This window comes from Nocardia ninae NBRC 108245, assembly GCF_007990755.1.
Classification (GTDB): domain Bacteria; phylum Actinomycetota; class Actinomycetes; order Mycobacteriales; family Mycobacteriaceae; genus Nocardia; species Nocardia ninae.
This window is the reverse complement of the sequence record NZ_BJXA01000018.1, coordinates 57,672-115,342: the sequence shown is the minus strand read 5'-3', so window position 1 is coordinate 115,342 and position 57,671 is coordinate 57,672. Positions and strand designations below refer to the sequence as shown.

Here is a 57,671-nt window from a genome sequence, read left to right as displayed (position 1 = left end):
TGGACGAAACGGTGCGCCACATACTCGGTCACCTGCCGGGTGACCTCCATGATCGCGATCGTGTCCAGATAATCGGGGTTGCCGCCGTCGTTGAACAGCATGTGACTGCGGGGGAGCATGGCCGCGACGGCCCATTCGCGTTTGCCGATGGCCGCACCGTCGGTGAGGAACACCTCGTTCACCGCGGCACGATGCACCAGGGCGCGCGGCACCGTCTGCTCGAAGCTCAACGCCGCCAAGGCGGCTCGGGTGTCCTCCGGCGCGGGGCGGGTGGTCACTGCTGTTTCGTCCACGGTTTCCTCTCGTCGAGGCGCTGTCCGTGCCGCGGCCGGTGTCGCACACCGGGCTTCGCGATTCGAGCTACCGCGAGCGTATCGACGTGACCGGCCCCGGATCATCGTGCGTTCGCTGAGGCGAGCTCAACGTCTGACCGAATACCGGTGCCGCAGTTCTCGATACGCTCGGGCTGTGCTCGATACCCGGTCCGCCGACTGTGCGGTGATCTTTCCCGGCCAGGGCGCACAGCGGCCCGCCATGGGCGAGCGGTGGCGCGATACGGCGCAGTGGCGGATCGTCGGTGAAGTGTCCGAATGGACCGGCTACGACATAGCCGAGCTGGTATTGCGGACGGGCGAACAGCGTTTGCGGAGCACCGATTCGGCGCAGTTGTCGATCTTCACGATGTCCTTGATGGCGATGGACTATCTGATCGAGCACCGCATGATCGGCCGGGTGCACGCGTGCGCCGGGCACAGTCTCGGGGAGTACACGGCGTTGGTGGCGGCAGGGGCGATATCGGCGCGCGCCGGTGCGCGGTTGGTCGCCGCGCGTGGTGCGGCGATGCGGACGGCCACCGGGCAGCGGCCGGGGACGATGGCGGCGATTCTCGGGGCGAGCGGTGCGGTCGTCGAAGAGTTCGCCGCCGCAGCGCGTTCCGAAGGTGCGCAGGTCTGGGTGGCCAACGTGAACGGCCCGCGGCAGGTCGTGGTGTCCGGCACGGTCGACGGCGTCGAGGCGGTGGCGCGGGCAGCGCGGGAGTCTCGGCTGAAGGTCGTGCGGATCGCCGTCGACGGGGCATTTCATACCCCGCTCATGGCAACTGCGGCACCGCAACTGCGTGCGGCCTTGGACAACGTCGAATTCCGTGCGACCGGCACGGCGGTGGTCGCCAATGTGGACGCGGGACTGTATACCGCCGCGCGGTGGCGCGACCTGGCCGAGCGGCAACTCACCGCGCCGGTGCGCTGGACCGACGTTATCCAGACGCTCGCTCGTTTAGGGTGCGCGCGGCTGGTCGAGGTCGGGCCGAGCCGGGTGCTGGCGAAATCCATCGGCCGGGGCGAGTCGGCGCCGACCGTACGGTATTTCGGTTATCCGGGGGAGGTCGGACCGTGAGCTCATGGTTGCGGATTCCAGCGCGCGATCTCCGAGATGACCAGGTTCTCGGGCATCGCGCGCAGTAGGACGTTGCGCACCGCGGTGCCGAACCCGGTGCGGCGCAGCATCACCGGGATGAGCCACCGTGACCGGTTCTGCACCGCGTCGACCCGGGTACGGCGGCGTTGCACATAGTGCCGCAATGCATCGGCTGCCCCTGCCGCGTCTACTTTCGAGAGTTCTTCGGCGAGCACGAGAGCCGACTCCATCGCCATCGACGCCCCGACGCCCGCTGTCGGTAGGAAGGCGGCGGCCGCGTCGCCGAGCAACACCACCCGGCCGAACTGCCAATGTGGCATTCGCAGATCGTCGAGGTCGAAGGCGCCGATCTCGTCGATGTCGGCGAGTGCGTCGATCATCCAATTCATCGGGCCCGCAACGTCGGCGAGGCGGTCGCGGAGCTGCTTCGGGGTCGCCGGGGCGCCCGATGCCGGGAGCGCTGCCGCGCAGCCGACCGGCCCGGTGGTCGGGTTGTAGCCGAAATACCGTGCCTTGCCCCAGAACTCGTGCGACTGGTCCGTGGCGATACTGGCGCCCGACGTCCACCAGGTCCACAGCCGCAACCCGGTGCGGTGCATGGGCACGTCGCCCGCGACGAGCCTGCGCATGCCCGAGTCGATGCCGTCGGCCCCGACCACCACGTCGTATTCGGCGGTCGCGCCGTCATCGAAGGTCACGACGACGAGGTGGTCGTCCTGCTCGATGGCGGCCACGGTGCGTGCCATCCGGACGTCGGTGCCTCCGCCATAGGATCCGAGCAACTCGATCAGTTCGGACCGTTTGAGCGCGCGCGGGACACCGTCGCCGAGACGCCCGCGGAAGTCGAAGGTTCGCAGTGCGCGGCCGCCGTCGACATGCGTCGAGTAGGTGTTGATCGGCACGGTGCGCTGGTCGAACTGCCGGCTCAATTCGAGATGGTCCATGACCTGTCGGCCCATCGGCCACAGCGTGATCACATATCCGACGTCGCCGTACCTAGCGACCCGTTCCACGACCGTCGGTTCGATTCCGTTGCGCCGCAACGCCGCCGCGAGGGTGAGGCCCGCGATACCGCCGCCGACGATCAGCACTCGCGGCGCGCTCACGGGGACTGCCCGGGCGAACCGTCGCTGCTCCCACCGGAATCTGCTCTGTTCACTGACGAAACCTTCCACCGGCACTGACCGCGAGTCTATTTCCGTCGACGTAATCCGATCATCAGCCGAACGTTGATCCTGAGCAGCGCCGGGTGCGGTTCGTTGAGTACGGCTCGGCTACCGGTGCGTGCCAGGCCGCGTGGCGGGCAACAGCAGCTTGTTCAACAGATAGGCTGCGGCGGCAATCAGAAGCGCGGCATCGAGGTAGTGACAGGCCATCGCACCCAGATAGGTCGGGCCGCCCCAGGCGTTGACGGTGAAGTTCGGGTCCAGGCCGGCAAGGACCTGCACACCGATCCGGAACGGGCAGTAGACCAGCACGACCATGGCCGGAACGGCGAGCAGAACGCGCAGTAGAACGCTTGGGTGACGCGGGATCGCACGCAGCGTGTTCCCGAGCCGCCGCGCCGCAGTGGTGCCGACCGGAGCGGGCAACAGCTGGATCGTTGCCTCAACGCCGCGCCGGCGCAGGATGACGGTGCCGACGACGGCGGCCAGCGCGAACAGCACGAGGTGTGGCAACCACGCGGACGTGCCGTCGACGGGCGTCGCGAGTTCCGGGGAACGGTTGAGGTAAATCGTGCCGCCGAACACGATGCCCGCGACCAGGGAGGCGGTGGCGATCGCGACTAGCGGACGCGAGAACTGCATTCGGAGGCCGTCGGCGACGCGCTCGGTGTCGTAAGTGTTCATGCCCCAACTCTGAACCGCTGACCTGCACGTTGTCGTCAGCCGCCAGCCGCGAACTCGGTACCCACCGTGGGCGGATGCCGCCGACCCGCTGCGACTTGCGGATGACCCGAACCGGCGACCTCGGAGCGATGTTTCCGCAGCGTCCGCCGGATAACGTCAGCGCTATGGCGATTACCTCCCTGCCGCACCCGGACACCCGACCGGCGCCGTGGCATCAGCGACTCACCGCACGCCTGCACCGCAGCGATCCCGGGCCCGACGGAGTCGACGTCGCTGTCGCCGTGGTCTGCTTCGCGGCGTTCACGCTGCCCGTGCTGATCGGTGCGACCAGCGGGCACGGGTCGCCGCTCGCCATCGCCGCCCTCGGTGCCGCCTTGGTCGCTCCGCTGATCGTCCGCCGCCGGTGGCCGCTGGCGGTGCTCGTCGCGGTGACGGTCGTGCTGTGTCTCGCCGCGGTACTGGGCGTGCGGTTCACGCCGTGGGTGAGCAATGCCGGTCCCGCCTTCGGTGTCGCGGTGCTCACGCTGGCCGACCGGTGGTCGCGGCGCGAGTCAGTGCTCGCCACCATTGGGGCACTTGCCGCGATCTACATCACCGCGATGGTCGCCGCGCCGCTGCATCCCGACCAGGACCAGAACTTCGTCGAGCTGTTCATCGCGATCCCCGCCTGGCTGGCCGGTGACATGCTGCGAACCCGCCGCGACTATCGGAACAGTCTTGCCGCGCAACAACTTCGGCAGGCCGAAGAAGAGGAGCGCCGGATCCGGGCCGAGGAGCGGTTACGGGTCTCGCGCGACGTGCACGACCTGATCTCGCACACCTTGAGCATGGTCGCCGTCCGTTCCGGGGTCGCGCGCCTGCTGATCGACCAACAACCGGGCGAGGCGCGGGAGGCCTTGAGCACCATCGAGACGGCCAGCCGCTCGGCGTTGCGGGAACTGCGGCGAGTGCTGGCGCAGATCCGGGAGCCGGGGCCACCGGACGAGCCGGGGGAACCGGGACTCGCCGAGATAGCGACGCTTGTCGATGGGCTGCGCCACAACGGCCTGACCGTGGAGTACGACGTCGCCGGTGCGCCCGTCCCTTATCCAGCCTTGTTGGAGACAACCGTCTACCGCATCGTGCAGGAGGCCCTGACGAACGTCGTCAAGCACGCGCAGACCGACCGCGCGCGGATCGAGATCCGGCATGCGCCGCGCGAGCTGACCGTGTCCATCGCCGATGATGGACCGGTGACGCACCCAGCCGGACAGCCGGTAGACAGCGAAGGCAGTGGTCTCGGGCTCGTCGGGATGCAGGAGCGGGTGTCGCTGTTCGGCGGCCGTCTCGACGCCGGGCCACGACCCGAGGGCGGCTTCGCCGTCACCGCGCGCTTCCCCCTCGAGACGGACGACCATGTCTGAAGACGAATCCGGCAACGCGATCCGGGTCCTGATCGCCGACGACGAAGCCCTGGTCCGTGCGGGGTTCCGGGTGCTGGTCGACTCCGCCGCGGATCTCACCGTCGTCGGCGAGGCGGGCAACGGCGGCGAGGCGGTGCGGCTCACTCGTCAGCTGCGACCCGATGTCGTCCTGATGGACATTCGAATGCCGATCATGGACGGTCTCGAGGCGATGCGGCATATCGCCGCGGGGGAGACCCAGGGCCCGCACGTGTTGATCGTGACCACCTTCGATCAGGACGAGCACGTCTTCCAGGCGCTGCGCAGCGGCGCGAGCGGCTTCCTGCTCAAAGACTCACCGCCCGAAGAACTTCTGCACGCGATCCGGGTGGTCGCCAACGGTGACGCCTTGCTGACGCCGAGCGTCACCCGCCGGATGATCAGCACGTTCGCCCGCCAACCCGTGGCACCGGCCGCGCCGCCGGAGGTCTTGGCGGCGCTGACCGACCGCGAACGCCAGGTTTTCGAACACGTCGCGGCGGGGCTGTCCAACGCCGAGATCGCGAGCACCCTCCATCTCAGCGTCGCCACCGTCAAAACTCACGTCGGACGCCTGCTCACCAAGCTGGCCGTGCGCGACCGCGCCCAACTGGTCGTCCTGGCCTACGAAACCGGAATCGTGGTGCCGGGCAACCGCTGAGCGGGGGATGCTCACCGTTCGCTGTTGTGCCCGCACGCGGACGCGGGTAGTTTTGCAGGAGGTTCAGACACGAGCCGATGGTGGCCCACACCTCGATCGGCTCGCGACAACGCGGCCGAGCCCGGCGCGGACTGCCACCGAATCACGCTGGGTGGCACATCCGTTCGGCGCTGACCCGGAGCGTTGCGCATGACGAAACAGCTAAGCCCTCGCCAGCCTCGAATGTCTCGACGGCTACTTTCGCATTACCACCCACCGGCGAGTATCAGCGAATACTCGCAGGGACAGCTTCGAATCCGCGCCAACACCACGCCGCGGGGCATCCGCGTGCTCGCCATCGTCGGCGAGCTGGACCTGGCCACCGCGCCGCTGCTGGAACTGGCTCTGCACGACAGCCAACAGGCGTCGGCCGTGGTCGCGGACATGAGCAAAGTCGGCTTCCTCGGCTTCGCCGGTGTCGACGTGCTCATCCGCGCTGCCGCCCGCGCCGACAGCCGCCTACACCGGTTCGCCGTCGTAGCGTCGACCCGCCCGACCCAGCGGGCACTCAGCCTGACCGACGCGTACGATCACATATCCTGTTATGCCCGTGTGGATCTCGCGATGCGAGCCGTCGCGGAATAGTGCCACGGCGGCCACCCTCTGCTCCCGTGGCGAGCAGGTGGTGGCCGAACTTTGTGTCCGGTGCCGCCGCTCTTCGGCAGGTGTGCTGCGATGGTTGGTATGACCTCGGGTGCAATGGAATCGTCATCGGCGGATGGAGCGCGGGCGTTCGACGGGTTGGCCACGGAGTGGTCGCGGGGAATGGGCCTGCGGGTGCCGTTGGTGAACGCGCCGATGGGGGGAGTGGCGGGTGGACGATTCGCGGCGGCGGTGACGGCCGCGGGCGGGCTGGGGATGATCGGGATGGGGAGCGCCGGGTCGGCGCGGGCGCTGGAGCGGGAGTTGCGCGAGCTGGGAGACGTGCGCGGTCCATTCGGGATCGGGGTGGTGGATTGGGTCGTCGGTGCGGAACCGGAGTTGCTCGCGGCCGCCATGGCGGCCGCGCCTGCGTTGATCTCGGTGAGTTTCGGTCAGGACCTGTCCTGGGTGCAGCGGGTACGGGAGGCCGGAATACTTACGGCCACACAGATATACACCGTCGACGATGCGCGTCGGGCTGAGGATGCGGGCATCGATGTCGTGGTGGCGCGCGGCGCGGAGGGCGGCGGCCACGGTGCGCCGGAGATGGCGACCCTGCCGTTGCTGGACGCGGTGGTCGGCGCGGTATCGGTCCCGGTCCTGGCTGCGGGCGGTATCGGCTCGTCGGCGAGTCTCGCGGGCGTGCTCGCCGCGGGTGCCGCCGGAGCGTGGGTGGGTACCTGTTTGGCCGCGTGTTCGGAGTCGTTGCTGGCCGATGGCGCGCGCCGGGCGATGGTCGCCGCCGAGGGCACCGACACGATGCTGACGCGGGCCTTCGACGTCGGCATGGAATGGCCTTGGCCGACAAGGTTTCCCGCCAGGGTGCTGCGCAACGAGTTCGCGAATCAATGGACCGGGCGGGAACAGCGCCTATCCGACGACGAGCAAGCCAAGCGGGCCCTCGCCGCCGCGATGACCGCGGACGACCCACGGATCGCGCCGGTCGATGCCGGGGAAGCCGTCGGGATGGTCGCCCGGGTGGAACCGGTGGGCGCGGCGATCGAGAATCTCTGCGCCGGTGCCGCACGATTGCTCGAAGGACGCACGCCGCGGCGGTGATCACCAGCCCGAGTTACTGTCCTCGATACCGGCTCTCGACGTGTTAACAAATGTAAATCGCCGGAGAACCCACGGTTTCCGAATGATCACCGGAACGGCGGCGAAACACCCGTACCTTGCGGTATTTCCGCTGGATTCCGGGTTTTCACGCAGGTGGGGCTGTTACCGGAGATAACGCGCGCCCGCCCTCCGATGACCACGACATTGCCGCCGCCTCACAGCGCACAATGCGCCGCAGCGGGGTGTGAGGAATCTGTTTGGACGCACGTCCCCGCGTCCTTACAGTCGGAGCACCAGCCCGATTTTCACAGCTCGAAGGGGGCGTCGTGGCACAATCACGGACCGACCGACCATCCGCCGACGCCGGCGACGCACTCCTGCGATTGGGCAAGTATTTTCACCGCGGCGAGATTTCGGCGGACCAGCGCACCCTGCACAAAACCGGTGGCCGCGGCGCCGACGAGTTCTATCGCGACCGCTGGTCACACGACAAAGTGGTGCGCTCGACCCACGGCGTGAACTGCACGGGATCGTGCTCCTGGAAGATTTACGTCAAAGACGGTGTGATCACCTGGGAATCGCAGCAAACCGACTATCCCTCGGTCGGCGCGGACAAACCCGAGTATGAGCCGAGAGGTTGCCCGCGCGGCGCCTCGTTCTCCTGGTACACCTATTCGCCCGCCCGCGTGCGCTACCCGTACGTGCGCGGTGTGCTGCTGGAGATGTACCGCGAGGCCAAGTCCCGGCTCAAGGACCCGGTCCTCGCGTGGGGCGAGATCGTCGAGGATGCCGCGAAAGCCAAGCGCTACAAGTCATCTCGCGGCAAGGGCGGCTTCGTACGCGCCGAGTGGTGGGAAGCCGCCGAAATCGCGGCCGCGGCGCACGTCTACACGATCAAGCAGTACGGCCCGGACCGGGTGGCGGGCTTCTCGCCGATTCCCGCCATGTCCATGGTCAGCCACGCCGTCGGCGCGCGGTTCATCTCGCTGCTCGGCGGCTCGATGCTGTCGTTCTACGACTGGTACGCCGACCTTCCGGTGGCCTCACCGCAGGTGTTCGGCGACCAGACCGACGTTCCGGAGTCGGCGGACTGGTTCGACGCGGGCTACCTCATCATGTGGGGCTCGAATGTGCCGGTGACCAGGACCCCGGACGCGCACTACATGACCGAGGCGCGCTATCGCGGGCAGAAGGTCGTGGTGGTTTCCCCCGACTACGCCGACAACACCAAGTTCGCCGACGAATGGGTGGCGGCGCGGCCGGGAACCGATGCGGCCCTTGCCATGTCGATGGGGCACGTGATGCTCAAGGAGTTCTTCGTCGACAAGACGACAGACCGCTTCACCGACTACGTCAAGCGCTACACCGATCTGCCGTTCCTGATCACCCTCGACGAGCGCGACGGCGCGCACGTGCCCGGAAAGTTCCTCACCGCAGCCGATTTGGCGACCGCCGGTACGGTTGCGCAGGGGGCAACCGAACCGCGCACGCCGGGGGCGGAGGGCGACGAGTTCCGCACGGTGCTGCTGGACGCGGACGCGAATCCGGTGGTGCCCAACGGATCCCTGGGCGACCGGTTCGGCGCCTCGGGCACCGGGCGGTGGAATCTCGACCTGGCGGACATCGATCCGCTGCTGACGCTGCACGGCCGTACCGACGATGCTGCGGCCGTGCGGTTTCCCCGCTTCGACACCGATGTGCCCGGCGTGCTCACCCGCGGCGTGCCGACGATTGTCGTTGCGGGCAAACGGGTTACCACGGTGTTCGACCTGCTGCTGGCGCAGTACGGCGTCGGCCGCGACGGCCTGCCCGGTAGCTGGCCGACCGGCTACGACGATGCGTCCGAGCCGTACACCCCGGCCTGGCAGGAGGCCATCACCGGCGTCCCCGCCGCGCAGGCGACACGCATCGCGCGCGAATTCGCGGACAACGCCGACCGTTCCGGCGGCCGCTCGATGATCCTGATGGGCGCGGGCACCAACCACTGGTTCCACTCCGACCAGATCTATCGCGCGTTCTTCACGCTGACCCTGCTCACCGGCTGCCAGGGCGTCAACGGCGGTGGCTGGGCCCATTACGTCGGCCAGGAGAAGTGCCGTCCGGTGACCGGCTGGTCCACCCTGGCGTTCGCCTCGGACTGGCAACGCCCGCCGCGGCAGATGCAGGGCACCGTCTTCTGGTACCTCACCAACGACCAGTGGCGCTACGACCCGTTCACCGCCGAGACCTTCGCCTCGCCGTTGAACGAGGGCCGGTTCGCCGGCCGCACCGCCGCCGACAATATCGCGCTGGCCAGCAGGCTCGGCTGGATGCCGAGCTACCCGACGTTCGACCGCAATCCGCTCGATCTGGCGGACGAGGCCGAGCAGGCGGGCAAGTCGGCGCCCGAGCACATCGTGGACGAGCTGAAGTCCGGCGACCTGCGCTTCGCCTGCGAGGACCCGGACGCGCCGGAGAACTTCCCGCGGTGTCTGACGGTGTGGCGGGCGAACCTGCTCGGCTCCTCCGGCAAGGGCAACGAGTACTTCCACAAGCACCTGCTCGGCGCGGACTCCAATCTGCAAACCACCGACGTCACCGGTGTCCGCCCGCAGGAGCTGGTCTGGCGCGATCAGGCGCCGACCGGAAAGCTGGATCTGCTGCTCTCGCTGGACTTCCGGATGACCAGCACCACGCTGTTCTCCGACATCGTGCTGCCCGCCGCGACCTGGTACGAGAAACACGACCTGTCCTCCACCGACATGCACCCGTTCGTGCACGCCTTCTCCCCGGCGATCTCGCCGCCGTGGGAGGCCAAGACCGACTTCGATGCGTTCCACCGGATCGCGCGCGGGTTCTCCTGGATGGCGGAGAAGCACCTCGGTGTCCGCAAAGACATCGTCGCGGTACCGCTGCAACACGATTCGCCCGACGCCATGGCGCAGGCGGGCGGCCGGGTCCTGGACTGGAAAGCCGGTGAGTGCGAGCCGATTCCGGGCAAGACGATGCCGAAACTGGTCATGGTGGAACGCGACTACCCGAAGATCGCGGAGAAGATGGCGGCCCTCGGCCCGCTGATCGACACCCTCGGCCTGACGACCAAGGGCGTCACCACCTATCCCGACGAGGAAGTGAAGTACCTCGCGGCGACCAACGGCACCGTGGTTTCCGGTGTGGCACAGGGGCGTCCGTCGCTGGCCAAGGACACCCACGCCGCCGAGGCGATCCTCGCGCTGTCCGGCACCACCAACGGCAGGCTCGCGGTACAGGGCTTCGAGGCGCTGGAGCGGCGCACCGGCACCGAGCTGGCCGACCTGGCCGCCGAACATGAGGGCAAGCGAATCACCTTCGCCGACACCCAGGCTCGGCCCGTCCCGGTGATCACCTCGCCGGAGTGGTCCGGCAGCGAGACCGGCGGGCGGCGGTACTCGCCGTTCACCATCAACACCGAACGGTTGAAGCCCTGGCACACCCTCACCGGCCGCCAGCACTTCTACCTGGACCACGACTGGATGCTGGAACTCGGTGAGCAGCTGCCGATCTTCCGGCCGCCGCTGGACATGACCGCGTTGTTCAGCGAACCCGATGTCGGCGCGGTGACCGAAAAGGGCGTGACCGTCCGGTATCTGACGCCGCACTCGAAGTGGTCGATCCACTCGGCGTACCAGGACAACCTGCACATGCTGACGTTGTCGCGTGGCGGTCAGTCGATCTGGATGTCGGAGAAGGACGCCGCGAAAATCGGTGTCGCCGACAACGATTGGATCGAGGCGGTGAACCGCAACGGTGTGGTCGTCGCGCGGGCGATCGTGTCGCACCGGATGCCGGAGGGCACCGTGTTCATGTATCACGCGCAAGACCGGGCGGTGGATGTGCCGCGCATCGAGGATCGGCCGGAGGTCAACGATGCCCGCGGCAAACGCGGCGGCATCCACAACGCGCTGACCCGAATCATGATCAAACCCTCACACCTCATCGGCGGCTACGCGCAGCAGTCCTTCGCGCTGAACTACCACGGCCCCACCGGAAACCAGCGCGACGAAGTAACGACTATTCGCCGCCGCTCGCAGGAAGTGGAGTACTGACATGGCCCGACGAGGTACCGACGCTCTGTTCGATGGCCGCTCGCAGGAAGTGGAGTACTGACATGCGCGTCATGGCCCAGCTCGCCATGGTGATGAACCTGGACAAATGCATCGGCTGTCACACCTGCAGCGTCACCTGCAAGCAGGCGTGGACCAACCGCGGCGGCACCGAGTACATGTGGTTCAACAATGTGGAAACCCGTCCGGGACAGGGGTATCCGCGCCAGTATCAGGACCAGGAGAAGTGGAAGGGTGGCTGGCAGCTCAACCGCAGGGGCAAGCTCACCCTGAAGTCCGGCTCCCGGATGAAGCGGCTGCTCAACATCTTCGCCAACCCGGACCTGCCCACGGTGGCGGACTACTACGAGCCGTGGAGCTACGACTACGACAACCTGCTGTCGTCCCCGGCGATGGACACCACCCCGGTCGCGCGTCCGAAATCGCTGATCACCGGTGAGGACACCAAGATCACCTGGGGCGCCAACTGGGACGACGACCTCGGCTCCGGTCCGGAACAGGTGGGCAAGGACCCGTTGCTGTCGCGGCTGTCCGATCAGGTGAAGCTGGAGTTCGAGCAGACCTTCATGTTCTACCTGCCGCGGATCTGCGAGCACTGCCTGAACCCGTCGTGCGCGGCCTCGTGCCCGTCCGGCGCGATCTACAAACGCGCCGAGGACGGCATCGTGCTCGTCGATCAGGACAAGTGCCGCGGCTGGCGCCAGTGCGTCACCGGCTGCCCGTACAAGAAGATCTACTTCAACCACAAGACGGGCAAGGCGGAGAAGTGCACCTTCTGCTACCCGCGGGTGGAGGTGGGCATCCCCACGGTCTGCTCGGAGACCTGCGTCGGCCGGCTGCGCTACATCGGCGTGATGCTCTACGATGCCGACAAGGTCCTCGAGGCGGCCTCGGTCACCGAGGACAAGGACCTGTACCCGTCGCAGTTGGGCGTGTTCCTCAACCCGCATGACCCGCGGGTGGTCGCGGAGGCGGAGCGGGCCGGTATCTCGCCGGAATGGATTCAGGCCGCACAGGATTCGCCGATCTACAAGCTGATCGTCGACTACCAGATCGCCTTGCCGCTGCATCCGGAGTACCGCACCATGCCGATGGTCTGGTACGTGCCGCCGCTGTCGCCGGTGGTGGACGTGCTGTCGGAGACCGGCCACGACGGCGAGGACGCACGAAACCTGTTCGGCGCGATCGACGCGCTGCGGATCCCGGTGGAGTATCTGGCGGAGCTGTTCACGGCGGGTGACGTCGGACCGGTGCGGGCCGCGTTGCAGCGGTTGGCCGGAATGCGGGCGTTCATGCGGTCGGTGAACCTGGGGGAGGAACCGGATCCGGCGATCGCCCCCTCGGTCCGGCTGGAGCCGGAGGAGATCGAAGCGATGTACCGGCTGCTGGCGATCGCGAAATACGAACACCGGTACGTGATTCCGTCGGGTGCGGGTTCGGAGGCGCATCAGCTGGACGCGTTGGCCACCGGGTGCAGCCTGGACAACGACGGCGGGCCGGGGATGACGGCGTTCGACACCATGGTGGAGAAGTTCCACCTGACCGACACCAATGGTGCTGCGCCGGAGGAGAAGTCGAACCGGGTCAACCTGCTCAACTGGGATGGGCAGAGCACCAACGGCTTGCTGCCCTCGCCTGCCAACGGCAAGGCTTCGGGCAACGGTGTAGCCGCGAATGGAAGCAACGGCGCGTCCGACAACGGTGTGGCAGCCAAGGGCAGCAACGGTGCCGTACCCGACGGCGTGCCACCCGTAGCCACGACCACCGGAGCACCCCAATGAGCGCGCGCGTCCCGAATCCCGACGGGGGTCCGTCATGTCGCTGCTGAAGGTACGCCGCAGGCCCGAGCCCGCCGTGCCGATGGCCGAACGCGACCGGCGCGTGGTGTGGCGGATCGCCGCGCTGCTGCTCGACTACCCGAGCGAGCAACTCCTCGCGATGACCGATGATCTCGTCAGTGCCGCAACGGAATTGCCGGAGCCGGTGCGGAATCATCTGATCGAATTCCTCACCCACCTGGGTGCAAGCGCACCGCTGGACCTGGCGACGCGCTACGTCGAGACCTTCGACATGCGCCGCCGCTCCAGCATGCACCTGACCTTCTACGCCTACGGCGACACCCGCAAGCGGGGGATGGCGCTGCTCCGGTTCAAACATGCCTACCGGCACGCGGGTGTCGAGCTCGGCGACGAGGAGCTGCCCGATCACCTGCCGGTGCTGCTGGAGTTCGCCGCGACGGTCGACCCGATCGGCGGTGAACGGTTGCTCGGCGAGCACGTGCCGGTTATCGAACTGCTCCGGCTCTCGTTGTCCGACAACAAGTCACCCTACGCCGCCGTGCTGGCGGCGGTGGTCGCCACGCTGCCCCCGCCGACCACGGCGGACCGGCGGCGCATCGCCGAGCTGGCCGCGCAGGGACCACCGGAGGAAGAAGTGGGACTCGAACCGTTTGCCATGGATCCCACCATGTTCGCGCAAGGAGAAGGCCGCCGATGACCAGCACCCTGTGGTTGACCCTGCCGTACGTGGCATTCACCTCGTTCGTCCTCGGCCACCTGTGGCGGTACCGGAACGACCAATTCGGTTGGACCACCCGCTCTTCCCAGGTCTACGAGAGCCGCCTGCTGCGCCTGGGCAGTCCGCTGTTCCACTTCGGCATGCTCGGGGTGATCGGCGGTCACGTGATGGGCGTCTTGATTCCGGCGTCGTGGACCGCCGCGGTCGGCATCTCCGAGCACGCCTACCACCTGGTCGCGGTGTCGGCGGGTTCGGTGGCGGGTGCGGCGGTGCTGGCCGGTGTCGGCATCCTGCTCTATCGCCGGTTCACCGTGCCCGCGGTCCGCAAGGCCACCACCGCCAACGACAAACTGATGTATGCGCTGCTGGCCGCCGCTCTGATCACCGGCCTGCTCAATACCTGGGGGAGCAACCTGCTCTGGGGTACCTACAACTATCGCGAAACCGTATCCCCTTGGTTCCGTAGTCTTTTCACGCCGAATCCGGAACCCGGCCTGATGGTCGGCACACCGTGGACCTTCCAGGCGCACGGCCTGGTCGTGCTCACCCTGATCGGCATCTGGCCCTACACCCGCCTGGTCCATATGTTCAGCGCACCGCTCGGCTACCTCACGCGCCCTTACATCGTCTACCGTCGCAAGGAATCCAACGCCCCCGACACCCGCCGCTACGCCCGCGCCTGGGACGCGCCTGTCACCCCGGAACACTGGCGTTGATCCACGTTCCGCGACATACCTGAAACGCCGCTGTGGCCTCGCATCCGAAGAGATGCGTTGCCACAGCGGCGTTCTCGGTCTCAGTGACCGATTACGACCAGCACGAACTGCTGGGTCGGATTGTGCTGCGCCGGACGGCTCACCACGCCGAAGTCCTTCTCGGCGTACTCGTGTGCGTCCACGTAGCGATTGTTGGACGCCTGCTGCATCGTGTACTTTCCGCCGCCGAGGGCCCGGATGTGCCACACCTGCGTGGGATTGTTCTGGGCGGGGCGGGTGACCAAGCGGTAGTCCAGGGACTCGATTTCGTGCGCGTCGAGGTAGCGGTTGCTGCTCACCTGCTGCACGGTTCCGGTTCCGGTGCCGCTGTCGTCCCAGCGAATCCGCCACTGCTGGCTGGTGTCGCCCTGCTTCGGGCGGGTGACGACGTTGTAGTCGTGAGTGCCGTCGTTCCACGCGTCGAGATAGCGACCGCTGGACACCTGCTGGATCGTGACGATGTCGTCGGGCTGTGCGGCAGTCGCGGTGCCGGGAACAGCGACGAGGCCGACCACGGTCAGTGTGCCGAAGAACAGTCCTGCTGCTGCGCGGCTGAGGGAGTGTGTCAAGTGCTGATCTCTCTGGTGGAAGGGCTTGTCCACTAAGGTTCGGGCACACGCGGGCGTGCCGTAAGCCACCCTGGGAGGTAGCTCGGCCGTCACAGGGTGCGGAAATCACCCCCGGAGGGTGGCCGCCGATCGCGCTGAGCGGGCATGTGCTTGGGTGAACGCGTGCGGAAACGGACCTGGCTCAGCATCGGTAGCGGTCTTGTCCTGGCGATCCTGTGGGGTGAGTGGGAGAACTGGCGTGCGACGCGCAGGGTGGTCGGGTCTGTCGCGGGTGACGCCGAGGCCGTGGTCGTGCTCGGGTATCGCGACGCCGGAACGCGCGCCAACCTGATGAATCGGTGGCGGGTGCGGGCAGGGCTGCGGTCCATCGATCCGGCCGCCACCCGGACTCGGCTGGTGCTGTGTGGCGGGGCGTGCGCAGGTCCGCATACGGAGGCGGCGCTGATGGCGCGCTACGCGACCGAAACACGTGGGTATCGCGGGGAACTCGTACTGGAGGAGTCGAGTCGAAGTACTTGGGAGAACATCGCTTTCGCGATTCCCTACCTCGAGGACGTCGAGCGGATCAAGGTCGTCTCGTTGCCGTTCCATGCCGAGAAGGCCAGGCGCTATCTGCGGAAGCAGCGCCCGGACCTGGCCGACCGTCTGGTGCGCGGCAGCGAATATCGGTTCGGCGACCTGCTGCCGTTCACGCCGCTGCTCGCCGTCTACGGGCGGCTGAAGGATGCCCGCGACGTCCCGTGACGCACGGCTGAATCAGCCTGTGCGCCAGCAGGACTCGACGATCAGCGCTGGCCGGACCCGGAGAGTTCGAAGGCGTCGGCCTTGGGTTCCCGGGTCGCGCGCCAGTAACTCGTGCCGGTGCCCGGCCAGGACTGCCGATTGCGGCCGGTGTGATCGAGGAACCAGCTGTGGCACCCGCCGGACACCCACACGGATTTGTCGAGTTTGCTGTGCAGCCAGGTGTTGAACTCGTGCTGCACCTCGCCACGCACCTCGAGCCGCGTCGAGCCCCGGTCCTCCATCATGCGCAGGCATTTCACGATGTAGCGCACCTGGGATTCGATCAGGAACAGGATGGATTGCGCGCCGCCACCGGAATTGGGGCCCATGATCATGAAGAAGTTCGGGAAACCCGCCACCGTCATGCCGTAGTAGGCCTGCATGCCGTCGCGCCAGGCCTGCTGAATGGTGAGCCCGTCCCGGCCGACGATGTGCTCGTCGGCGCAGCGGTTGCCGGTGGCGAAGCCGGTGCCGAGCACGACCACGTCGGCCTCGTGCAGTTCGCCGTCGGCCGTGCGGATTCCGGCTTCGGTGAATTCCTCGATGCCCTCGGTGACCAGGCTGACGTCCGGGCGTTGTAATGCCGGATAGAAGTCACTGGAGAACAGGATGCGTTTGCAGCCGAAGGTGTAGGACGGGGTGAGTTTCGCGCGCAGCTCCGGGTCGGGCACCTGCTTCTTCAGCTGGTGCAACGACATCCATTTGAGCAGTGTGTTCAAGCGGGGGTGGAAGTAGCCGGCCACCGGCGCCTCGTGCAGCCAGAAGGCGGCGTTGCGGTAGATCTTCATCGCGCCGGGGAAGGCCTTGAACAGGCGCTGCTCCAGGGAGCTGACCGGGCGGTCCAGCTTCGGTAGCACCCAGTGCGGGGTGCGCTGGAAGACCTCGACATGCGCTGCGGTGTCGGCGATTTGGGGCACCAGCTGAACGCCGCTGGATCCGGTGCCGATCACCGCCACTCGTTTGCCGGTCAGGTCCACCGAATGGTCCCACTGCGCGGAATGGAACACCGGTCCCTTGAAGGTGTCGCGCCCCTTGAACTCCGGAATATTCGGGACGTGCAATGCGCCGTGCGCGGCGACCACGGCGCGCGGCCGATACTCGTCACCGTCGGCGGTGCGCACCACCCACCGGTCGCTGGTGGCGTCGAATTCGTAAGACACGGCCTCGGATTGGAATCGGATATACGGTTCGAGCTCGTAATCCTTGACCACCCGCCGGATGTAATCGAGTATCTCCGGCTGCGGGGCATACATCCGCGTCCAATCGGTATTGGGCGCGAACGAGTACGAATACATCATCGACATGATGTCGCAACCGCAACCGGGATAAGTATTTTCCCGCCACACGCCGCCGACCCCGTCGGCCTTCTCCAGGATGACGAAATTCCGCTCGCCCGCCTCCAGCAGCTTGATCGCCATTCCCACACCGGCCAACCCCGTACCGACGATGAGAACGTTCGGATCCTGCCCGCTCACCTGATCCATCGACGCCATGTTTTCCCTTCACTGCACCTAGACGGGAAGGTTAGCGTTTCGGGAACCCCCGGGTACACCCCCCGAGCAGGTGGATTTCCGCGGGTCAGCCGGAAACGAGTTCCCCCGATCCGGGCACGCCTCATATCGCGTTGAGGGCGTCCACGGCTGCGGCTTGGGTGGCGAAGTTGGGAAGATCGTCAGGTCGACGCGGACCTTGCCATCGGAAACCGAACTCATCGGTGTCGGCGGGCAGCGAGTCTGCTTGGCGGATCAGGAATTCCTTTGTGGCGGAACGGGAGTGGCCGCTGTCCACCAGCTGCCGGTAGTTGCGGACGAACACCCCCTTGAAGGTTTCCGCATCCCGGCACCGGGGGCCGGGGCAATCCGTGGCGCTGGGTTCTTCCAGAACACCGTCCCGGATGAACGGTGACCCTGTGCGCGTCACCGCCGACGCGATCGTGTCGGCCGTGGTGAACAGATCGCTGTGTCCGGTGGCCTGGCCCAGCGCCACCAATCCGCCGATCACCACGCCTTGAACGTAGGTCCATCGCGTGCCCTCGTCGGCAAGTACACAAGTGCCACCGTCCGGGGCGAGGTCGAGGTGGTCGTTGATCAATCCGGATCGGTCCATCAAAACGCGACCCGCCCGTGTGGTGAACCAATCCCACATCGTCTGCGCGCGAGCGAGATACGACGAGCGATTCGAGGGATGGACCCGCGTGCTCAGTTGGGCGGTCGCCGTGAGATACAACGCGTTGGTTATCGCATTCACCTGGGTCCACGGGCGCTGATCCGGATCGACACCCACGCGTGCCCACGTCAGCCCGTCGTCGCAGTACGACGCGCGCTGATCATCGAGTTCATCGACAATGACCTGCGCCGCCGTGAGGTAGCGCGGATTGTGGGTGAGGTCGAAGGCACGCAACCATGCCAACGCCCACCATAATTCGTCGTCGTTGTAGCCGGTCCGTCTGGGAACTCCTATTCGAGCAACGTCGCCGTGCCGGTAGATGTCGTCCACATAGGCGAGGTACTGGAGGTCATCGGTGCGCGCCGCGTAGTCGATGACAGCGGTAAGCGCGTTGGCGCTCTGCCAGGTACTGGCGTCTTTCTCCCAGAGCCCTGTCTCGAGGTCATAGCGGTCCAGCAATCGGTCGACGGCCCGCAGTCGCCGATCCGGTGGTGGGTCGGCTTGTTCGGTCCATCGGGTACAGCGGACCTCCGGCCGGTCACCGGCCTTCCCGCAAGCGCGCAACAGCCCGTCGTCGTACCGGAGGAACCGCGTATCCCCGGCGGTGGCAGCCACGGCAATGGTTGCCGTCAGCCTGTCGTCTCGGCTGCTACGGCCGGTGCGATCGAGCCACACCGAATCGCCGGGCTGCCCGTTCACGAGGCTCGCCCAGGCACCAGTGCCTGTGGTGGTCAAGGTGATCGTGCGCGCCCACACTCGAACCTGCGGATTCGCCCGGCGGATGCCGGTTGCGGTCCGTGGGTCATCCCCGTCGCAGGGCCGATCCACGCATTCCGGTACCTCCGTCGACGCCTCATAGCGCAAGGACTGCGGCTTCACCACCAGGTATGCCCCCAGCACCAAGCCGACGACAACCCCGACCACAACGGTCCGCCGAGCCCGTTTGCGTTCGATCACGGCCCACACCATAGCCAGGTTAGGAAAAGGGTGTGCGCTGTGGCGATCGGGTCTACGCGGGGTTGTTGGAGACCGAGACGACGGAGTTGTCTACGCGGACTTGGTATACCGGCAGGCAGGCTGAGTCGTCGTCGAGGCAGTGCCCGTCGATCAGCGAGTACGCCTGTTTGAGTAGCGGTGAAATGACGACAGGGGTGCCGTCGCGATCACCGACAAGCCCGCGGGAGATGACGGCCGCGCGGCCGATGGGATCGATGTTGCCGACAGCGGCGAGGGTGTCGTCCGACAGGCGGAACAGGGCCGCTTGGGCGGCGGTCTCGCCGCTGCCCAGCAGCACTGCTACGCCGCGGCCGGGGATCAACCGGTCGATGCCGCATGCTCGGGTCCACCCGGCGCTGAGAGTCGCAGCGCTGCCGAGGGTTTCGACGGCAGTCATCGGGTGCTGCTCGCCGCGGCCTCGGCCTCCAGCACGAAGGTCTCCGCCTCGACCACCACGTCGGCCTCGGTGCGGTCGCTGGGCCTGCGCAGGAAGACCGCCCAAACCACCACGGCGCAGGCAACATAGAAGCCCATGAAGACCCAGAACGCGGTGGTGGCCGACTGGGTGGACGCGTAGGACGAGCGCAGCATCAGGTTGATGCCGACGCCGCCGAGCGCACCGATCGCGCCTACGAAACCGATGAGCGCGCCGGAGGTGTTGCGTGCCCACGCGGCCTGCTCGTCCCGAGAAACGTTGAGGCTCTTGGACTTCGCGTCGAACACCGACGGGATGATCTTGGTGACGGACCCGTTGCCGATGCCGGACAGAATGAACAGTGCGATGAAGCCTGCGATGAGTGTCACCATCGCCGCGCCGCTCGGCACGCCGCCGTTGCGATCACCCAGCGTGCTCGCCACCACGACGGCCACCGCGGCCACCATCATCGCGCCGAAGACATACATGGTGACCTTGCTGCCGCCGATCCGGTCGGCCCACTTGCCGCCGTACGGGCGGGCCAGCGACCCGAGCAACGGTCCGATGAACGCGATCTGCGCGGCGTGCAGTGCCGCCTGCGCCGCGCTGTCGCCGCCGGCCTTGAAACTGATCTGCAGCACCTGCCCGAAGGCGAAGCTGTAGCCGATGAACGAGCCGAACGTGCCGATGTAGAGGAACGCGATCGCCCAGGACTGCGGCACCTTCAGCGCCGCGACCATGTCCGCGAGGTCGGCTTTCTGGTTGCGCAGGTTGTCCATGTAGAGGGCGGCGCCGAGCGCGGCGAGGGCCACCAGGACCAGATAGATCGCGCAGATCAGCGACGCGTAGCCGTTGCCGAGGGTGGCGATGATCAGCAGGCCGAGCAGCTGGATCGCCGGAACACCGATATTGCCGCCGCCCGCGTTGAGCCCGAGCGCCCAGCCCTTGAGCCGCTGCGGGTAGAACGCATTGATATTGGTCATCGACGAGGCGAAGTTGCCGCCGCCGAAGCCGGCGAAAGCGGCCACCAGCAGGAACGTCGTGTACGAGGTGCCCGGCTGGTTGATGAAATACAGCGTCAGCAGGGTCGGGATCAGCAGCAGGAACGCGCTGAAGATGGTCCAGTTGCGGCCGCCGAACTTCGCGGTGGCCACGGTGTACGGAATCCGCAGGATCGCGCCGACCAGGGTCGGCACCGCGACGAGAAAGAACTTGCCCGCGGGATCGATGCCGTAGGTCTCGGTCGGCATGAACAGCACCATCACCGACCAGATCGACCACACCGAGAAGCCGACATGCTCGGCGAAAACAGACCAGATCAGGTTCCGCTTGGCTACGTCCTTACCGCCGGCTTCCCAGGCCACCACATCTTCGGCATCCCAGTTCTCGATGTCACGGTTACGCGTCAGCGTGCTCAACTCAGGCCTCCCACAATCGGTTGTCTCCGACGGTAGGCAGCGGGTATTGCCGACATGATTCGTGGAATGACCGGGAGATCAACGGTTGCTCACGGAGCGCTGTGTGGGCGCGTGATGCTGGGTGCCGCTTGCGCGGTTTCAGGCGGTCAGCCGGCGCGAGGCCTGAGTACATCCTCGAAGAGGGCATCCACCAGATCCTGGGGGATAGGTGAGCCCGTCAGCGCGCGGAAAACGAGGGGCCCGACGAGGGCGTCGATAGTGGCGTCGAGGTCGAGCTTCGGGGAGATGGCACCGGCTTCGGTTGCGCGCGTGAGCATCTCGCGTTCCTGCGCCCGGCGTGGGCCGAAATAGCGTTCGTGGAAGCGCTCGGCTGTGCCGGGATTGTGCTGTGCTTCGGCGAGCAGTGCGAGCAGGACCTTGCCTGCCGGGTCCTGGGTGAGGAATCGCACGAAGTCGTGCAGGTAGCCGCGGATTGTTTCCGCCGTAGGTGGCTCGGTCGGGACCGTCAGCTTCTTGGCACTGTCCTCGATGAGGGTGTCGAGCAGGATCTCGACCTTCGAAGGCCACCAGCGGTAGATCGTTTGCTTGGCGACGCCGGCCCGGCGCGCGATCGCCTCCACGGTCAGCGCGCCGAATCCGTGCTCGACCAGCAGATCGTCCGTCGCGTGCAGTACCGCCAGCCGCGCGACCTCGTCGCGTCGAGGGCCGGAGTGTGCCCGGCGGGGTTGAGGGTTCGCGGCTGGCATGCGAGACACCATACCCAGCGCGCGGCTGTGACATTGTCTAGACGCACCGTCGCGTCTAGACTAAGTTTTCCATCACATAAGGAGTGCGTGTGTCCGCCACATCGAACCGTCAAGCCCTCGTCCTCGGCGCGTCGCGCGGGTTGGGGCTCGTCCTCGCCGACGAACTCGTCCGGCGCGGGTGGGAAGTCGTCGCCACCACCCGACAGGGCGGAGGTGAGCTGAAAGCGAAGGCTGATGCGTCCAACGGTCAGCTGACGGTCGAGTCATTGGAAATGACGAGCCCTGAACAGCTGGCCGCTCTACGTGAGCGCTTGACCGGCCGCCAACTCGATCTACTGTTCGTCAACGCCGCCATCGACCGAGGCGACCTCCCGATCCACGAGGTGCCGACCGACATGTTCACCGAAGTGATGGTCACCAACGCCCTGAGCCCGCTGCGCGCCGTCGAGAGCCTCCGCGACCTTGTCGTCCCCGGCGGAACCGTCGCGATCATGTCTTCCGAGCAGGGCAGCATCTCCCAGAACACCGAAGACGGTTACGAGCTCTATAAGGCGAGCAAGGCCGCCCTCAACCAATTGATGCGCAGTTACGCCACCCGTCACGCTGCCGACGACCACACCAAGCTGCTGATCGACCCCGGCCACAATCAGACTCAACTCGGCGGCCCTGACGCCCCGCTCACTCCTGCGGAAAGCATCCCCTCAGTGGTCGACGTCCTCGAAGCCCAGTCCGGCGCCCCCGGCCTCCAGTTCCTGGATCGCTACGGCAAAACCGTTCCCTGGTAGCGCCTGAGACCGACGGGCACCACACCCGCTGCCCGCCTCGAGATAAGTTATCGACGCTGTCACGCGCAGGGTGGGCACGGCATAGGACTTGGGGGATTGCGATGTTTCGACGGTTGGCACTGCTCGCGGTACTGACGGTGACGGCGGTTGCCTGCCAGGAGAACGGCGCGAACCCACCGGAGTCTCCGGCCGCGACCGGGCCGGAGGCGGAGATGCTGGCGCGGTTGCGCACCACCGACATCTGCGCGCTGCTGCCGCGCGCGGAGCTTGCGAAACTCGGCCCGGTCACGGCGGTGGGCACCGATCAGTTGTACGGGTGCAAAGCCAAATTCGGCACCGATCGCAACACTGGAACCGAAGTGGATTGGCTGGTGCGCGCGGTCGATCAAACCGGGATGGACAAGGCCACCACCGTCACCATCGACGACATGACCGTGGACCTGCTCGGGGACAACAATGTTCGCTCGCCCGAGGAGGTCGCGAGCGCGTCGACCCGCACCTGCACCGCATACGCACAGTTGCCGACCGGCGGATCCATGTCTTTGACGGTCACGATCCCGCCGGGAACCGAGCCGTGCCCGGCCGCACAATCCCTCGTCACCGTCGCGCTGGCCGAGTGGAAACGGCATCCGCGACTGGGTGATTCGCCGGACACGGTACGAACAACGGTCACCGGCAAGGATCCGTGCGCCGTACTGTCGAAGCTGCCGGACGCGATCCGCAGCGATTCCGAATGGGTCGATCGCTGCTGGTTCAGACTCGACGGCGACGCGATCTATGTCGGCTACGGCCACTCGGCCGACCGCGAGTTCAAGAACTACGAGCGCGTGGAAGTCGCTGGGCAGCACGCATACTGGACATCAAACCAAGCCAATGGCAGCTATCGGATTCGCGTCGGCCAGACCTTCGACCCGGTTGCCGACAACTCCGACTACGCGAGCGTGCCCGCCGTGACGATCAACGGCCGCGACCGAGCGACCCTCGAAAAAGTCACCGCCGCAGTCCTAGAAGTGCTACCAGCAGTGAAATGACCAGTGCCCGAACGACATCGAGTAACCGACGCGGTCTGGACGACTCGCGGACCGGAAAGAGCGGCGTCGGATCGTGCCAGCGGACCTGATCGTGACTCGGTTGCTGGTGATCCCCGCATCCGAGCTACACGAGCGATTCTCCCGGTCGTCCGGCCCGGGCGGCCAGCACGTCAACACCACAGACAGCCGAGTAGAGCTATCGTTCGACCTCGCCAACTCACCCTCGATACCGGACCGGCTGCGCACCCGCATGCTCGACCGCCTGGCCCCCCGTCTGGTAAACGGCGTGCTCACGATCACCGCATCAGAGCACCGCGCACAGCTGCAGAACCGCGCCGCCGCCCGCGACCGCCTGGCCGCACTCCTCCGCGAAGCTGCTGCCGCCCCACCACCGGTTCGCCGCGCCACCAAACCCTCGCGCGGAGCAAAGGAACGTCGCATCGCCGCGAAAAAGCGGCGCGGCATCACCAAACGAAACCGCCGCGCTTCCCCCGACGACTAACCGACAGGCTGAGCGTGAAACAGATGACTGCTCAACGAGATCGGGTATGGCAGGCGATGTCGATAGGCTGACGGCGAGTTCGGTTGCCGGAGCCGAACACCGATTACGCGAGTTAGGCCGACCGTTGACGCAGCAGGCGACTGACGAGACGATTCCCGCGCCAGGTGGGCAAGCGACGGGCGGAGGACCGCGCCTACGGCGGATCGTCTGGCTGCTCGCGATCGCTGCGCTGTTGGTGGTGGACCTCGCGGCGGTGCCTGCGATCTACCTGTCGGACCGCTTCTATCGGTTCCAGGAGATCCCCGGCTGGGCTGCCCCGGTGTGCTGGATCGTGACGGCGGTGGTACTTGTCCTCGCACCGAGGATGGGTTGGCGACGCATCCGGGATTGGCTGGTGCCCGCCGGCGTCCTGGCGCTTGCGATGACGCCTGTCCTTCCGTTGATGATGTTGTGGGCGGCCTTGGGTTCGAGCGACAGCAAGCCCGTGGTGGTCGCGGTGAGCTCGGACGGTCGCCACGATGCCGTCACGCACGACGTGAGCGCCATGATCGACACCATCTGTACCGTCAAGCTGCGGGAGCGCAGCGGCCTGTTCAGCAGGCAGATCGATGTGTGGACGGCGCCGGAAAGTCAGCCATGTCCGAAGCGTGTGTCCTTTACGGGAAACAACACGATCAGCATCATCGACTACTACGGCCGGGAAATCACGGCACACTTCGACATCGACCGGATGCAGCCAGCGTAGCTCTTGCCACCGCCGTCATGACCGACACGAGACGCCGACGCCTCCTTTCGGGGTAGCCGAGGTCGCCATGGCGCGCGGTATCGGCGATGTGACGCTCGACGACAGTCGAGCGGCTCGCCCGGATGGACACCGATATGACCGAACTGCTCGACGTCTTGAAAACTTTTGCCCGCCAAGAGGAATTAATGGGCGCGGCGTACCCATCGCCCGATCTCTCGCGCCCGGCGAACTGGACTACAGGCGTATTGATCCAACCTGTTTCCTGGCTGGGCACCAGACTGTGGTTGGCGTAACCGCCGATGACCGCACCGATCGCGCTGCCTCGCAGAGTCCGCTGATTTCCAGGGCGAGTGCCGTCATGGCGCGTTGGGGAGGCTGATCCGCACACGCAAGGAAGGCGCTCGCTGTTCAGAGACGACTGCGCAGGGTGGGCAATCCAGGTCCGGTGAGCTCCTCGCAGTAGGTGGCTCTACCAGCCATCGCCATGGTCAAGGCGATGGTTGTTCCACTGACCAGAGCGCCGGTTCCCGCAGCAAAGGGGCCGTCGGTCGCCTCCAGGCGCAAACCTTTGATCGAGCTGTGGCTGGAAACAGTGAAGTCTCGGCTCGCGTAGAACCGGGCGACCTCGGTGACAGCCTCGATCGAGGGCTCACGCGGCAGGCCCAACGGATATCGAATGTCTTGGGCGTGGACGATCACCTCACCGAGCCAGGCTGTCGTGGGACCGAATGGAGAGGTGGTGCTGGTGATGATCTTCCGGAATCTTTCCAGCGTTTCCGCAGGAGTTGTGCCACGGTGCTCGGCCAGACGTCGGGCATTGTGGTCATCGAAGTCGAAGCGGGCACGCGAGACGCTGAGCAGCCAGCGGAGGCGGCCGATACTTGCCGCAGCAGTGAGGTGGGCGAGGACTTCCGCTACCGTCCAACGCCCGCACAGCGACTGCTGAGCCCACCGCACATCGTCCAGATCGGCGAGATCATCGGCCAACGCCGCACGTTCGGCGTGAGCCATCGCCCACAGCTCATCGCGAGAAATGACGGTCGACACTCGAGGAAACCTCCCAGCTCAGTGCTGTCTATCCGGCGAGCGGTTCATGGCCCGGCACACGGTCCGTCACTCGCAGCGGAACGACAACAGTTCGTTGTTCTCATCTGATGACGACGCCGCTCGCCCGAATTCATCGGCCAAGCAACGTGATCGGCGGGCCCGGCCCCCCTGCACCGGGCCGATGACGAAGGGAAGCAATCTCGGCGAATGGGCTGTCGACCAGGCCCTCGTCCGCGGCGAGCTCGAACCGTGCCGCCTGCCGAGCGCAGGTGCCCTCGCCCGCGGGCACCTGCAACGACATTTTGCTCCGGTTCTGAAAGCCACTCTCGTGTGCGCAGCGTTCGTAAGCAATCGAGTTCAGCTGATGGGCGCGACGGAGCCCGCGTCACGGTCGGCCGCCGATGCGGCAGCAGAACTTTCGGTGGTGGCGTCGGTGAAGTGGCAGGCGCCGTGGTGGGTGAACGGTTCGACGAGTTGGGCGAGGTAGCTGACGGGGTAGTCGGGCTTGGCGGCCATGCCTAGGTCGGCGCTACTGAATCGGCGAGCGGGGTCGTAGCTGTAGGTGCGTAGCAGGTGGTCCCAGAGGAGGGTGAACAGCCCGAAGTTGACGTCGCCGATGCCCGCCCATTTGAGGTGGTGGAAGCGGTGGCCTTCGTTGAGGGCGAGTAGGTGTTTGAAGGGGCCGACACGGTAGTCGGCGTTGGAGTGCTGCAGCAGCAACTGCACCGCGACCGCGAGAGACAACGCGGCGGCGACGGGGACGGGAATGCCGATGAGCAACAGTGGGGTGACGCCTGCGGTCATTTCGATGGTTTGATGCAGGGGGTGTTTCATCAGGCCGTTGAGGCCGTAGAAGCGGGTGATGCTGTGGTGCACGGCGTGGAACCGCCACAGGACCCCGATCTTGTGGCTGGCGTAGTGGGCCAGGGTGATACCGAGGTCGGCGACCAGGATCGCGATCAGCACCTGGACGACGAAAGGCCAGTTGCTGGGCCAGATTCCGTCGCCGGGGATCAGCGCGGCCAAGGCGGGAATCGCGGCGACGCTGGCGAGGATGAGGGTTTCGTTGACGAAGGTGTGGGTGGTGTCGCGGCCGGCGTCCCCGGTCGGAGTGTTCCAGGCATCGTGATAAGGCAGTAAGCGTTCGGCGGCGAACGACAAGGCGATGGCGGTGACGAGCAGAGCAAGCAGCCAGGCTTTGTTGGCTCCGCCGGCTGCCAGGGCGATGCCTACGCCGTTGATGCCGATCAGCATCACAGGCGCGAAGCCGTAGCGGATAAGGGGTGCGGTGATCGTGGACATGTGTTCAGCGTCGCCGTCGGGCCGGGCTCGTGGCTTGTAGAAATCAGCTGGACTGAGGCGTGCGGGGTCGCCAGCCGGTTGCGATTAGGGCTTCGGTAGGGGTGATGCCGAACAGGTCGCGGCAGGTGTTTGTCAGATGCGCGCTGTCGGTGAAACCGGCGGCGTGCGCGGCTTCGGTCAGCGATCCGCCTGCGCGGACGGTGCCGATGGCTAGTTGCAGGCGGGTCCAGCGCCGCCATGCGGCGTAGGGCAGCCCGACTTCGGCGGAGAACAGATGCGATAGGCGGCTCGGTGACATCGCGACGGCGGCGGCGAGCTCGCCCAGCGGCGGCGGACCGCTCGTCGCCGCGGCCGCCACCCGCAGCGCTCGGGTCACCACTGGATGCGAGGACCGCCGTGGAACATGCGATGCCGAGTCGGGCAGTGGCACTGTAGGAGTGGCTCGCGGGGTCGCAGCGGTGATCCAACTCGACACCTGGTCAGGGGGTAGTCCATGGAGGCGAGCCAGAGCAGCGCGGCCGGTGATGCTGGCCGAATCGAGGTAAGCGAAGAAGCCGGTAGTGGTGGGGGCGGCGCGGACTTCGTGGCGAATCCCCGGAGGAATGATCGCCTGCTGGGCGGAGATCGTGTGCCCGGTGGAGTCGGTCAGCGTCAGCTCACCGGTGGTGACGAGCAGGAACTGCACCGCAGCGTGGGAATGTGCTGCGGTGTCCCCGATTTCACCGGTGAACGCCATCAGTCCAGGGGTGAACACCACACCGCCGAGCCACCTCGGCACGCTCACCGTCATTGCTGCCGACCGCGAGAAGGTAGTCGTGCCGCGATGAGCACGGCGAGAGCCGTGCTGATGGCGGCGCTTGCCCAGAACACATTCGACACCGCGTGAGTGTAAGCATCCCGGCCGCACTCAGCGCTTCCCCTTCGGTGCGTGCAAGGTAGCCAGCAGCGCCGTACAAAAGCACACCGGACCGCCGAGACGAGCGGATGAGCCCGAACTCATGGCCGCGCTCCGCGGTTCGGCAGGGTCGCTAACTGCTCGCGGCGTCGAAGCGGCTCGGGCGGGATCACCAGACGTGGGGCAGTAGACAGTATTTCACCGTCTGGGTAGCGGCACCCCACCCACTGCGCAAAAGACTGGCCGCCGACCGCGTGATCCGAGGCAAAGGCCGAATCAACCAGGGCGAGCTCGGCCAACCGGACGTCATCGCACATGTTCGAGGTGTCCGCTCGGATCAATAGAGAGGGTGCACGCGTTTGAGCTACGAGCGCGCACTCTCGTCGACTGAAGCCAGTGGGCGTTCCGGACGGATGCTGCCCGGAAACGGCCGACTCATCGGCGAGGTCCGGACCTCGGGAGAACCGCTGCCACGGAGCTAGCGTGCTTCATGGAATCCCGGCGCAGCGGACCTCATCCGCTGATCCTCGCGTACTCGCGGAGTGGCACATGGTTGCGGCAACGGGCGAGTGAGCCCTCCACCATGTGCCACTCGCGAGAGGTCGATCCGAACGGCGCGATATGCCGTGACCTACGCCAAGGAACGAGATACCTTCGGCCAGCGGGGAAGTAGGCCTCCCCGCCCTGATCAGCGACTCGGCAAGACTTCAGCCAGGAACGCGGACACGTCGGCACGGGCGTGCGGCAGGAGCGTGAAGTGAGTGGCCGATGGGTAGAACTGCAGTCGGCTGTCGACACCGCCCTGCTGGAGTTGTTGCTGAAGTAGCACCGTCGTCGGCATCGGCTGCACCGTGTCGGCGCCGCCCTGTAGGAGCAGCAGTGGGCGGTGATAGCCGGTGGTGGGTGCACCCATGTAGTCCCGGAGTGCGGCGGTCACCGCCGGATCGGTCAGGGGTTTGCTGAATAGTTCACCGACGGGGCGGCCCTTGACGGCGGTAGTCGCCGACTCCAGGCATCCTTCGCCGGCGGCCGCGAGGGCGAGCACCTGCTTTCCACGCTCGCTCAGGTGATCGGTGGCCGCCAGCTCCGGACGTGCGTGCTGGAGGCCCGCCATGATCATCAAGACGCGGACCTGCAGTCCGGCGGGCAGCGGCGCGGCCAGGTCGGGTCCGGAGAGCAGGGTGATCAGATCTTCGTAATTACTTGTCGGAGCGAAGGCAGCGGTTCCGCGCAGGTCGAGTTCCGGGGCGTAGCTCGACGACAGGTGCGCCGCGAGCAGTGCCGCGTGCCCGCCGATGGAATGCCCGGCCAGCGCATACGAATCCGACAGTTCGGGGGCGAGGGCTCGACCGGCCCGGACAATGTCGAGCACCGCATGCCCTTCGGCGCGCCCGGCCAAGTATTCGTACTGCCCTGATGCGCCCAGCCCGATGTAATCTGTGGCCGCCACCGCGTAACCCTGGGCCAAGAGCGAAGACATCTGCGGTGTCTCGTCGTGGTCATCCGCAACCCCGCCCATCAGGTTGGGCGCGCACCCTTGCGCCATGCCGCTTGTGCCGTGCGCCCACGACACCACCCGCCAACCACCGGGCGGCGGCGTCCCGGTGGGAAGATAAACGTTTCCGCCGCTGACCTGAGGCTCACCGTTCTGGCCGGTGGTCCGGTAGACGAGCCGGAAACCCTTGCCCGACGCGGGAATCAGCTCGGCGCCGTCCAGCTGCCGGGACGACACGACGGATCCAGGGTCGTTCGACGGCACCGCCGTCGATATCCCGGTGGTTGTTACCGAACATCCGGCGACCAGCATCGCGACGACCATGCACCGCATGGGGAACTTCATGGAACACCTCTCATGTAATGGGTTGAGAAACAAGCGGTTCGGTCTTTCAGCGTCCGGCGGCGTAGCCCTGCATTCCGCGTGGATTGGCCGCCGCCGACAGCACGCCCGTCTCGGGGTCGCGGGCGACGGCGCAGATGCGTCCCTCCGACCAGGGGTCGCCCACGGTGATCCGATGACCGCGCCGGAGCAGCTCGGCTCGAACGCCCGGGTCGACGCGCGACTCCATGGTTACACCACCGGGATTCATCGAACGCGGATAGAACGAGCCGGGAAAGCTGTCCTGGTGCCAGTTCGGTGCGTCGATCGCCCCCTGGAGATCCAGGTGGCCACAACCCTTTGCGTCGCCACGCGATACCAGTTCCAGGAAGAAGTGCAAGCTCCACTGATCCTGCTGGTCACCACCCGGAGTGCCGAACGCCAGGATGGGCTCGCCGTCACGTAATGCGAGGGTGGGGCTGAGCGTGGTGCGTGGGCGGCGGCCCGGCGCAAGGGAATTCGGGAGTCCCGGCTCCAGCCACGCCATCTGCAACCGGGTGCCGAGCGGGAAACCCAATTCGGGCACGACCGGATTCGACTGCAGCCAGCCTCCGCTGGGCGTGGCGGCAACCATGTTGCCCCAGCGATCCACGATGTCGAGATGGCAGGTGTCGCCGCGGGTGGCGCCGGTAACTGCCACGGTAGGTTCCCCGATGCTGACCGAAACATCGTGCGGCGCAGCGGAATGAACATGGCTACTCACCCGCGGCGATCGACCGCCCGGGCTGCCGGGCCGCAGCAGATAGGACGCCTCCGGGCCGATCAAGGCACGCCGTTCCGCGTTGTACACCGGCGACAGCAATGCCTCCAGGCTGATCTCGGAGCCCTCCCCGTACCAGGCCTCCCGATCCGCCATCGCGAGTTTCGATCCCTCGATCAGCGCGTGGTAGTAATCGGCCGTTCCGTGGTCCAGTCGTTCTGGTAGCAAGGCAAGCTGTTGCAGAAATACCGGCCCCTGGCTCCACAGGCCGGGCTTCGCGATGGTCCAGCCGTTCCAGGTGTATGTGGCCGGAGCCTCGTATGTCGCAGCGTAATTCGCCAGATCGTCGCCGGTCAAAGTGCCGGCGTGGCGCTCGCCCGAGGTGTCCATCGTGGGCTGCGCCGCTGCGGAGGCAAGCGCTTCGGCGATGAACCCCTCGCGCCATGCGCGCCTGGCGATGTCGATCTGCGTGTCGCGGTCCGCGCTCGCAGCCTCGGCTTCGGTGATCAGCCGCCGCCAGGTCCGGGCCAATACCGGGTTCTTCAGCAATTGCCCGGGGGCAGGCGGATTTCCGTCCGGTAGATACACCGAGGCCGAAGTAGTCCACTCGGTCTCGAAGATATCCCGCATCCAGGACACGGTGACCGAGACATCCTCGAGCACAGGGTGTCCATGCTCGGCGTACCGGATGGCGTGTGCCAGCACCTCGGCCAGCCGCTTGGTGCCGTGGTTGTGTAACAGCAGCATCCAGGCGTCGAAGGCGCCGGGTACCGCCGCGGCCAACGGCCCGGTTCCGGGCACCAACGCCAGGCCCAGGCCGGTGTAATGCTTGATCGTCGCGCCCGTGGGTGCTGGACCTTGCCCGCACAGCACCTGCGGGGGCTGTCCCGCCGCTGCGAGGATGATCGGCACCTCTCCCGCCGGGCCGTTCAGGTGCGGCTCGACCACATGCAGGGTGAAGCCCGCAGCTACCGCCGCGTCGAAGGCGTTGCCGCCGTCCTCGAGGATCGCCATCGCGGCCGCCGAGGCGAGCCAGTGCGTGGACGAGACCATGCCGAAGGTGCCCTGCAGGGTGGGACGTGTGGTGAAGCTGGTCATTGGTGGGAGTCCCTTCAGCGGGTGGTGGCGAGAATTTCGCGGGCCGCGCGTTGACCGGATTCGATTGCGCCGTCGATGTATCCGGCCCAGCGGGTCGCTGTTTCGGTGCCGGCCCAGTGCATTGAGCCGGTCGGGCGGCGTAACTCCGGTCCGAAGCGCGTCAAGGTCGAGGGGGTGGCGAAGGCGCCGTAGCAGCCGCGGCTGAAAGATTCGGCGGCCCAGTCCTGTTCGATGTAGTGGACCGGATTGCGTGCCATGGGGCCGAAATAGGCTGCCAGGTCGTCGAGTACCGCGGCGCGGCGTTCCTTCGGTGCCAGGCGAGCGGCGGCTTGGGCATGGGTGGCTTCGAGGAAGCCGACCAGGACCGCGGGGTCGCCGCCGGGTGGACCGGCGTCGAAGACTGTACCGAGCGGGCGCCGGTCGCTATTGGCTTGTCCGGATAGACCTTTCGCGCGCCAGAACGGCTCGTCATAGACCGCGTTGACCTTGATCGTCCAGCCCATTGGGAGGCGTTGCAGCAGTTGGGCGCGTTCGGCGGGCAGGTCCGGCGTGAACCGGATTCGGTTCACCAGCGGCGGTGGGACCGCGATGATCGCGTGCCGCCCGCACCATTGCCGCCGCCCGGCCCGGACCCGAATCTTGTTGTCGCTCCAGTCGATTTGTGTCACCGCGGCGCCGAGGACGACCCGGTCGCCCAATTCCTCGGCCATCGCGATCGACAGCCGCTGGGTGCCGCCGACGACCCGGTCCTGCTGCGCGCCGCCGGTCGTGTTGATCAACGAGTCGAGGCCGCCGCCCGAATGGATGTAGAACTGCGCCCACAGTGCCGACATGTCCTCCGGTTCGGCGCACCAGACCGCCTGGGTGATCAGCCGGAAAAAGGCGCGTCCGGTCTCGGTGTGCGAGTGCTTGCGCAACCAGGTGTCGAAGGTCTGCGCATCGAGTTCTCCAGCCTGGGGCGCCGTCCACGGTGCCTGCAAGGGTATTCGCCGGGCCGCGCGATCCAGGCGCAGCTGGGTGACCCCGATATCGGCCAGTACCAACGGATTCAGTCGAGGTATCCGCCCCGGGTAGCGGGTGACGCGGCCGCCGAATTCGCCGATCTTCAGGCCGTGGTCGTAGGTCGGATAGGTGGCGAACTCCAGTTCGGTCAGCAATGCCAGCACCCGATCCTGTCCGGGTCCGACCCACATGCCGCCGACTTCGACAGACGAGGCACTGCCCGGTATTTCGACATTGCAAGTGCGACCGCCGACCCGTTCCCGAGCCTCCAGCACCACGACGTCGAGCCCGGCCGCCGCGAGCGTGCGGGCAGCCGTCAGCCCGGCCGCCCCGGCCCCCACGACGATCACATCTTTGCGATCCGACATTCGCATACACCTAACATCTCAGATACATGATGTATGTGAATGTAGTCTTGTTGTTGTGACTGTCAAGGGACGACGTGCGGAATACGCCGAAGCCACCCGATCCGCGCTGTTGGAGGCGGGGCGTCGGCTGTTCATGGAACGGCGGTACTCGGAACTGTCCGCCGACGAGATCGCGGGGGCCGCCCGCCTGACCCGCGGCGCCGTATATCACCACTTCAACGGCAAGCAAGGGTTGTTCGAGGCAGTCTTCGAGCAGGTCGAACAGGAGCTGACCGAGCGGTTGACGAAGGCACTCGGTACGCCGGGCGACCCGTGGGACACTACCGTCCGGGCCTTGAACGTCTTCCTCGACGAATGCACCGACGTGGCCTACCAGCGCATCGTGCTGCAGCAAGGCCCGGTCGCCCTGGGCTGGGACCGCTGGCGTGAGCTCGACGAGCGCCACATGGTCGGCCTGATCGGCGACCTGGTCGACGAGCTGATCCGGGCGGGCGTCTTACGCCCCCGATCGCCGCACCTGATCGTCCGCGCCATCTACGGACTGCTCACCGAATTGGCTTGGAGCCTCGCCGAATCGGCCGACGAACAGGTGCGCCGCGAAGCTGGCCAGATCGCCCTCGGCATGATCGACTCGCTACGACGCGAAGTCGAATAGCTCGGTCAGGCACAGTCTTTCGCGTGATCGGTGGCCCACTCAACGAATCGGCGTGATAGGCCGCAATCGGATCGGGCTGATCGTCTGCTTCGTCGTCGACCGCGTTCGAGGACACGAACTTTCACACCCTGTTCGGGCAACTCACGAACCACATGGCCACCGACATGTCTTCGAGGGTCAGAGACCCCCTCCTCCCGCTCACGACTAAACCGCCGCATCCGGTGCCAAAAGTTCGCACACGGTGGCATCGTGACCAAATGCCGCCCGCACGGACCTCACGCCCCTGCGACATTCACCTCGTTACCCTTTCCGGGCCTCAGAGTCCACTGCACATAATCCTCGATATCGAGACCGCGCCGCGCAGCGTGGCGGTTACCGCGGTCGCGACCAGTATCGCGGCGGCGGTGTGGGGGATACCGGCTCGCGCAATCACCTCCGAGCCACAGCTCCTGAGTGGCAGGATGCGAACGAGTCTTACCGACATACAACGGGATTCGAGGGGGATAGTGATGTCTGCTACCGCAGTGTTGCTAGCTGTCGCCGCATCCAGTGGCAGCGACGACAATGTCGAACTCGCGGTCATCGCGGCGGCGGCGGTTCCGGTGGTCGCCGCCACGGTGCAGGCCGCAGCCACCGAACTCGGTGTCATCGCCACCCGGGACTTGCGTCGCACCTTGCTGCTTTCGCAGCTGCTGGCAGCGGCGGCGTTATTGACGTTCATTGCAGCAGTGGTACTCGGCGCCAGCGGTCTGACCAGTGAAGCAACCGCCATCTATACCGCGCTGGCCGGTAGCACCCTGGGAGGTTTGTCGTTGACAGGCGGATATCGCGCGAGTGCGGCGCGTCAGTACGCGCTCACCGTGCAGATGGTCAACAGCATCGAGGACCGGCAGTTGCGTGACCGGACGCGCCGCGACATCGCGTTGGAGGCGATACGCAGCACACCTCCCGTCTCACGCGACTCCGGTGGCGACTCAACCACACCAGCGATAGCCCCTTGACTCCTGCGTCCCGGCGTACCACACCCCGACGAGTCGGACTCGGAATTCGTCATCGCAGCGCACGTAGCACGCGATATAGCCGAAGAGCCGATCGCGGCGGCGACTACCCACGCTTGTATCGTGCGACCGCGCCGCCAGTGCGCGGTAATGGTGCCATTACCGCGCGTTGAAAAGCCCTGTCCGCCAATGGTTCTGGTTGACTGACCAACGTGCGGTATACGGCTACTTAGCTCACTCGCTCAAACCGAAGCCAGCTTGGGCGGAGGCCGGAGCAGAAGATCGGTGTGATAGACGTGCAGGTATAGGCTTCGTCAACGTGGACGTCTATCTGCTGCGGCACATCCGTCATGCACTGCCCCTGGACGGGTCTCCGGCACGACACGTCGACGCTGACGGAGACCTCGACTGGGATGACGAAGAGGGAGACGACATCAAACTCTTGGGTGTCTACTCAACCGGGCAGCGCGCGCAGGAACGAATTCGCGAAGCGAAGACCCTCCCGGGTTTCCGGGACGAACCCGAGTGTTTTCACATCGCCAGGTACGAAGTCGACAAGGACGAATGGACGTCGGGCTACTTTACATACCAGTACTAGCCAATTGTTCCTTCGTGAGGTAGACACGCCACTCGACGAATCCGGACGTTCGTCGGCGGTCGGGCCGAGTGTCGGTCATGGTCGACCGAGCGCGGGCCCTCGGCATTTTGTGCGTTCACCGACTGCGCGCTCAGCGGCTAGTACCGCTCACTCGCCCTGACTGAGGTCAGCCTGGCGAATGCAATCCTGAACACCTGACGCCGATAAGGACACGTCTTTGGCGACGCCAGACCAACACGTAGACGAGGACATAGCCGCCAGCACAGGTTGAACGCCACACAGGCGTGCGAGCAGGGGCCTTGGCAACATTGCCCACCGGGGCGGTGTCAGTACCGGTCGTTATGGTCACCGCATGCCGCACCCCGCTCCGGACACCTTCGCCCAGGTATGGGCTCGTTTTCTCCATCACCTCCGCGTGCACTCGCCCGCCTCCGCCGCGACCCTGCAACCCGGCGCTACCGCCGAACAGATCGCGCACCTGGAAGCTGTCCAGGGTTTCGCGCTGCACCCCGACGTCCGGGCACTGCTCGAACATCACAACGGCACCGCGTATGTCGACGGGAACACCGTCGAAGGCGCCGACTTCCTGCCGATGGGCTACATGCTCGACCCGATCGCCCAGATCCTCGCCGGTCACGAGTGGCGAACCACCTTCAGCACCGAGAATCGAGCAATGGGAATTCCCGAGGAGACCCTCTACGGCCATGCCCACCAATGGGTTCCGATCGCTCACTCCATCGACGCCGGTATCTTGTTCGTCGAGCACCGCCCCGGACCGACCTACGGTCACGTCATCGAATTGGGTATCGGCTCGGGCGCTTTCGAAGGCACCCTGTGGGCCGACACGCTGCTCGAATTCTTCGACGCCCTCACTCATTCCCTCGACACCCGCACCCCCTTTCACGACCAGACCCCCTGCCTGCGGGAGTCGAACCTCACCGGGAAGATCTACTTGGACTGGGACTGGGACGAGTGAACCCTCCCCGAGAACCCATCGAACGAGCCCTGGAGCCTGGGATATGGGTGTGGCTCTGGATTGGGCCGCGACTCGTGCTGCGGGGGCCGGGTTCGCCGGGGTGACGGTGGCGGGTGAGCCGGCTGGCCATCGGTGGCGAGTGCTGGGACAGTTGACCGCGCAACTGCGGTGCTATGCACCCGAGCCGGTCGATGAAACCTGGGGTCGGTTGCGGCATCTGGGTGCGCGCCGTGAACAGCTGCTGTTCGAGATGCGTGCAGCGTCGATGCCTTCGCGCATAGGTTGACTCTGCCCCGAGGGCACGGTTCAGAATGTGCTCCACAGCGACGGGCACGAGGCACGGGAGACGACATGGGATGGAGCACTCGCGAACTCGCTGAACTCGCGGGCGCGACGGTGAAGGCGGTGCGGTACTACCACGACATCGGTGTCCTCGAACAGCCGGTCAGGGCCTCCAATGGGTACAAGCAATATGGCATCGCGCATCTGCTCCGGGTGTTGCAGATCAAGCGGCTGACGGCCCTCGGATTCTCGCTGGCTCAGGTCGCGGCCATGGGCGACGAGATCGATCATCCCGAACACTCCCTGCGCGCGCTGGATGCCGAACTGGCGGCGACGATCGAACGCTTGCAGCGGGCGCGGATCGAATTGGGTTCGATCCTGCGGCATTCCGCCCGGCCGGACCTGCCACACGACATCGCCCTGGCGAGTCGAGACGGTAAGTTGACCGACGCCGACCGGTCTTTCGCAACCTACCTGAGCGGAGTGCTCGACCCGCCCGCCCTCGCCGCGTACAGCGAAATACTTCGAACTCCCGCAACGCCCGCCGGAACGGACTTCGACGAATTGCCCGCCGACGCCGACGAATCGACCCGAGCCGACATCGCTCGCCGCATGATTCCGGAAGTCGCGGCACTGACGGAGAAGCACCCCGGTGTGTCCGCGGCACTCACCGCCCGCGGCCCACGCACGGTGCGGGACGTGCGGGAGGTGATGTTCGAGCTCTACAACCCCGCTCAGCTCGACGTCCTGCGCCGCGTGGGTCTCGGCCTGCGCGACTGACGCCAACCCGACGGACCCTTCCCAAGATTCACCTCGACTTTCCCGATTGGAGTTCCACACCCATGTTCAAATCACGACGAAAGCGCGCGGCTGCCGCGGTGGCGGTGGCGTCGATGATGATCGTGGCTCTCGGCGCGTGCGATTCCGGTTCCACGGCCCCGGGCGCACGAAGCCCGGAGCCGGAGCCGTCGACCGAGCTGCAACGGTTCTACGATCAGACCCTGAACTTCGAGGCGTGCGAGGGATATGCGACGACCTCCGCCGACCGGGACACCTTCACCCTCGATCCCGGGTTTCAGTGCGCGCGTATGAAGGTGCCACTCGACTATGACGATCCCGCAGGGAAGACGGCATCGATCGCGCTCTTGAAGGCGCCCGCCAGGGGCAAACCCATCGGGTCGTTGGTGCTCAATCCCGGTGGCCCCGGGGGAGCGGGCATGGGGATGGCTGCGCTTGCGGCCGGGTCGCTGAGCAAGAGCCCAGTGACCGAGAACTTCGACCTGGTCGGTTTCGATCCACGCGGGGTGGCGGCGTCGGCCCCGGCGATCGACTGCTTCACGGACGCGGAAATCGATGCGGGACAGGGCACTACGACCGTCTTGACCGGTTCCGGATCCTGGACCGAAGAGGAGACCCGGACGATCGTGGAACAGTGCTCGCGGCGCTCCGGTGGTGACGACGTCCTCGCCGGCGTCGGAACCCGCAGCGCGGCCCGCGACATGGACATTCTTCGCGCGGTACTCGGTGACGACCGGCTCACCTTCCTGGGGCGCAGTTACGGCACCAGACTGGGCGCGGTGTACGCCGAGATGTTCCCGGCCAAGGTCGGGGCGATGGTGCTCGACGGCGGCATCGACCCGCATCTGGGCACGGCCGAACGCCGGGTGGCTCAATTCCGGCAGTTCCAACGAGCTTTCGACGACATGGCGGTCGCCTGCGCATCGACGCCGGACTGTGCGCTCGGAACCGACCCGAGCCGGGCCGTCGAGGTCTTCCACGGCATCGCGCGACCATTGATCGACAAGCCGATCGTGACGGCCAACGGTCGACGCATGGATTTCGACGCCGCCTACGGCGCGGTGACAGCGGGCCTGTTCGACTCGAGGGTGTGGCCGATCATCACCAAGGGGATCGGCGAACTTCGCGACGGATCGCCGGAGACGCTGCTGCGGATCAGTGACGTGTTCAGCGGACGAGGACCCGACGGCGTCTACCCGAACTTTTCCGAAGCGAACTTCGCGATCAATTGCATGGACGAGCAGCGCAACACGCCGGAAGAGGAAGCCGAACTCAAGCGCAGAGTCCAGGAGGTGGCGCCGTTCACCGATGCCGGACTCGGCACCGAGGGGGCGCGGGACGCCTGCGAATCCTGGTCGGCCGCACCGGATTTGGACTACCCGTACGCCACCGGCATCAGCGGACTACCGGACACGCTGACCATCTCGATCACCGGTGATCCGACCACGCCGTACGACGGCGGCGTGCGCCTTGCCGACACCCTGGGCGGCAGCCTGCTCACCGTCGACGGTAAGCAGCACACCATCGCAGTCGACGGCACCAACAAGTGCGTCGACGATATCGTCGCCGACTACCTCGTCGACCTGAAGTCCCTTGCGGCACAGGCCCGATGCAGTCTGTGACGCTCCGCCCGTCACCGCGAAGGGCGGACGAAGCGCATCGGTGAGGACCAAAAACGCACCGGTACTGGTGATTACGCCACGCCCCATTACCGGGGATTCGTGCGGCCCAGATTCCAGCCCGGCCGACAATTCAACCACCCGCGGAGGACCTTGACGCAAGACATCTCGTGCCGCGCCCCAACGGTCCGGCCGGGTCCCGTGGCGGGGCGGCGATTGTGGATCGAGAACGAGCAGCTTCGCTACGAGTACAGCACGGCAGCGACGGAGGTTCGGTCGGGGTCGAAGGTCGTCGTCAGGGTCTTCCCATCGCGCAATTCGGTGACGCTGATCGTGCTGTCACCTGTGAAGAATATTTGTGCGGGGCAGGGCCCCTCGTACTCGACCCACACCAGTGCCTGCCTGCTGAACAGCCCGCCGCGCTCTCGAAGCCATACGCGGCAGCCGGAGTCGAAGTCGTAGTAGGGCACCACGACCGCTTCGTGGCGGCCGTCGGGGCTCAGCACGATGTCCTCGACGTCGCCGTCATCGCCGGACCAGGCTGCTATGAATGCCGTGTACATCCATAGCGGTATCGCCACCAGCGTCACGACGGCAACAAACGTTCTCCACATCCACTTGCGGTACCGAGACAGCCTAGGGTCGCACGCGAAGCAGAGCACCACGGCGATCGTCCAGAATATCGGGGCCGCCATGAGGGGGATGGCGTCGAGTCGGTAGAAGCGGACTGCCAAACCGCCGTCGGGCCCGGCAATGAACCATGTCGCGATCGCTGCGGCAAATAGCGCAGGGATGGCAAGCATCCCGCCGAGCCGTACTCGGCTCGGCGTCTGATCCGCCCTGCTCTCGCACGTACCCGATACGGGTGGCTTCTCTTCGAACATCTTCTCGGCCAACGAATTATCCACTCGCGTAATCTGTGTCCGAGCTCCTCGCGTTCGGAGGCGGGCCGCCAGCCTATCAGTGTCTGTCTGCCGTCTACGAGCCCCGAAAGATCCTGGCAAACCCGCTACTCAGCGCGCTCCACACCTATGCGGTATGTCCCTGATCGTGGTTCGGGGCGGGAAAGGTGCATGCGGGTGTGCCCCCGGGCAGACGATGCCGGTTATCGGCAACGAGGCGGTAGAGCGCGTCGGCGAGCCAGTTGATCGGCGGGATCAGCATGAGCGTGCCCACTGCTCGCCAAGGGCGAGAGGCACGCCGCAGCAGCAGCCCGAAGGCGCGCGCCCCGGAGGCGCGGTTCTCGGCGCCGTCGATCCACTGGACCGCTTTCTCGGCCTGGTGTTCGGTGAGTCCCAGGGCCGCCAGGTCGAGTCGTTGCCACGGAGCGAAATCGACGTCCGGTCTTATGCGAGCGCGGATGAAATCGACGCTGGAGGTGCAGAATGCACAGTCGCCGTCGAATATCACCACAGGCCGTGCCGTCGCCGCTGGTGTGGCGGATGCTGATCCCATCTTTGAGCTCCCTCCATTGGGACCTTCATCATCGAGCCTAGATTCTCAGGGCATTCCCACGTGGTCACTGAGAGTGAACTCACTCGGTACCACCACCCCGTGGTCGTTAATATTCGTGCGTCACAGAAGATCTCGTCTCAGCGGGCTGAGCGCACAGTCAGATCCTCGACACCCGTTCACAAATGAGTCCAGCCGAGCGAAAACTATGTGTTCGGCTTGATCCGCAGTGATGTTGCCGGTCAGGGTCAGTCCGGCAAGGCCCGTGGACAGCGCGAGGAGTTCGCGTGCGGCCGCTGCAACGTCGAGATCGGTTGCGACCGTGCGGCCCAGAAGAAGTGCGATCAGGTCGATCAGCCCGCCGTAGCCCTCAGTCACCTGGACGGCGAGACTCGGGCGCGGCAGTGCGTGTGTCTCGAATGCCTGCATGATTCGGAACAGTCGGCGGTCGGCGGCTGTTCGCGGGATGGTCTCGGCAAGTATCGCGCGCAGCACCGCGATCGGGTCGTCGGTGCCCGCTGCCGCGACTCGCTCTCGAACTCGGTTGCCGCCGGCCTCGGTGATGCTGGTGAACGCTGCCGCGAGCAGATCGTCCTTGGTGGGAAAGTAATGCTGGACTCGGCCGATGGAGACGCCGGCCTGCTGGGCGACGTTCCGGATGCTCATCCTTTCGACCCCTTCGGTATCCACGATCGTGAACACCGCCTCCAGAATTGACTGCCGTCGCTCGTCGTACGCGGTACCCACACCGCGCACTGCCGCACCCTTGCCGCCCACCGCCACCGCCTTTCCAGATCGATCGTATTGGTTTGACTCTAGTCAAGGCCACAGCTAGCCTTGCGGCATCAAAGCAATACGTTCGTATTGATAAGGGAGAAATGATGCTCGAAACATTGGGTTTGCTCCTGCTCATTCAGGGCGTCGGCGGGCTGATCAACAATCTCGCGGGGGGCTCGAGGAGCTGGTTCGTACTGAACTATCTCGACCTCCCGGACTGGGCTCGGCTGGTCGGCTACCTGATCCTGATCGCCGTCAGCGCTGTGATTCTGCTGTGGCGCAAAGCTTTCCGCTGACCGAGCGAGTCAGGCGCCTGGCTATCCAAGCCCCACTGAGCAATACCCCTCGGTGTGGGAGTCCGCCCTCCCATTACCGCCGGTTCGGCAGTACCGTGCGTTGGGAAGACCTGCCCGCCAGCTGATTCGGGCGCGAGCCCGATGAACGTTCACGCCGGTAGGTGGTTGGGGGAATTGGGGACTGAGATTTCGAATTGCCAAGGGCCGGGGAGGGCGGGGCGGGCGGCTGCCTGGGTGTGTAGGTGCAGGTAGTCCGCGCGGGGGAGGTCGATGGCGCCGAGGGACGTGAGGTGGGTGGAGCTGACCTGACAGTCGATGAGGGGGAAGTTCCAGGCGGCCAGTTGGGTGCAGAGCCAATACAGCGCGATCTTGGAGGTGTCGCGGGCGCGGGAGAACATGGACTCGCCGGCGAAGGAGTGGCCGCATGCGACGCCGTAGAGGCCGCCGACCAGGTCGCCGTTGCGCCATACCTCGACCGAGTGCGCGTGACCGAGGTGGTGCAGTCGCTGGTAGGCGGCCTGCATGTCGGGGCCGATCCAGGTTCCGGTCTCCTTGTCCCGCGGTGCGGCGCAATTCGACATCACCTCGGCGAAGGCGCGATCCATGGTTACCGCGTAGTCGGTGTTGGCGACGGATCGGCGATAGGACTTACTCACCCGCAGATCGGTCGGCACGAGGATGCTGCGCGGGTCCGGGCAGTACCAGTGGATCGTTTCGCCGGGGTTGTACCAGGGGAAGATTCCTGCGGAATAGGCGCTCAACAGCCGCTCTGGCGACAGGTCCCCGCCGAAAGCGACCAGTCCGGACGGATCGGCGAGCTCGACAGGCGGGAAAGGCTGGTCTGGATCGGCCAGATACATCCGCATCAGGTCGGTAGCGTCGGTCACCGGACAGAGATTACCGACCTGCCGCAGCCTGCGACGACGCCTATTTCCGGGGAAACGGCCGGTGGCTGAGGCTTCGATGCACCATCTCGGTGAGGGTGACGATGTCGAAGACGGGGAGGCCGAGGCGGTCTTGGATGGCGTGGCTGTAGGGGGCCAGGTCGGTGCATTCGATGACGAGTGCGCCCATGTCGGGGTTGGCTGAGGCCAGTTGTTCGATCTCGGTGAGTACCTCGTTTCCGAGGCGCTCGGCGTCGAGTCGGGTGCGGCGTCCCTCCAGGATGACCTCGCGAAACTCCGGCTGGGCATCCATCCCGGCGACGCAAATGGGTATCGATTCACCGCCGATCGCCGCCAGATGACGCCGGGTGAGCGATTCCTTCTTGGCAACGAGCAGGCCGGCTCTGCGATTCGCGCTGAGCATGCGGTGCACCATCGGTAGCTGGATGAGGCTGGAACTGTACAGCGGGATCCCCACGGCATCGGCCAGCTGCTGCTGGAAGATGACGAGGAAACCGCATCCGCTGGTAATCGCCGCCACGCCACGGGATTCGAGCTCCTTCGCGGCGATGATGAACGGCTCCAGCAGTGTCGGATCGGCCTCGGTCACCATCCGCTGCGGTGTCGCGCCCTGCACCACCTGGTAGACGACCGGGAAGTCGAAGGTCGTCGGATTGCGGATATGCCCCGGGATCTTGGTGAACGCGGTGTCCAGGCAGAGGACGCCGATTGCGTGCTCGCCCTTAGTATTTTCGGCCACTGTTATCGCCTTGTCGATTCGGTGCTGCCGAACCGATCCGGCCGCAGCGGGGCCGGATCGGTGATCGGTTGTTCGCCCGCCAGGATGTGGCTGATGAACTCGCCACCGGCGGGCGCGAGCCCCATCCCGATATGGCCGTAGCCGACCGCGACCAGGAGGTTGCGCAGACCGGTGCGCCCGATCAGCGGCAGCCCGTCCGGCGTGCACGGACGCAAACCGCTCCAGGTTTCGCGGGTCTGCGTTTCTTCCAACTCCGGCAGGTATTCGCGGACGGCCCGCAGCATCCCTTGGACACGCCGGGCGGAGATGCCGTTGTTCATCCCGGTGAGCTCGAGCCTGCCGCCGATGCGCAGCCGGTTGCCCAGCGGAACCATCGCCACCCGGCCCTCACTCAGCAATATCGGCCTGCTGGGACCGCTCGGCGGCATGTCCATGGTGACGCTGTAACCCTTGATCGGTTGCAGCGTCAGCCCGATCCCCGCCAGCCGAGCACACTCGGTCGACCACGCACCCGCCGCGATTACCACGTCACGGGGGCGAAGTTCCCCGCGGTTCGTATGCAGCCCTGCGACTTTCAGATCTTGGACCTCGAAGCCGAGCACGTCGGTGCGCTCGCAGATCTCGACGCCCATCTCGCGCAGCAGCCGACCGAATTCGATCACGAACTCCGGTACGCGCAGGTAAGCCCCCTCCGGGTTGTACAGCGCCCCACGGATTGCGAACCGGGTCTTCGGCTCGAGCTCGTCGAGTTCCCCCGGTCCGAGGACCCGCAGCGGCACTCCGCTCGCGACGGTCCGTGCCACCGATCGACTCGCAGCCGCGAACCCTTCTGCGGTCCGGTAAGTCAGCACTATGCCGGGCGACTCGAAAGTGGCAGCGATGCTGGATGATTCACACAGTCCGAGCAGTATCTCGAGGCTGCGCTTCTTCATCCCGACCAGCGCCCGAAAACCGGCCGCCGCAGCCGTCGCCGAGCAGGCCCGGCCGAAATGCCCGAGCCAGCGCAGCAATTCACCGTCGAGTCGCGGCTTGACATAAAACGCCGCACCCGGACTCAACATCCCGAGCGTGCGCAGCGACCGCATGCCGGGCTCGGCCAGCGGCGCGGCACCGTGGGTGCCGACGAAACCGGTGTTCCCGTACGAACACGACTGCGGCCCGCCGAGCGCCCCGCGCTCCAGAACAGTCACCGAGGCCCCGCTCCGGCGCAGGTGATAGGCACAGAACAAACCGGCGACCCCGCCGCCGACAACCACCACATCAGGGTCGCTGCGCACGGGAGCCGCCCCCTCACTCGCCACGAACCCGACCTACACGGTGACGACGAAGAAGTTGGTGGGTAGGTTCACCACGACCCGCTCGTAGATCTCCGCCATGACCGCGGCACCGGGTTCGCTGAAGGTGCCCGGCGGCGGCTCGGCGAAGCGGATCACCGACCGTCCGGCGTCGAAAAGCTGTGCGCCGTGGCCGAAGTCGCCCACCAGGGCGGTGCCGGGCTCGACCAAGCGGGTGCGCACGATGAACATGCCGTTCTGCTCGAGATCGTCCATCAGCCTTCCGGTACCCATGGCGCGGTAGTAGTCGACCGGGTTGATGATCATGCCGTCGGCGGTGCCACCCATCTGCTCGACCTCGTTGCAGGCGCGCAGGATCGTCGAGGCGAACGGCCCGGGGGAGGTCATCCGTTCGATCCCCGGCATGTTCAGCAGGCCGCCCTCGCCGCTGATGATCGTGTGGTTCTCGGCGGTGCAGAGCCGGACGATCAGCCGGTAGTTGATGAAGGATTCGAACGTCTCCGGGTCCTCCCACAGCTGCGGCGGCACCTGCACCCAGGCCGTAGTGGTGAGCAGTTCGGGGATCGGCGACTTGTGGAACCGGCTGGCCAGTTCGCGGCGCACGTCGGCACCTTCGATGGGAGTGTCCGCCGCGCCAGGTGCGCTCTCGTGCCAGTAGAACTCGCGCGGATCACGGGACAGGTCAACGGCTTTGAGCATATTGCGCGCCGGGTAGCGCGGTTTGCGACGCGAGCTGGTCAGCGAGTCGGTGATGGTCACGTCGTACTCGACGGCGGCGTCGAGGCCGTCTTTCGCGCAGGCCTCGACGAACATCCGCCCCGGCGAAGGCTCCTTCTTCCGGTCCGCGACAACCTGCGCCAGCGTCTCTTTGACGCCTTCGGTCTTCAGCATGTGTGATTCCTTCCGTGTCATCGGCAACGGTGCCGAGAGCAGTGCTGTCACTCCGGTTTCGCGCTGGCCTGCCAGGGCAGATGGGCCGCGGACGGTCCGAGCACGCTCGCACCGCCATCGACCAGCTGCACGGTGCCGGTGAGGTAGGAGGCCCGCGCGCTCACCAGAAAGGTGGCCACGGCGGCCATTTCCGCCGGCCGGGCGATCCGTCCCACCGCCGTGTGCCTGCCCATCGCCTCGAACTGTGCTTCGCTCGGTCCCTCGGTAGAGCGTTGCGCCACAACACGTTCCAGCAGGGGAGTGCGAGTTGCGCTGGGCGCGAGCACATTGACCGTGACGCCGTCCCGGCCGACCTCAGCGGCCAGCGACTGGGCGAATCGAACGAGGGCCGTGCGGGTGACGCCGGACATGGCCAGACCGCTGATGGGGACGCTCGCCGTCTCCGAGGCCACGAAAAGCATTCGGCCCCAACCGGCGTCCCGGAGATGAGGCAACGCGCTCAGCGCCACATCGACCGCCGGGATCAGCACCGCATCGACCGCGGCCCGATAGTCCGCTGTCGCGAAGGCGGTCGCGTGGCCGGTCGGCGGCGTGCCACCACTGATGACGACGATGTGCAGTCCGCCGAATTCGGCGGCAACCTCATCGATCCACCGGCGGGTCGCCGCGCTGTCGGTGATGTCCACGCTCGTGACATGCACACGAGCACGCGCCACCTCTTTTACGGAACGCTCGGCGGCCGCGAGCCGTCCTGGGTCGCGCGCCCCGATCGCGACGTGGGCACCCTCGGCAGCCAATTCCCGCGCGATAGCCAAGCCGATCCCACTGGATCCGCCCGTCACCAGCGCGACCTTGTTCTCCAGCCCCAGATCCACGCGGCTAGCCCTTTCCCGTCGAGTCCACGGCACCGAATTCGTAGCCGTATCGGCGCGACAGCGGCCACGACAGGGCCGCGACCGTTCGCCTGGCCGACTTCGGCAGCCCGCGCCGCCAGGAGTCGTCGGTCGGACGCACCACGGTTTCGCCGATCTTGAAACGATCTGGGTTCCCGGTAACCGTGTGATTGGTATGCAATTCGACCGTCCGATCGGTGACGGGGTTGAGCGCGGGGTCCGTCGCACACAGCCGCAACAGGCGGTCGATCGTGCCCGCCGGATCCGCGATGAAGTCCTCGTACCGCAGGAACATGGACCGTTCCGGATAGCGCCGGGTGATCGCGTGCGTGGCGAGATTGAAGCCGGTCCAGTACCCGGTGCTCTTACCCGGCGCCATCGCGTACACGTAATCCTTTGGTCTGCTCCAGGATTGGGCCACCGCACGCGGGTCACGCACCAGATGGACGTAGTACGGGGTGATGCCGTCGAGGTGTGCCAGCAACGCCGCTTCACCGGGAATCTTCGTGGTATCCACGATCACCCGTGACTCGCTGCGCTCCGCGATGGCTTGGTAAACCTGAGTCATCAGCGCCGCATGCGCACGGATCCGCTCGTTGTGCAGTCCACGACCGAGCACCCGCCAGGTGTGCCGGGTCCGGACGCTGCCGAGTTGCCGCCGGATCACGGCGTCGGCGTGCTCCACCAGGGTGCTGCCCGCCGGTTGCCCGATCGGCAGAATGGTCGACCAGAACGGGCAGTCGACCAGTTTGCGCCCGCAGCCACATTCCTCGTTCACCCCGCGACCCGCCGCGTTCTTCCACAGGAAGTGCAGCTCGCCGACGTGGAAGAAGCCCGGAATCTCATTGAGGATGTTGCCGATAATGGTGCTGCCGTTGCGGCACCAGCCGGTAATGCACAGGACCTTCACTGTGTTCGTCACCTGTCGACCGCCTTCTCCGTGGTCACCGCTTGCCGGATCGTCATGGCCAGTGCCGAGGCCGCCAGCGCGCAGCCCGCGCCGACCACGAAGACGGCCGGGTAGCCGAACCCGGTGGCGATCGCGCCGGTCACCGGCCCCCACACGAACAACCCCAGATCCCAGAACGAGGTGTAGGCGCCGAGCGCGGCCCCCTGTTTGGCGCTGTCGGTGTTGTTCATGACCATCAACGCCAACGACGGGTGCAGCAGCGAGAATCCGACGCCCATCACCACGGCCCCGAGCACCGCCACCGGCAGATTCGGCGCCCACGCGATGATCAGCAGCCCGGCCGCCTCGCCCAGGCCGCACCACGCAGCGACCCGCCGCGGTCCGTACTTGTCCGGTAGGTGCCCGATGAACAAACGGGTGCCCGCGTACACCGCGCTGAAGGTGCTCAAAACGACCACGCCCGAGTCGATTCCGCGCACTTGCAGCCCGTGGATGACGAACGCGGCCAGGCCGACGTAGCCCGCGGCCCCCAATGCGAGACCGAGACCGGGCAACACGGCGGGCCGCAGCAGCAGCCCGCGCCCGCTGGTCGGCGTGGCGTGCGGTTGCGGCGCGACGATGCTGATCAGCACGAGACCGATGAGCGGTGCGACGGAGCAGAAGCTCCACACCGCGGTGATGCCGAAGTGCCGGATGGCCGCGCCGAGCGCGGTGCCCAGCGAGATGCCGCCCCACATGGCAACGCCGTAGAGCCCGATCACCTGCCCACGACGGTGGTGCGGCGCGAGCGTGACGGTCCAGACCGCACCCGCGGTGAACAGCGCGGCCTCACCGACGCCGAGCAGCAGGCGCACCATGATCAGTCCGACCAGGCCGAGCGGCAGAAAGTACAGCAGGCCGCCCGCCGCGATGGCGAGCGCACCGAACTGCATGACGTTGCGGTGTCCGTACCGATCGGCCAGGCCGCCGAAGATCGGACGGGTGAGCAGCGCGGTGAGCGCGGTGGACGTGACCGCGAGGCCCACCGCGAGATCACCCGCGCCGAACTCATCGCGGACGTGCCCGGGCAGCACCGGAATCGCCGCGGCCAGGCCGAGGTAGCCGCAGAACAGCCCGCCGAACACTCCGGCAAGCGCCAGCCGGGGGAACGCCCCGGTATCGGACGAAGCCGTCATCGCCAGCCGGCCCAGGGGGAACTGGAACCTTCTTCGTTGTCGAGGGTCTCGGTGGCCGCCAGCGCATCCGCGACTTTGCGCACCGCGGCGACCAAGTGGTCACAGTCCGCCTGCGACAACGTGGAGGACAGCGGAATGTCCACTGCCCGCTGCAGATAGCGTGTCGCGTTCGGCAGCAACTCCTTGATGGCCGCGGTCTCCATCCCGGTGAACATGAACCGCCAGTTCCAGAACGCACGGATATTGCGGTCGGAGTCCGAACCGAGGTTGCGGGCCTCGATGCCCTCGTGGCACAGCGCTTGCGCGAACCACTGCGCGCGGCCGTTCGGCACCTGGAAGATGAACGCCTCACCGAGATAGGCGCCGGGCGCCACCGGCCGGCGGATCCGAATCCCGGCGACGTCGGCCAATGCCGAGGCCACATAGTCGTAGTTGCGCCGGAACGCGGCCAAGCGCACCGGCAGCCTGCCTAGCTCCGCCCGTAGCAGCGCGGCCCGGATCTCGTCCATCCGGAAGCTGAGCAGCGGCAGGTCCAGATCGGTGGCGATGGGCGGCTCGCCGTCGGGGAAGTGCCGCCGCAGCCGTCCCTCGTAGGCGCCGGAAAGCACGGTGGCACGGGCGAACAGCGCGCTGTCGTCGGTGACCAGGAAGCCGCCCTCGCCGCTGTTGAGCGACTTGTCCGATTGGGTGCTGAACGCGCCGGCCAGGCCGAAGGTGCCGAGTTTACGGCCGTCGAGTTCCGCGCCGAGGGCGGGGACCGCGTCCTCGAAGACCGGCACGTTCATGTCGTCGGCGAAACGGAGCAGCGCGCCCATGTCGCCGGCGAAGCCGCGCATGTGCACCACCATGATGCCCTTGACCTGCGGGGTCCATCGGCTGCGCAGGTCGGCCACGTCCAGGTGCAGGTTCTCGTCGACGTCGACGAGGAAGGGCGTGCAGCCGGCCAGGATGATGGCGCTCGGGGTGGCGGCGAAAGTGAAACCGGGACAGGCGATCAGGCTGCCCGGCGCGATACCCGCGGCCATGATGGCCAAGGCCAGCGCGGTGGTGCCGCTGGAGGTCGCCAGGGCGTGGCGGCAGTCGAAATAGCGGCACAGGTCCGCCTCGAACTTGCCGCATTCGGTTTCGTGCGGCGGGCGATAGTCGTAGCGGAAGTAGAGGTGACTGCGGATCGCGCGTAGTGCGGCTTCCTCGTCATCGGGGTGGACGCAGACCGCGCCTCGATCGTAGGTCGGCCAGGGGGTCCGGCGAATGGGATTTCCGCCGTCCAAGGCCAGTCGCGAATCGGCGGTTATTCGGGTTCCCGGCAACTGCCGGGCTGCTGCTGAATGGTCGACTTCGTTGTCCGCCATCGTAATTCCCTGCCCAACTCTTAAAACATCGGCGAGCCGCCACCTCATCGTCGGTCGAGCTTTTGCCGAAGCTCGTAGGACGATTCCGGAAACGCTACACCGAAGTTTCGATCTGGATACCCGAAATCGATTGTTCAGCAACGGCATTGGTTGCTGTGACTTTACTGGGGTCGTTTTGTCCAGGCAGCTGGAATTCGGGATGGGGGATATGGCGCTGTTGCGCCAGTGAGCCAAAACAGTCGCAGCCGAACGAGTTTCAGTGCTGAAACTCGTTCGGCTGCCGCGTCGCTTTCGGACCCGGTTACTCGGCCGTCTGCTGGGCGCGCCTGCGCAGTAGGTGGTGTCTGATGGCGACCGCGCCGCCCGCGACGACGACCAGTGCGGCGAGCAGGGGGTGGATGTCCTTCGAGAGGCTCTGCGCCGGGTCGGGTCGGATGGCCCAGATGGACAGTGGGACAGCGTAAGCCACGGCGAGGGCGGCGGCCCACCAGCGGAGCGGGCGGAGCCGGGCATCGCGGAGGGTGCCGATGAGCACGATGGTGACCGGAACAATGGCCACCATCGCGAACTGACCGACGATGAGGACGGGAACGGCCCACGCCGCGATGAGGACGGGCCGTGCGGCGGGATACGTTTCGAGGTCGGGTCGGGGTGTGCTGGTGAACATGGTCTGCTCCTTGATGAATGGGCCGACAAACGGTTGTGGCTAGGGTCGAACGCCGAGGGTTGCCAGCAGCACGTGCATGTCGGAGTTCACCCAGTACTCGGCGATCCGATCCCGTGCGAGGCGCAAGATGTCCGTCCCGGTGAACCGGACTGCAGTGCCCGAAGGAGCGGTCGCGCCGGGAAATCCCGCGTGATAGGTGCCGACGGCGACCCAGCGGAGCGCGAGGTGGTCGCGCTCGACAACCGGTCCGACCTCGACGCTGAACACGAGTTCGGAGAAGGCGGCTCGGGTCTGCGCGATCCAATCGACCAGGCCCGCCGGTCCGTGGACCGCACTGCCGTCGCCGCCGCCCAGTAGTGCGGCGTGCAAGCGGAAGTCCGGGGCGACGACCTGCTGGGCGAGGGCGTAGTCGCCGTTCCAGAGGGACATCCATCCCGCCAGCAGGTCCCGGTAGGGCGGCGGATCATCGATGGTCGTCGTGGTGCGGGTGTCCTGTTCCACGGCAATGCCTTTCGTATCGTCCTGTCCCGGCGAGGGGATTCAGTCCTGGTCCGGGATCCAGTGCCCATGGATGCCCGCGGGTACCCGCTGCGGGAGGTCGACGGCGGCGACCGGCGGCTTGGCGAGGTCGGAGGCATCGAGCACCAGCAGTTGCGACGCGTCGGCGGCGAGGTCGCTGACGATGGTGAGCAGGTATCCGTCGTCCTCCCGGGTGGCGCCCTCGGCCGGCACGAAGACGGCTTCGCCCGGCATGCGGTCCGGTCTGTGCGCGAACAACTGGCGCTGTCCGGTCAGGGTGTCGAATTTGACGGTGTGGTAGCCGGTGAGTCCCGCGCCGGGGAAGGCGACGGCGTAGCTGTAGCGGTTGGGTGTTCCGGTGTGGTCGTCGTTGATGGCGGGGAACTCGATCACCAGATCGTCGAGCGCCTCCTCGGTGACCTTGCGGGTGGCCGGGTCGAGGATCCAGCGATGGAAGGTCGTACCGACGTTGGGGGTGTCGGGGTAGCCTGCCGCACCGACCCACCACTTCCATGAGGTTTCCCAGGCTGCACGGTCGAAGCGCGGGCATTCCAAGATGATTCGGCCGCGATCGTCGACGTAGGAGTTGGCGACGTGCAGGATCGCCCCTGCGCTCTCGACGTCGAACCAGACGACCTCGCCGGGCGTCTGCCGCGGCAGCACGCCGAGGCGCAGCGGGACCTGATCGTGCCAGCGGTACGGGATACCGGACTGTTCGGCGTGGTCGAAGACGACCGGGGACCCGAGAAAGATTGCGTGCTCGCGGGTGATCGCGAAATCGTGCATCAGCGCCGGGCCCGCACCGGCGATCGGCGTGGACCGGATGATCTCGCCGCGAGCGTCGGCCACGTAGTAGATCAGGTAGGGCGGAAAGGGGCTGTAGGAGAAGAAATGTAGTTCGCCGGTAGCCGGGTCCACCTTCGGATGGGCCGTCATCGAGGTGGTCAGCTTGCCGCCGAAGTCGTGCACGCCGACCGTCTCCAGCTCGCCGGTGACCTCCCAGGGCAGGTTCGCCTCCTGCAATGCGAGGTAGCGCCCGCCGTGGAAGATGATGCTGGTCGCGGCGGCGCTGACGTCGAGTTCGGTACCGGTGAACGGGACACCGTCCAGGTAGGGCGTCTTCACCCAGCGGTTGCGGTACCACTCGGCGCGGCCGCCCGTGAGCCGGATCCCGTGCAGCATGCCCGCGCCGCGGAACCAATGCGTCGGTGTGACACCGGGTTTGGGATTGTGGCCGTTGCGGAAGTAGCGCCCGTTCAGTTCCGGCGGCAGGGTGCCGTGCACGGTCAGATCGAACGAGGTGTGCTCCTCGGCGGTCGGTGCGAAGTGGCCGGTGAGGTAGGGCAGCGGTCGCGTTTGCATGGTTGTCAGTTTTGTGGCGGGAAAGGTTTGCTCGCGTCGGTGATTCCTGCCTATACGTAGGTGGGCGGTACTTATGCCTGCGGTTGGCATGGGAGGTCGATTCGCGGAAGGATCGGGTCGTGAGCGAGCGTCCGTCAGTGAATCGAAGGCACAGCGTGTGGGAGCGCGCGACGGAGCCGAGCGCTAGCGAGGCGCAGTCGTGAGTTATCTGGTCGGGCGATCCGACGAAACCGCGCGGTTGCTCGCGCTCCTGCAAGAAGCGCGGGAGTCCCGTGGCGGGGCATTGCTGCTGCTGGGGGAGCCGGGTATCGGTAAGAGCGCGCTGCTCGACCATCTCGCCCAGGCCTCATCCGGGTTCCTGATCATGCGAGCGTCCGGGGCCGAATTCGAGACGGAACTGCCGTACTCGGCCCTGCACCAACTGTGCGCCCCGGTGCTGGAACACCTCGACGCACTGCCCGCACCCCACCGCACCGCACTGCGGATCGCGTTCGGCCTGGACACCGGCACCCCGGACCCGTTCCTGGCCGGCGCGGCGGCACTGGGTCTGCTGCTCGAGAACGATCGACCGCTGCTGTGCCTCATCGATGACGCGCAGTGGCTGGACCATGCCTCGGCCCGCGCGTTGGCGTTCGTGGCCCGCCGGATCGGCGCCGAACGCGTCGCGATGGTGTTCGCCGCGCGGGAAGACGTGGGCGGGCTGGAGCAGCTACCCCAGGTCGACGTCGAGCGGTTGAGCGAATCCGAGGCGCGCGCGTTGCTGGTGCGCGAGGTACCCGCCTCGCTGGACGAGCGGGTGCGCGACCGCATCCTGGCCGAGGCGCGCGGCAACCCGCTCGCCCTGCTGGAACTGCCGCGGACCGCGGGATTGGCAGGCATGGCCGGCGGATTCGATCTGCCCGCGCCGCGCGCCGCCGAACGTAGCTTCCGTGCCCGCCTCGCGACGTTGTCGCCCGAGGTGCGGTTACTGCTGACCGTGGCCGCCGCGGAGCCGGTCGGCGATCCCGGTCTGCTGTGGCCCGCGGCGAAGCTCTTGGGTGTCGAAGGTGCTGCGGCCGAGGACGTTTCGCTGGTCGAGTTCGGCACCCGTGTTCGGTTCATTCATCCGCTGGCCCGCTCGGCGGTGTACCAGGCCGCGACCGCGGCGGAGCGGCGCCGTGCCCATGGTGCGCTCGCTCAGGTGAGCGACCCGGTCACCGACCCCGACCGGGTGGCCTGGCATCGCGCACTGGCCAGCGCGGGACCGGACGAGGAGGTGGCGACCGCGCTGACGCGATCGGCGAATCGGGCGCAGGCGCGCGGCGGAGTCGCCGCCGCGGCGGCGTTCCTGGAACGGGCCGCCGCCTTGACGCTCGACCCGATCCTGCGGTCCGAGCGGGTGCTGGCCGCGGTCGAGGCCAAGCTGTCGGTCGGGGATTTCGGCGTCGCCGCCGAACTGCTGTCGACCCTGGACTCCGATGATCCGCGTGTCGACCTGCTGCGCGGCCGGATCTCCTTCGCCCGCTTCCGCGGTGGCGACCAGCCGACCGACCATCTGCTCCGCGCCGCCACCCGGCTCGCCGACCACGACCCGATCCGGTCACGCGAGTGCTATGTGGACGCGATCGAGATGAGCCTGCTGACCGGCGGATTCGATGCGGTGATCGAGGCTGCGCGCACCGCACCGCCGCACCCGCAGCCGCCAACCAGCGCCGACCTCATCCTCGACGGCATGATCGCGCTGACCGTCGAGGGACATCAGGCGGCCGCCAAGCTGCTGCGTCCCGTCGTGGCCGACGGTGCCGACGCGGCGTGGGCGCGGTGGCCGACCCTCGGCTTCCTGCTCGCCCTCGAACTGTGGGACATCGACGCCATGCGCGGTATCGCCACCCGGGTCACCGCGTCCGGCCGCGAGGTCGGTTCCTTCCACATGCTGCCGATCGGGTTGGCCATGCTTGCCACGGTCACCGCGTACTCCGGCGACTTCGGCGCCGCGACGGCGATGATCTCCGAGGAGGAGGCGATCGCGGAGGCCACCGGCGCCGCCCCCCTCGTCTATCCGCGAATTCATCTGGCGGCCTTGCGCGGTCGGCGCGCCGAGGCCGAGGAACTGTTCGCCGGTGTCGGCCCGCACATGACCCTCAGCGTGCAGTACGCCACCGCCGTCCTCAATAACAGCCTCGCCGATTACCCTGCGGCGATGCGGGCCGCTGAACGTGCCGTCGCCACCGGCGATCTCGGGCTGGCGGGCCAGGCGCTCCCCGAATTGGTCGAGGCGGCGGTGCGCTGCCACGAACCGGACGTCGCCCGTACCGCGCTCGCGACGCTCACCGAACGCGCGGGTGGGCACCCGTTCGGGCTCGGAATTCAAACGTACGCAAGAGCTTTGGTCGACGACGACGAGGACTCCTACCGTCGGGCCGTGTCACTGCTCGATTCCAGCACCTTCGCCGTCGCGGCCGGACGTGCCCACCTCGTCTACGGCGAATGGCTGCGCCGCCAAGGCCGCCGCCGCGACGCCAGAACCGAGCTGCGGCACGCCCACGAGGTGCTCGCCGCTCTCGGCGCCGAGGCGTTCGCGGCCCGCGCGGCCGGCGAACTCCGTGCCACCGGCGAGCACACCCGCAGCCGATCCGCCGATGTCTCCGACGCGCTCACCGTGCAGGAAGTACACATCGCCCGCCTGGTCGCCGAGGGCGCAACCTCGAAAGAAGTAGCCGCCAAACTGTTCTTGAGTCCACGCACCGTAGATGCCCACCTACGCAACATCTTTCGCAAGTTAGGCATCACCTCCCGCCGTCAACTCCGAGATCTCCCAGACCTCCGCTAGCCGCCGCCTGTGTCCCGCGCCACCAGCCTGCATCCACCGCGGTCGGCTATGGTCGACTCGCTCTCCTCGACCACTACCCTGCGGCGGATTCCATGCTGATCGAGCTCGTACTTGCGGCGGTTGCCGTACTGGAGGCCATCGGACTGGTGGTGCTGCTCGTGCTGCTGGCGGGCAGCCGCCGCCGGTCCGCGGAGCTGCAACGCCAGCTCGACGACTTGCAGCGCAGGTTCGATGCCCGCCAACTGCTGCGTAATGGTGGCCGGGAAGCGGTGAAAACCGTGTGGGATACGGCGAACCTGTTGCGCAAGAAAGGGTTCCGTCGCGCGGTCCTCACCTCGATCGAGAATTTGGCGGGCTGGGCGCAGGTCGAAAGACCGGATCTGGCGGGCCTGACACCCGACGGCCACGTGGTGATCATGTTCTCCGACATCGAAGGCTCCACCGCCCTCAACGAACGCCTCGGCGACCAGGCCTGGGTCAAACTCCTCGACCGGCACGACCGCCTGACCCGTCAGTGCGTCGCCGAGCACGGCGGGCACATCGTGAAAAGTCAGGGCGACGGCTTCATGATCGCCTTCGCCGAGCCCGACCAAGCCGTCTGCTGCGCTCTGGACATGCAGGCGGCCCTGCACCACTCCGGCAAATCCGTGGGCCGCGAACGCGTTCGAGTGCGGATCGGCGTTCACATGGGCAAGTCGGTCCGCCGCGGCGACGACCTCTTCGGCCGCAACGTAGCCATGGCTGCCCGGGTAGCCGACCAAGCCGACGGTGGCGAAATCCTCATCAGCACCCCGGTGCACGACGCCATCGCCGACCACCCCGACATCACCGTCACTGCGGAACGCCAGGTCGAACTCAAGGGCCTGCACGGCACCCACCACCTCTTCACCGTCGAGCGCACCCGCACCACGTCAACGGACCGCCGCTCGTAGTTCGTCGGTGGCGTTTGGTAGACATCACCTGACAGCTATGGGGAGGAGCGGTGCCGCAGATGGAGGCTCGCGAGGAAGCTCAGCCGTCGCGCGCGGTAAGCGGGTGGACGGTCGGGCTGGTGTGTGTGGCGATTGTGGCGAGTGGCGTCATCGTCGGTGGGCTGTTGCACGAGCCGGAGCCTGCGTTGACGACCAAGCCGGTGCCTACAGCTACGGCTACCCCATCCCGACCGCGGGCCGAGAACTCATATGTCACTCCGGCTGTTGTCTTTCCGGTAGAGATTCCGGGCTGTGCCGTAGTGGAGCCGCCTACCGAGGGCAACTTGATGGCGTGGGCCAGCTACGGCACGTTCGGTTACGACAATCCGGCGTATCCGTGGTTCTCCGGTCCGAAGGCTGTCGCGATGTCGCGGGCGCTGCGGGACGGGTTGCCGGACGATGTCGAGGTCGCCTTTGCGTCCGACGAGCAGTCGCTGCTGTTTCAGCCCATCCTCGATGATCCGGAGGACGCCGATTCGCCGCCGGGCGCCGGCGGCTGGACCACCGCGAGTGGCACGCTGCGCCGGGGTGCGGGGGAGGGTGGGCTGATGGTGACGGTCCGGCAGTCCGCGGCACCTGTTCCGGCCTGTGTCGCAGGTGATCTCGATGAGCGGCGTCGGCTCGCCGATGGCACGACGGTCGATGTGCAGGACACCTGGTACGAGATAGATAAGGTTCGCACGCTGTCTCGCACCGCCCGCGCGTATTTGCCGGACGGCACCGCGGTCACCACCGCCGCCACCGATCAGCGCTCGGACGGCAGCGGTCATTCCGGCACAGTGCCGTTGACGGTCGACGAGCTCGCGGCCCTGGCCACCGCTCCTGGCCTGCGCGTCACGACGCCGGTGCCGCCGGGCACCCCGGACGTTCCCGAAAGCTGTTCCGGTGCAACGGAGACCGGTGGGCTGATCGACGAGGGTGTTACCCGCCGGTTGGACGCGGTGCTGGCGCACATCCCGCTCGACGGTCTCACGCTCGATCGGCCACTGGGGCAGTTGCGACCGACGGGCCCCAGCGCGAGTGGGGTGTGCCAAGCGGTTCGGATCACCACGCCCGGGCGGGAGTCGCGGTTGAGTGTCGCGATCGCCACGGAACAGCGCCTTCCGGAGGACACGCCACCCAACCGGGACGGTGACCGCGTGACGAACCGGCGACTTCCGGACGGGACCGTGGTCGAGACCCGGGAGTCGCGATATACGGTGCAGTCGCAAAAGCCGGGGGCGCAGCCCGTACCGGAAACCATGCGCACGGTCGCCGTCACCCGCCCCTCGGGCACCAGGGTCCACGTGTCGTCCACCGCCGCCGACCCAATCGAACCTCTTCCTTTCGCGCAGCTCGAAGCGATTGCCACGAACCCCGATCTCGAGGTGCGGTAATGGCGCCGATCCCGGGCTTGCGCAATCTGGTGCTGGCCGCTGCCGCCGCGGTAATCACCAGTGCCGGAGCCGTTTACGTCCTGGTGCAGCCCGATGACGCTACCCGCAAGATCACCGGCACCGCGGCCGCCGCACCCGGCCTCGCCTGGTCGGTCGATGCCGCCGCGGCCTACGACGGCGCGTCTCCCGAATTCCGTGATCCGGTCGCGGGCACCGAATACGACATCGGCAGTGCGGGTTTCGTAGACGCGGGCGACACCCTCGTCGCCGTGGTCGGCTCCTCGGACGGCGATATGTCGCTGCGTAATCCGACAATGATCGGTATCGATGCCGCCTCCGGCGCGGTGCGCTGGCGTACCCCCGCCGCCCACCTCGGTGGTTGTGCGCGCGCTCCGCTCGACAATCACCTCGTCTGCTTCACCGGACCGTCCGAGCCGCCCGCTCTCCTCGGCTACGACATCGGCAGCGGA

The 57,671-nt window shown here is 66.7% G+C and carries 55 protein-coding genes (2 of these 55 cut by a window edge); 26 read left to right on the top strand and 29 right to left on the bottom strand.

What is annotated here, in order from left to right:
* Window positions 1-293: the 5' portion of an AfsA-related hotdog domain-containing protein gene (locus tag NN4_RS16100; protein ID WP_186818458.1), read on the bottom strand. Its footprint begins 721 nt before the window's first position; 293 of the gene's 1,014 nt are visible here — the first part of the coding sequence; the start codon lies at window positions 291-293; its stop codon lies beyond the left edge, outside the window.
* 175 nt (window positions 294-468) lie between these two features.
* On the opposite strand from NN4_RS16100, the gene NN4_RS16095 reads away from it, so the two are divergent.
* A complete protein-coding gene (locus tag NN4_RS16095) occupies window positions 469-1,395 on the top strand; it encodes an ACP S-malonyltransferase (RefSeq protein WP_186818457.1) in 927 nt (308 codons plus the stop codon).
* 2 nt (window positions 1,396-1,397) lie between these two features.
* Here the strand turns inward: NN4_RS16095 and NN4_RS16090 are convergent, their stop codons facing one another.
* Both NN4_RS16090 and NN4_RS16085 read right to left on the bottom strand, forming a co-directional pair.
* On the bottom strand, window positions 1,398-2,522 hold the full coding sequence (locus NN4_RS16090; protein ID WP_186818456.1) for an FAD-dependent oxidoreductase: 1,125 nt from the start codon (window positions 2,520-2,522) through the stop codon (window positions 1,398-1,400).
* Between the two features lie 168 nt (window positions 2,523-2,690).
* The gene (locus NN4_RS16085; RefSeq protein WP_222595076.1) at window positions 2,691-3,266 is read right to left on the bottom strand and encodes a hypothetical protein; all 576 of its coding nucleotides are present in this window, start codon (window positions 3,264-3,266) and stop codon (window positions 2,691-2,693) included.
* A 164-nt stretch (window positions 3,267-3,430) separates the two neighbouring features.
* Here NN4_RS16085 and NN4_RS16080 point away from each other — a divergent pair, with 164 nt between their 5' ends.
* The 8 genes from NN4_RS16080 to narI all read left to right on the top strand — a co-directional run bounded on the left by NN4_RS16080 (window position 3,431) and on the right by narI (window position 14,403).
* On the top strand, window positions 3,431-4,669 hold the full coding sequence (locus NN4_RS16080) for a sensor histidine kinase (RefSeq protein WP_186818455.1): 1,239 nt from the start codon (window positions 3,431-3,433) through the stop codon (window positions 4,667-4,669).
* Window positions 4,662-5,348 carry a response regulator gene (locus NN4_RS16075; protein ID WP_147131407.1) on the top strand — a complete coding sequence of 229 codons (687 nt, stop codon included), beginning with the start codon at window positions 4,662-4,664 and terminating at the stop codon, window positions 5,346-5,348. The genes NN4_RS16080 and NN4_RS16075 overlap by 8 nt, the downstream gene beginning before the upstream one ends.
* Before the next feature lie 222 nt (window positions 5,349-5,570).
* Window positions 5,571-5,972 carry an STAS domain-containing protein gene (locus NN4_RS16070; protein WP_186818454.1) on the top strand — a complete coding sequence of 134 codons (402 nt, stop codon included), beginning with the start codon at window positions 5,571-5,573 and terminating at the stop codon, window positions 5,970-5,972.
* A gap of 99 nt (window positions 5,973-6,071) precedes the next feature.
* On the top strand, window positions 6,072-7,088 hold the full coding sequence (locus NN4_RS16065) for an NAD(P)H-dependent flavin oxidoreductase (protein ID WP_246180905.1): 1,017 nt from the start codon (window positions 6,072-6,074) through the stop codon (window positions 7,086-7,088).
* A 326-nt stretch (window positions 7,089-7,414) separates the two neighbouring features.
* Window positions 7,415-11,152, top strand: a complete 3,738-nt coding sequence (locus NN4_RS16060; RefSeq protein WP_147131401.1) for a nitrate reductase subunit alpha — start codon at window positions 7,415-7,417, stop codon at window positions 11,150-11,152.
* 62 nt (window positions 11,153-11,214) lie between these two features.
* Entirely contained in the window at window positions 11,215-12,951 is a 1,737-nt protein-coding gene (narH, locus tag NN4_RS16055) for a nitrate reductase subunit beta (RefSeq protein ID WP_147131398.1), read from the top strand.
* A 34-nt stretch (window positions 12,952-12,985) separates the two neighbouring features.
* Window positions 12,986-13,666 carry a nitrate reductase molybdenum cofactor assembly chaperone gene (narJ, locus tag NN4_RS16050; protein ID WP_147131396.1) on the top strand — a complete coding sequence of 227 codons (681 nt, stop codon included), beginning with the start codon at window positions 12,986-12,988 and terminating at the stop codon, window positions 13,664-13,666.
* Window positions 13,663-14,403, top strand: coding sequence for a respiratory nitrate reductase subunit gamma (gene narI, locus NN4_RS16045; RefSeq protein WP_147131393.1), 741 nt, complete (start codon window positions 13,663-13,665; stop codon window positions 14,401-14,403). The genes narJ and narI overlap by 4 nt, the downstream gene beginning before the upstream one ends.
* A gap of 80 nt (window positions 14,404-14,483) precedes the next feature.
* On the opposite strand, the gene NN4_RS16040 is transcribed toward narI, so the two are convergent.
* On the bottom strand, window positions 14,484-15,011 hold the full coding sequence (locus NN4_RS16040; RefSeq protein ID WP_186818453.1) for an RICIN domain-containing protein: 528 nt from the start codon (window positions 15,009-15,011) through the stop codon (window positions 14,484-14,486).
* Window positions 15,012-15,173: 162 nt separating this feature from the next.
* Here NN4_RS16040 and NN4_RS16035 point away from each other — a divergent pair, with 162 nt between their 5' ends.
* The gene (locus NN4_RS16035; protein ID WP_222595075.1) at window positions 15,174-15,755 is read left to right on the top strand and encodes a YdcF family protein; all 582 of its coding nucleotides are present in this window, start codon (window positions 15,174-15,176) and stop codon (window positions 15,753-15,755) included.
* A 41-nt stretch (window positions 15,756-15,796) separates the two neighbouring features.
* Here NN4_RS16035 and NN4_RS16030 read toward each other — a convergent pair whose 3' ends face one another.
* From NN4_RS16030 to NN4_RS16010, 5 genes are all read right to left on the bottom strand, one after another.
* Window positions 15,797-17,278 carry a flavin-containing monooxygenase gene (locus tag NN4_RS16030; protein WP_246180904.1) on the bottom strand — a complete coding sequence of 494 codons (1,482 nt, stop codon included), beginning with the start codon at window positions 17,276-17,278 and terminating at the stop codon, window positions 15,797-15,799.
* A gap of 130 nt (window positions 17,279-17,408) precedes the next feature.
* On the bottom strand, window positions 17,409-18,917 hold the full coding sequence (locus NN4_RS16025) for a glycoside hydrolase family 76 protein (RefSeq protein WP_186818452.1): 1,509 nt from the start codon (window positions 18,915-18,917) through the stop codon (window positions 17,409-17,411).
* A 52-nt stretch (window positions 18,918-18,969) separates the two neighbouring features.
* Window positions 18,970-19,353 carry a nitrite reductase small subunit NirD gene (nirD, locus tag NN4_RS16020; RefSeq protein ID WP_147131374.1) on the bottom strand — a complete coding sequence of 128 codons (384 nt, stop codon included), beginning with the start codon at window positions 19,351-19,353 and terminating at the stop codon, window positions 18,970-18,972.
* Window positions 19,350-20,789, bottom strand: a complete 1,440-nt coding sequence (locus NN4_RS16015) for an MFS transporter (protein WP_147131371.1) — start codon at window positions 20,787-20,789, stop codon at window positions 19,350-19,352. Before NN4_RS16015 ends, nirD begins: the two co-directional genes overlap by 4 nt.
* 146 nt (window positions 20,790-20,935) lie before the next feature.
* A complete protein-coding gene (locus NN4_RS16010; protein ID WP_147131369.1) occupies window positions 20,936-21,535 on the bottom strand; it encodes a TetR/AcrR family transcriptional regulator in 600 nt (199 codons plus the stop codon).
* 89 nt (window positions 21,536-21,624) lie between these two features.
* On the opposite strand from NN4_RS16010, the gene NN4_RS16005 reads away from it, so the two are divergent.
* From NN4_RS16005 to NN4_RS45000, 5 genes are all read left to right on the top strand, one after another.
* A complete protein-coding gene (locus tag NN4_RS16005; RefSeq protein ID WP_147131366.1) occupies window positions 21,625-22,320 on the top strand; it encodes an SDR family NAD(P)-dependent oxidoreductase in 696 nt (231 codons plus the stop codon).
* A 101-nt stretch (window positions 22,321-22,421) separates the two neighbouring features.
* Window positions 22,422-23,351, top strand: a complete 930-nt coding sequence (locus NN4_RS16000) for a hypothetical protein (RefSeq protein ID WP_147131362.1) — start codon at window positions 22,422-22,424, stop codon at window positions 23,349-23,351.
* Window positions 23,352-23,439: 88 nt separating this feature from the next.
* Window positions 23,440-23,853 carry an alternative ribosome rescue aminoacyl-tRNA hydrolase ArfB gene (gene arfB / locus NN4_RS15995; protein ID WP_222595080.1) on the top strand — a complete coding sequence of 138 codons (414 nt, stop codon included), beginning with the start codon at window positions 23,440-23,442 and terminating at the stop codon, window positions 23,851-23,853.
* A 124-nt stretch (window positions 23,854-23,977) separates the two neighbouring features.
* Window positions 23,978-24,598, top strand: coding sequence for a hypothetical protein (locus tag NN4_RS15990; protein WP_147131357.1), 621 nt, complete (start codon window positions 23,978-23,980; stop codon window positions 24,596-24,598).
* Between the two features lie 134 nt (window positions 24,599-24,732).
* Window positions 24,733-24,891: a hypothetical protein gene (locus NN4_RS45000; RefSeq protein ID WP_186818451.1), complete on the top strand. Its 159-nt coding sequence runs from the start codon at window positions 24,733-24,735 to the stop codon at window positions 24,889-24,891.
* Window positions 24,892-25,006: 115 nt separating this feature from the next.
* On the opposite strand, the gene NN4_RS15985 is transcribed toward NN4_RS45000, so the two are convergent.
* The 6 genes from NN4_RS15985 to NN4_RS15960 form a co-directional block, all read right to left on the bottom strand.
* The gene (locus NN4_RS15985; RefSeq protein WP_147131354.1) at window positions 25,007-25,645 is read right to left on the bottom strand and encodes a maleylpyruvate isomerase family mycothiol-dependent enzyme; all 639 of its coding nucleotides are present in this window, start codon (window positions 25,643-25,645) and stop codon (window positions 25,007-25,009) included.
* 357 nt (window positions 25,646-26,002) lie between these two features.
* A complete protein-coding gene (locus NN4_RS15980) occupies window positions 26,003-26,947 on the bottom strand; it encodes a sterol desaturase family protein (protein WP_147131351.1) in 945 nt (314 codons plus the stop codon).
* Window positions 26,948-26,990: 43 nt separating this feature from the next.
* A complete protein-coding gene (locus tag NN4_RS15975; protein WP_425574295.1) occupies window positions 26,991-27,731 on the bottom strand; it encodes a helix-turn-helix transcriptional regulator in 741 nt (246 codons plus the stop codon).
* A gap of 799 nt (window positions 27,732-28,530) precedes the next feature.
* Entirely contained in the window at window positions 28,531-29,682 is a 1,152-nt protein-coding gene (locus NN4_RS15970) for an alpha/beta fold hydrolase (RefSeq protein WP_246180903.1), read from the bottom strand.
* Between the two features lie 46 nt (window positions 29,683-29,728).
* Complete coding sequence (locus NN4_RS15965) at window positions 29,729-31,516, bottom strand: gamma-glutamyltransferase family protein (RefSeq protein ID WP_147131346.1); 1,788 nt, start codon at window positions 31,514-31,516, stop codon at window positions 29,729-29,731.
* Between the two features lie 14 nt (window positions 31,517-31,530).
* The gene (locus NN4_RS15960) at window positions 31,531-32,886 is read right to left on the bottom strand and encodes a flavin monoamine oxidase family protein (RefSeq protein WP_246180902.1); all 1,356 of its coding nucleotides are present in this window, start codon (window positions 32,884-32,886) and stop codon (window positions 31,531-31,533) included.
* Between the two features lie 55 nt (window positions 32,887-32,941).
* On the opposite strand from NN4_RS15960, the gene NN4_RS15955 reads away from it, so the two are divergent.
* From NN4_RS15955 to NN4_RS15930, 6 genes are all read left to right on the top strand, one after another.
* The gene (locus tag NN4_RS15955; RefSeq protein WP_246180901.1) at window positions 32,942-33,541 is read left to right on the top strand and encodes a TetR/AcrR family transcriptional regulator; all 600 of its coding nucleotides are present in this window, start codon (window positions 32,942-32,944) and stop codon (window positions 33,539-33,541) included.
* Window positions 33,542-34,050: 509 nt separating this feature from the next.
* Window positions 34,051-34,542, top strand: a complete 492-nt coding sequence (locus tag NN4_RS15950; RefSeq protein ID WP_147131340.1) for a hypothetical protein — start codon at window positions 34,051-34,053, stop codon at window positions 34,540-34,542.
* 316 nt (window positions 34,543-34,858) lie between these two features.
* Window positions 34,859-35,137, top strand: coding sequence for a DUF7336 domain-containing protein (locus NN4_RS15945; RefSeq protein ID WP_147131337.1), 279 nt, complete (start codon window positions 34,859-34,861; stop codon window positions 35,135-35,137).
* A 352-nt stretch (window positions 35,138-35,489) separates the two neighbouring features.
* Entirely contained in the window at window positions 35,490-36,113 is a 624-nt protein-coding gene (locus tag NN4_RS15940; protein WP_147131333.1) for an SMI1/KNR4 family protein, read from the top strand.
* Between the two features lie 351 nt (window positions 36,114-36,464).
* Window positions 36,465-37,175 carry a helix-turn-helix domain-containing protein gene (locus NN4_RS15935; RefSeq protein ID WP_147131330.1) on the top strand — a complete coding sequence of 237 codons (711 nt, stop codon included), beginning with the start codon at window positions 36,465-36,467 and terminating at the stop codon, window positions 37,173-37,175.
* A 62-nt stretch (window positions 37,176-37,237) separates the two neighbouring features.
* Window positions 37,238-38,815 carry an alpha/beta fold hydrolase gene (locus NN4_RS15930; protein WP_147131327.1) on the top strand — a complete coding sequence of 526 codons (1,578 nt, stop codon included), beginning with the start codon at window positions 37,238-37,240 and terminating at the stop codon, window positions 38,813-38,815.
* A 239-nt stretch (window positions 38,816-39,054) separates the two neighbouring features.
* Here the strand turns inward: NN4_RS15930 and NN4_RS15925 are convergent, their stop codons facing one another.
* From NN4_RS15925 to NN4_RS15915, 3 genes are all read right to left on the bottom strand, one after another.
* Window positions 39,055-39,708 (bottom strand): hypothetical protein, encoded by a 654-nt coding sequence (locus tag NN4_RS15925; RefSeq protein ID WP_147131324.1) that lies wholly within the window; start codon window positions 39,706-39,708, stop codon window positions 39,055-39,057.
* Between the two features lie 133 nt (window positions 39,709-39,841).
* On the bottom strand, window positions 39,842-40,267 hold the full coding sequence (locus NN4_RS15920; protein WP_147131320.1) for a thiol-disulfide oxidoreductase DCC family protein: 426 nt from the start codon (window positions 40,265-40,267) through the stop codon (window positions 39,842-39,844).
* 120 nt (window positions 40,268-40,387) lie between these two features.
* A complete protein-coding gene (locus NN4_RS15915) occupies window positions 40,388-41,041 on the bottom strand; it encodes a TetR/AcrR family transcriptional regulator (protein ID WP_147131317.1) in 654 nt (217 codons plus the stop codon).
* A gap of 104 nt (window positions 41,042-41,145) precedes the next feature.
* Between NN4_RS15915 and NN4_RS15910 the strand changes: the two genes are divergently transcribed.
* Window positions 41,146-41,337: a hypothetical protein gene (locus tag NN4_RS15910; RefSeq protein WP_147131314.1), complete on the top strand. Its 192-nt coding sequence runs from the start codon at window positions 41,146-41,148 to the stop codon at window positions 41,335-41,337.
* A gap of 149 nt (window positions 41,338-41,486) precedes the next feature.
* Here NN4_RS15910 and aat read toward each other — a convergent pair whose 3' ends face one another.
* The 11 genes from aat to NN4_RS15855 all read right to left on the bottom strand — a co-directional run bounded on the left by aat (window position 41,487) and on the right by NN4_RS15855 (window position 52,045).
* The gene (aat, locus tag NN4_RS15905; protein WP_246180900.1) at window positions 41,487-42,224 is read right to left on the bottom strand and encodes a leucyl/phenylalanyl-tRNA--protein transferase; all 738 of its coding nucleotides are present in this window, start codon (window positions 42,222-42,224) and stop codon (window positions 41,487-41,489) included.
* Between the two features lie 40 nt (window positions 42,225-42,264).
* Window positions 42,265-42,981, bottom strand: coding sequence for an aspartate/glutamate racemase family protein (locus NN4_RS15900; protein ID WP_147131312.1), 717 nt, complete (start codon window positions 42,979-42,981; stop codon window positions 42,265-42,267).
* A gap of 2 nt (window positions 42,982-42,983) precedes the next feature.
* Window positions 42,984-44,282, bottom strand: a complete 1,299-nt coding sequence (locus NN4_RS15895; protein WP_147131308.1) for an NAD(P)/FAD-dependent oxidoreductase — start codon at window positions 44,280-44,282, stop codon at window positions 42,984-42,986.
* 9 nt (window positions 44,283-44,291) lie between these two features.
* Entirely contained in the window at window positions 44,292-45,167 is an 876-nt protein-coding gene (locus tag NN4_RS15890) for a family 3 encapsulin nanocompartment shell protein (RefSeq protein WP_147131304.1), read from the bottom strand.
* Between the two features lie 47 nt (window positions 45,168-45,214).
* Entirely contained in the window at window positions 45,215-46,042 is an 828-nt protein-coding gene (locus NN4_RS15885) for an SDR family NAD(P)-dependent oxidoreductase (protein WP_147131301.1), read from the bottom strand.
* A 4-nt stretch (window positions 46,043-46,046) separates the two neighbouring features.
* Window positions 46,047-46,982, bottom strand: a complete 936-nt coding sequence (locus NN4_RS15880; protein WP_147131298.1) for a sulfotransferase — start codon at window positions 46,980-46,982, stop codon at window positions 46,047-46,049.
* Window positions 46,979-48,145: an MFS transporter gene (locus tag NN4_RS15875; protein ID WP_147131295.1), complete on the bottom strand. Its 1,167-nt coding sequence runs from the start codon at window positions 48,143-48,145 to the stop codon at window positions 46,979-46,981. Before NN4_RS15875 ends, NN4_RS15880 begins: the two co-directional genes overlap by 4 nt.
* Window positions 48,142-49,497, bottom strand: a complete 1,356-nt coding sequence (locus tag NN4_RS15870) for a DegT/DnrJ/EryC1/StrS family aminotransferase (protein ID WP_147131292.1) — start codon at window positions 49,495-49,497, stop codon at window positions 48,142-48,144. The genes NN4_RS15875 and NN4_RS15870 overlap by 4 nt, the downstream gene beginning before the upstream one ends.
* Window positions 49,498-49,798: 301 nt before the next feature.
* Window positions 49,799-50,164 carry a hypothetical protein gene (locus tag NN4_RS15865; RefSeq protein WP_147131289.1) on the bottom strand — a complete coding sequence of 122 codons (366 nt, stop codon included), beginning with the start codon at window positions 50,162-50,164 and terminating at the stop codon, window positions 49,799-49,801.
* Between the two features lie 39 nt (window positions 50,165-50,203).
* A complete protein-coding gene (locus NN4_RS15860) occupies window positions 50,204-50,665 on the bottom strand; it encodes an ester cyclase (RefSeq protein ID WP_246180899.1) in 462 nt (153 codons plus the stop codon).
* Between the two features lie 39 nt (window positions 50,666-50,704).
* Entirely contained in the window at window positions 50,705-52,045 is a 1,341-nt protein-coding gene (locus NN4_RS15855; protein WP_147131286.1) for a carotenoid oxygenase family protein, read from the bottom strand.
* Window positions 52,046-52,244: 199 nt separating this feature from the next.
* Here NN4_RS15855 and NN4_RS15850 point away from each other — a divergent pair, with 199 nt between their 5' ends.
* From NN4_RS15850 to NN4_RS15835, 4 genes are all read left to right on the top strand, one after another.
* Window positions 52,245-54,854 (top strand): AAA family ATPase, encoded by a 2,610-nt coding sequence (locus tag NN4_RS15850; RefSeq protein ID WP_147131283.1) that lies wholly within the window; start codon window positions 52,245-52,247, stop codon window positions 54,852-54,854.
* Window positions 54,855-54,946: 92 nt separating this feature from the next.
* Window positions 54,947-55,786, top strand: coding sequence for an adenylate/guanylate cyclase domain-containing protein (locus NN4_RS15845; RefSeq protein WP_147131280.1), 840 nt, complete (start codon window positions 54,947-54,949; stop codon window positions 55,784-55,786).
* 59 nt (window positions 55,787-55,845) lie between these two features.
* A complete protein-coding gene (locus NN4_RS15840) occupies window positions 55,846-57,201 on the top strand; it encodes a hypothetical protein (RefSeq protein WP_147131473.1) in 1,356 nt (451 codons plus the stop codon).
* Window positions 57,201-57,671: the 5' end (the start) of an outer membrane protein assembly factor BamB family protein gene (locus tag NN4_RS15835; RefSeq protein ID WP_147131276.1), read on the top strand. 933 nt of this gene lie beyond the right edge of the window; 471 of the gene's 1,404 nt are visible here — the first part of the coding sequence; its start codon is at window positions 57,201-57,203; the stop codon falls past the right edge of the window. Before NN4_RS15840 ends, NN4_RS15835 begins: the two co-directional genes overlap by 1 nt.

Coding starts and splice junctions, on each gene's coding strand:
- NN4_RS16085 (WP_222595076.1), bottom strand. CDS start 3,266: ATGAACACTTACGACACCGAGCGCGTCGCCGACGGCCTCCGAATGCAG.
- NN4_RS16080 (WP_186818455.1), top strand. CDS start 3,431: ATGGCGATTACCTCCCTGCCGCACCCGGACACCCGACCGGCGCCGTGG.
- NN4_RS16075 (WP_147131407.1), top strand. CDS start 4,662: ATGTCTGAAGACGAATCCGGCAACGCGATCCGGGTCCTGATCGCCGAC.
- NN4_RS16070 (WP_186818454.1), top strand. CDS start 5,571: ATGTCTCGACGGCTACTTTCGCATTACCACCCACCGGCGAGTATCAGC.
- NN4_RS16065 (WP_246180905.1), top strand. CDS start 6,072: ATGACCTCGGGTGCAATGGAATCGTCATCGGCGGATGGAGCGCGGGCG.
- narH (WP_147131398.1), top strand. CDS start 11,215: ATGCGCGTCATGGCCCAGCTCGCCATGGTGATGAACCTGGACAAATGC.
- narJ (WP_147131396.1), top strand. CDS start 12,986: ATGTCGCTGCTGAAGGTACGCCGCAGGCCCGAGCCCGCCGTGCCGATG.
- narI (WP_147131393.1), top strand. CDS start 13,663: ATGACCAGCACCCTGTGGTTGACCCTGCCGTACGTGGCATTCACCTCG.
- NN4_RS16030 (WP_246180904.1), bottom strand. CDS start 17,278: ATGGATCAGGTGAGCGGGCAGGATCCGAACGTTCTCATCGTCGGTACG.
- nirD (WP_147131374.1), bottom strand. CDS start 19,353: ATGACTGCCGTCGAAACCCTCGGCAGCGCTGCGACTCTCAGCGCCGGG.
- NN4_RS16010 (WP_147131369.1), bottom strand. CDS start 21,535: ATGCCAGCCGCGAACCCTCAACCCCGCCGGGCACACTCCGGCCCTCGA.
- NN4_RS16000 (WP_147131362.1), top strand. CDS start 22,422: ATGTTTCGACGGTTGGCACTGCTCGCGGTACTGACGGTGACGGCGGTT.
- NN4_RS45000 (WP_186818451.1), top strand. CDS start 24,733: ATGACCGAACTGCTCGACGTCTTGAAAACTTTTGCCCGCCAAGAGGAA.
- NN4_RS15980 (WP_147131351.1), bottom strand. CDS start 26,947: ATGTCCACGATCACCGCACCCCTTATCCGCTACGGCTTCGCGCCTGTG.
- NN4_RS15970 (WP_246180903.1), bottom strand. CDS start 29,682: ATGAAGTTCCCCATGCGGTGCATGGTCGTCGCGATGCTGGTCGCCGGA.
- NN4_RS15965 (WP_147131346.1), bottom strand. CDS start 31,516: ATGACCAGCTTCACCACACGTCCCACCCTGCAGGGCACCTTCGGCATG.
- NN4_RS15960 (WP_246180902.1), bottom strand. CDS start 32,886: ATGTCGGATCGCAAAGATGTGATCGTCGTGGGGGCCGGGGCGGCCGGG.
- NN4_RS15950 (WP_147131340.1), top strand. CDS start 34,051: ATGTCTGCTACCGCAGTGTTGCTAGCTGTCGCCGCATCCAGTGGCAGC.
- NN4_RS15940 (WP_147131333.1), top strand. CDS start 35,490: ATGCCGCACCCCGCTCCGGACACCTTCGCCCAGGTATGGGCTCGTTTT.
- NN4_RS15935 (WP_147131330.1), top strand. CDS start 36,465: ATGGGATGGAGCACTCGCGAACTCGCTGAACTCGCGGGCGCGACGGTG.
- NN4_RS15930 (WP_147131327.1), top strand. CDS start 37,238: ATGTTCAAATCACGACGAAAGCGCGCGGCTGCCGCGGTGGCGGTGGCG.
- NN4_RS15920 (WP_147131320.1), bottom strand. CDS start 40,267: ATGGGATCAGCATCCGCCACACCAGCGGCGACGGCACGGCCTGTGGTG.
- NN4_RS15910 (WP_147131314.1), top strand. CDS start 41,146: ATGCTCGAAACATTGGGTTTGCTCCTGCTCATTCAGGGCGTCGGCGGG.
- NN4_RS15890 (WP_147131304.1), bottom strand. CDS start 45,167: ATGCTGAAGACCGAAGGCGTCAAAGAGACGCTGGCGCAGGTTGTCGCG.
- NN4_RS15875 (WP_147131295.1), bottom strand. CDS start 48,145: ATGACGGCTTCGTCCGATACCGGGGCGTTCCCCCGGCTGGCGCTTGCC.
- NN4_RS15870 (WP_147131292.1), bottom strand. CDS start 49,497: ATGGCGGACAACGAAGTCGACCATTCAGCAGCAGCCCGGCAGTTGCCG.
- NN4_RS15865 (WP_147131289.1), bottom strand. CDS start 50,164: ATGTTCACCAGCACACCCCGACCCGACCTCGAAACGTATCCCGCCGCA.
- NN4_RS15855 (WP_147131286.1), bottom strand. CDS start 52,045: ATGCAAACGCGACCGCTGCCCTACCTCACCGGCCACTTCGCACCGACC.
- NN4_RS15845 (WP_147131280.1), top strand. CDS start 54,947: ATGCTGATCGAGCTCGTACTTGCGGCGGTTGCCGTACTGGAGGCCATC.
- NN4_RS15840 (WP_147131473.1), top strand. CDS start 55,846: ATGGAGGCTCGCGAGGAAGCTCAGCCGTCGCGCGCGGTAAGCGGGTGG.